General features: G+C 65.0%; 24 protein-coding genes and 2 pseudogenes. 13 read left to right on the forward strand and 13 right to left on the reverse strand.

Features of this window, described 5'->3' with window-relative positions; genetic code table 11:
* On the forward strand, positions 1–554 hold a 554-nt coding region (locus ACP7BZ_RS11305), incomplete at its 5' end, for a transposase (RefSeq protein ID WP_426113120.1).
* A gap of 41 nt (positions 555–595) precedes the next feature.
* Here ACP7BZ_RS11305 and ACP7BZ_RS11310 read toward each other — a convergent pair.
* Both ACP7BZ_RS11310 and ACP7BZ_RS11315 read right to left on the reverse strand, forming a co-directional pair.
* Positions 596–793 (reverse strand): annotated as a pseudogene (locus ACP7BZ_RS11310) (IS4/Tn5 family transposase DNA-binding protein); the annotation flags it as partial.
* A gap of 90 nt (positions 794–883) precedes the next feature.
* Positions 884–1,438 (reverse strand): annotated as a pseudogene (locus tag ACP7BZ_RS11315) (DUF4158 domain-containing protein); the annotation flags it as partial.
* A 164-nt stretch (positions 1,439–1,602) separates the two neighbouring features.
* On the opposite strand from ACP7BZ_RS11315, the gene ACP7BZ_RS11320 reads away from it, so the two are divergent.
* The 4 genes from ACP7BZ_RS11320 to ACP7BZ_RS11335 all read left to right on the forward strand — a co-directional run bounded on the left by ACP7BZ_RS11320 (position 1,603) and on the right by ACP7BZ_RS11335 (position 4,934).
* Positions 1,603–2,694 (forward strand): PDDEXK nuclease domain-containing protein, encoded by a 1,092-nt coding sequence (locus tag ACP7BZ_RS11320; RefSeq protein ID WP_426113715.1) that lies wholly within the window; start codon positions 1,603–1,605, stop codon positions 2,692–2,694.
* Between the two features lie 14 nt (positions 2,695–2,708).
* Entirely contained in the window at positions 2,709–3,272 is a 564-nt protein-coding gene (locus ACP7BZ_RS11325; protein ID WP_426113122.1) for a recombinase family protein, read from the forward strand.
* 102 nt (positions 3,273–3,374) lie between these two features.
* Positions 3,375–4,340 carry a UPF0149 family protein gene (locus ACP7BZ_RS11330; protein ID WP_426113124.1) on the forward strand — a complete coding sequence of 322 codons (966 nt, stop codon included), beginning with the start codon at positions 3,375–3,377 and terminating at the stop codon, positions 4,338–4,340.
* A 12-nt stretch (positions 4,341–4,352) separates the two neighbouring features.
* Positions 4,353–4,934: a DUF7686 domain-containing protein gene (locus ACP7BZ_RS11335; protein WP_426113126.1), complete on the forward strand. Its 582-nt coding sequence runs from the start codon at positions 4,353–4,355 to the stop codon at positions 4,932–4,934.
* Between the two features lie 210 nt (positions 4,935–5,144).
* Here ACP7BZ_RS11335 and ACP7BZ_RS11340 read toward each other — a convergent pair whose 3' ends face one another.
* The 7 genes from ACP7BZ_RS11340 to ACP7BZ_RS11370 form a co-directional block, all read right to left on the reverse strand.
* Positions 5,145–5,534, reverse strand: coding sequence for a hypothetical protein (locus tag ACP7BZ_RS11340; RefSeq protein WP_426113128.1), 390 nt, complete (start codon positions 5,532–5,534; stop codon positions 5,145–5,147).
* A 6-nt stretch (positions 5,535–5,540) separates the two neighbouring features.
* On the reverse strand, positions 5,541–5,903 hold the full coding sequence (locus ACP7BZ_RS11345) for a hypothetical protein (protein WP_426113130.1): 363 nt from the start codon (positions 5,901–5,903) through the stop codon (positions 5,541–5,543).
* A gap of 138 nt (positions 5,904–6,041) precedes the next feature.
* Positions 6,042–8,666 (reverse strand): chemotaxis protein CheW, encoded by a 2,625-nt coding sequence (locus ACP7BZ_RS11350; protein WP_426113132.1) that lies wholly within the window; start codon positions 8,664–8,666, stop codon positions 6,042–6,044.
* Positions 8,667–8,799: 133 nt separating this feature from the next.
* Positions 8,800–10,122 carry a leucine-rich repeat-containing protein kinase family protein gene (locus ACP7BZ_RS11355; RefSeq protein WP_426113134.1) on the reverse strand — a complete coding sequence of 441 codons (1,323 nt, stop codon included), beginning with the start codon at positions 10,120–10,122 and terminating at the stop codon, positions 8,800–8,802.
* An 87-nt stretch (positions 10,123–10,209) separates the two neighbouring features.
* A complete protein-coding gene (locus tag ACP7BZ_RS11360) occupies positions 10,210–12,180 on the reverse strand; it encodes a putative bifunctional diguanylate cyclase/phosphodiesterase (protein WP_426113136.1) in 1,971 nt (656 codons plus the stop codon).
* Positions 12,181–12,602: 422 nt separating this feature from the next.
* On the reverse strand, positions 12,603–12,917 hold the full coding sequence (locus ACP7BZ_RS11365; protein ID WP_426113138.1) for an EthD family reductase: 315 nt from the start codon (positions 12,915–12,917) through the stop codon (positions 12,603–12,605).
* A gap of 90 nt (positions 12,918–13,007) precedes the next feature.
* Complete coding sequence (locus ACP7BZ_RS11370) at positions 13,008–14,717, reverse strand: alkaline phosphatase family protein (protein WP_426113140.1); 1,710 nt, start codon at positions 14,715–14,717, stop codon at positions 13,008–13,010.
* A 199-nt stretch (positions 14,718–14,916) separates the two neighbouring features.
* Here ACP7BZ_RS11370 and ACP7BZ_RS11375 point away from each other — a divergent pair, with 199 nt between their 5' ends.
* Positions 14,917–17,343 (forward strand): TonB-dependent receptor, encoded by a 2,427-nt coding sequence (locus ACP7BZ_RS11375; RefSeq protein WP_426113142.1) that lies wholly within the window; start codon positions 14,917–14,919, stop codon positions 17,341–17,343.
* Positions 17,343–18,518, forward strand: coding sequence for a glycerophosphodiester phosphodiesterase family protein (locus ACP7BZ_RS11380; RefSeq protein WP_426113144.1), 1,176 nt, complete (start codon positions 17,343–17,345; stop codon positions 18,516–18,518). The genes ACP7BZ_RS11375 and ACP7BZ_RS11380 overlap by 1 nt, the downstream gene beginning before the upstream one ends.
* A gap of 109 nt (positions 18,519–18,627) precedes the next feature.
* Here the strand turns inward: ACP7BZ_RS11380 and ACP7BZ_RS11385 are convergent, their stop codons facing one another.
* Together ACP7BZ_RS11385 and ACP7BZ_RS11390 are read right to left on the reverse strand one after the other, a co-directional pair.
* Positions 18,628–20,109: a DUF5666 domain-containing protein gene (locus ACP7BZ_RS11385; protein WP_426113146.1), complete on the reverse strand. Its 1,482-nt coding sequence runs from the start codon at positions 20,107–20,109 to the stop codon at positions 18,628–18,630.
* Between the two features lie 275 nt (positions 20,110–20,384).
* Positions 20,385–20,765 carry a hypothetical protein gene (locus ACP7BZ_RS11390; protein ID WP_426113148.1) on the reverse strand — a complete coding sequence of 127 codons (381 nt, stop codon included), beginning with the start codon at positions 20,763–20,765 and terminating at the stop codon, positions 20,385–20,387.
* A 44-nt stretch (positions 20,766–20,809) separates the two neighbouring features.
* Here ACP7BZ_RS11390 and ACP7BZ_RS11395 point away from each other — a divergent pair, with 44 nt between their 5' ends.
* Positions 20,810–21,652 (forward strand): PA4780 family RIO1-like protein kinase, encoded by an 843-nt coding sequence (locus tag ACP7BZ_RS11395; RefSeq protein WP_426113150.1) that lies wholly within the window; start codon positions 20,810–20,812, stop codon positions 21,650–21,652.
* Between the two features lie 96 nt (positions 21,653–21,748).
* Complete coding sequence (locus tag ACP7BZ_RS11400) at positions 21,749–22,357, forward strand: OmpW/AlkL family protein (protein ID WP_426113152.1); 609 nt, start codon at positions 21,749–21,751, stop codon at positions 22,355–22,357.
* A gap of 9 nt (positions 22,358–22,366) precedes the next feature.
* On the opposite strand, the gene hmgA is transcribed toward ACP7BZ_RS11400, so the two are convergent.
* Positions 22,367–23,680, reverse strand: coding sequence for a homogentisate 1,2-dioxygenase (gene hmgA, locus ACP7BZ_RS11405; protein WP_426113154.1), 1,314 nt, complete (start codon positions 23,678–23,680; stop codon positions 22,367–22,369).
* 189 nt (positions 23,681–23,869) lie between these two features.
* Between hmgA and ACP7BZ_RS11410 the strand changes: the two genes are divergently transcribed.
* Both ACP7BZ_RS11410 and ACP7BZ_RS11415 read left to right on the forward strand, forming a co-directional pair.
* Positions 23,870–25,579: a ShlB/FhaC/HecB family hemolysin secretion/activation protein gene (locus tag ACP7BZ_RS11410; RefSeq protein WP_426113155.1), complete on the forward strand. Its 1,710-nt coding sequence runs from the start codon at positions 23,870–23,872 to the stop codon at positions 25,577–25,579.
* 75 nt (positions 25,580–25,654) lie between these two features.
* Positions 25,655–26,101: a hypothetical protein gene (locus ACP7BZ_RS11415; RefSeq protein ID WP_426113157.1), complete on the forward strand. Its 447-nt coding sequence runs from the start codon at positions 25,655–25,657 to the stop codon at positions 26,099–26,101.
* A gap of 44 nt (positions 26,102–26,145) precedes the next feature.
* Here ACP7BZ_RS11415 and ACP7BZ_RS11420 read toward each other — a convergent pair whose 3' ends face one another.
* Positions 26,146–28,161, reverse strand: a complete 2,016-nt coding sequence (locus ACP7BZ_RS11420) for a sensor histidine kinase (protein WP_426113159.1) — start codon at positions 28,159–28,161, stop codon at positions 26,146–26,148.
* Positions 28,162–28,221: 60 nt separating this feature from the next.
* On the opposite strand from ACP7BZ_RS11420, the gene ACP7BZ_RS11425 reads away from it, so the two are divergent.
* Together ACP7BZ_RS11425 and ACP7BZ_RS11430 are read left to right on the forward strand one after the other, a co-directional pair.
* Positions 28,222–28,908 carry a LuxR C-terminal-related transcriptional regulator gene (locus tag ACP7BZ_RS11425; protein ID WP_426113161.1) on the forward strand — a complete coding sequence of 229 codons (687 nt, stop codon included), beginning with the start codon at positions 28,222–28,224 and terminating at the stop codon, positions 28,906–28,908.
* A 289-nt stretch (positions 28,909–29,197) separates the two neighbouring features.
* Positions 29,198–44,574 (forward strand): filamentous hemagglutinin N-terminal domain-containing protein (locus tag ACP7BZ_RS11430; RefSeq protein ID WP_426113163.1); only part of this gene is annotated, 15,377 nt, incomplete at its 3' end.

Below are 44,574 nucleotides of genomic sequence, written 5' to 3' on the forward strand. Positions count from 1 at the left end.
TGGTCGGCTGGATGATCGCCGACTGCGAGTCCGATGCCCTCGCCGAAAGCCTCATCGGAACCACCTGCGAGCGCGAAGGGATCGTCCCAGGGACACTGACATTGCATGCTGATCGTGGCGCCGCCATGCGTTCGAAACTGGTGGCGGACCTGCTCGTGGACATGGGCGTCATCAAGAGCCATAGCCGACCCTACACCTCGGACGACAACCCGTATTCAGAGGCGCAGTTCAAGACGATGAAATACCGTCCTGAGTTTCCCGAGCGCTTCCACTCGCTGGCCGACGCGCGGGCATTCTGCCAAGTGTTCTTTGGCTGGTATAACGACGAGCACCGCCACTCCGGCATCGGCTACGTGACGCCAGCGGCCATGTACACCGGCGTCGCATCGATCATCTATGCGCAGCGCGATCTCGTCCCGAAAGACGCCTTTGCGCGCCATCCCAACCGTTTTAAACACGTCCCTCCACAGCCGCCGGCCATACCAACCGAGGCCGGTATTAACATGCCAAAAAGCTCATCCGGCGACGACACTATCGCCAGAATTACTCACTAAACTATTTATAAAAAATGTCTCAAATAGTTTGACACTTTCCGCGTCTCGCTCCAGCTTTCACAAGCCGTCGGAATGCTTGCCGTCGGGTTCGCCGAAAGTCGTTCCATAAGTATCTTCGCCCTCTTGTCGAGGCGACCGTCTCCCAAGTCGAGACCCGCGAATTCTTGTTCTGTCCAGCGGCTCGATCCTGTTGCCAACGCATCACCTAAAAGGTGAGAGTAAACCTGAAACCAGCCCAGTTTACAAGTGCCTTCGCAAGTGCTTGAATGTAAACAGATTTTTCAGGCGCCGCCTGATCCGCTCAGAGTTGTGTATAACGATATGGGCTGAAGCTGTTCCAGCAGTGTCCGGTAGATGCGCCGATTGGCGCGCGTTACCGCTTCCGCGCAGGCTCGTTCGATGACCGCCAATGTCGGCAGGATGATGTGCCGCTGCCGCAACGTTTCCAAGGCATGGGCTGCGAGCACCAAGTCCGTGTCGGTCTGCATGGAGAGTTCCACAAGGCTGTGCACCAGCTTGCGAAAATCCGGCCGGCCGAACGCGGACAGGCCAAGATAGGCGCGTAGTTCCTGAAAGTGTTCGCGTCGGGTCTGATCTCGCGCCCCATACTGGTGCCAGACGGCGGCATCGCTTTGTATCTGACGAGCGATCCACTGGATGAGCGGATCCGGCACCGACATATCGACCTCCAGCGCATGACCAGGATAGCGCAGCAGGCATAACTGGGCGGCGAAGCCGAGCTGGTTGGCATCGCCGCGGCGTTGCCGGATCAGGGATAAATCGGACTCGGTGAAGGTGTAATACCGGATCAGATCGTCTTCCCCTTCGGGCAAGGCCATCAGGTTGTCCCGCTCGGTGGCGGACAGAATAGAACGGCGGGGCATGCGGGCTCCCGCGAAGATGAATGGGATTCGTTGCGCAAACGTTCGTTTGCGCAATCAAATGGCCGCACACGATTCCTATGGCGTTTACATGGTGCGTAAATGTATTGCATAATGATCGTCATTGGCAACAGGTTTGTGCTGAACGAACCGTATCGAGGAGCTAGCTGGTGGAACCGCAAGACGTGCAAGCTGCAGCAGTGACAACAACCGGCCTGGCCGGCGACATCCGCGTCCTGATCGACGAAGCGCGGGCCGGACTGGCCGCCACGGTCAATTCGGCCTTGACCATGCTGTACTGGCGCATTGGCCGGCGCATACGCGCCGAGGTGCTCCAAGGGGAGCGGGCCGGTTACGGCGAACAGATCGTCGCTTCGCTGGCGCGACAATTGGAAGCCGAACACGGGCGCGGCTTCGGCGCCAAGAACCTGCGCCACATGCTGCGCTTTGGCGAGGTGTTCGAGGCCGAGGAAATTGTCTACGCACTGAGTAGACAATTGAGCTGGACCCATTTGCGCAGCCTGATCTACATCGATGATCCCCTCAAGCGGGAGTTCTATCTGGAAATGTGCCGTAGCGAGGGCTGGAGCACCCGCACCTTGCAGGGACGCCTCGATTCCATGTTGTTCGAGCGCACGGCGCTCTCGCGCAAGCCCGACGAATTGCTCACGAGTGAACTGGCGACCCTGCGCGATCAAGGAGTGCTTGGCCCGAACCTCGTGCTGAAGGATCCTAACGTGCTGGACTTTCTGGGGTTGCGCGATCGCTACCTTGAAAAAGATCTCGAAGACGCTATCCTGCGCGAACTGGAAAATTTCTTGTTGGAGCTGGGGGCCGGCTTCAGCTTTGTCGCCCGTCAAAAACGGCTGCAAATCGACAACAACGATTTTTACATTGACTTACTGTTCTACAACCGCCGCTTGCGGCGCCTGGTCGCCATCGAACTCAAGCTCGGCGAATTCAAGGCCGCTGACAAAGGCCAGATGGAGCTCTACCTGCGCTGGCTGGCCAAATATGAACAAGAACCTGGCGAAGCGCCACCACTAGGAATCATCCTCTGCACGGGCAAGAACCGTGAACAGATCGAATTGCTGGAGCTGGATCAAAGCGGCATTCATGTCGCCGAATACCTGACCGGCTTGCCGTCCCGGCAATTGCTGGAGCAAAAGCTGCACGAGGCGGTGGCGCTATCGAAGGCGCGGCTGGAGAATCGTCCCAGCCCGGATCGGCTCGATCCAACTGCATCCGAAGTCAAGTAAGAGAGGGCAAACTCATGCGAATCGGTTATGCCCGTGTCTCCGCCCAAGACCAGGACAACACGGCACAGATCGCGGCGTTGAACGCGGCGGGGTGCGGACGGATATTTGAAGAGAAGGTGTCGGCTGGCCGCTGGAATCGTCCGGAACTGAGCCGCCTGCTCGATCATTTGCGCAAGGATGATGTGCTGGTTGTCTGGAAGCTCGACCGCCTGTCACGCTCGCTCAAGGACGTATTGATCCTCATGGAGAGGGTCGAGAAAACCGGTGCTGGATTCCTCAGCCTTACCGAAGCCGTCGACACCACCTCACCGGCCGGGCGCATGATGATGCAAATTGTGGGATCGTTCGCCGAGTTCGAACGCGCCATGTTGCGCGAGCGCACCCACAGTGGCTTGTTGGCCGCCCGCGAAGAAGGCCGTATCGGCGGTCGCCGTCCCAAGCTCACGCCAACGCAACTAAAGGAAATTGTCCACCTGGTCAATTCTGGCCAGAAAACGGCCGCCGAATCCGCGCGCCTGTTCAATGTCCATCCGTCTACGGTGGCGCGACTGCTGGCCCGCAACAAACTCACAAATTAGCTGAGCAACCCGGGAAAAACCTTAGCGTACGATTTTTCCCGTTTCCCCTGTTCTCCCCTTTCAGAACGCATCAACAAGCAGAACAACCAGGATTGAAAAAAAGTGACAAATATCGACGACGACATGCCCATCATCTATTCCCCTCTGAATCGGACAGCAAGCCGTAACGGAAGGAGTGTCGAGGTGGAAATCTATCGCGCAGAGAATGAGGATTGGATACTCGAGGTGGTCGACGAGCACGGTAACTCGACCGTTTGGGATGATCTATTCCCGACCGACCAGGCGGCGCTGGACGAGGCCATGCGCACCATTGATGAACAGGGCATCGACGCGATGATCGGCCCGCCGCCCGGCCAGGACAAGCGCAACCCAACCATGCACGGCTTGTCCGATGCCGAACTTTGCGACCTTGATGATTTTCTTGCCGACGAATCGATAGAATCGACGTCGATGGATCTCGCGATGCTCGACGGCTACCTTACCGCGATCGCCATCGGTCCCGGGCTGATTCCCCCGTCCGCATGGTTGCCATGGGTATGGGACCATGTCGATGGCCGGGCCGAGCCCGTGTTCGACAAGAACTCGCATGCGAACCGCGTCTTCTCGCTGCTGATGCGACATTACAACGCGGTCGTCGAGGCTTTCAACACCGACCCGGCCGGTTTCGAGCCCATGTTCAAGCGCGGCGCAGACTACGGCGCCGCCGAATGGTCAGATGGTTTCCTCTGCGGTTTCCAGTTCGACGAGCGCGCGTGGAGCCTGCTCGCCGTCGGACAACCGACCTGGTTCGCGCCATTCATGCGTTTGGGGACCGAAGACGGCATTGCGATCACCGACAAGCAAGGCGATGCTGCCCGATGGATCGATGCCATAGTGCCGTCGTTGGTCGAGATCGCAGCCTATTGGAAATCGCGGCGAGCGATGCCCGGCCACGCGCCCATGCCGGCAATGCCCATCGTCCGGGCGACACCAAAGGTCGGGCGCAACGATCCTTGTCCTTGTGGCAGCGGTAAAAAAGTCAAAAAATGCTGTGGCGGTACGCCGACGGCGCCATCAACACTGCACTGAAGAGGGAGCAGCATGTCTGAAATCGTCTGTGAAGGATGTGGCGCCGTCACGGCGGGCTACGACACCGTCAACTACGGGTCAATCGATGTCGGCTACCGGGTGCTGTGTTCCCGGTGTTTCAACAGCGAGGTAGCCACGCGTGTTGGTCTCGATAAGTTCGAGCATGTCCGTCTTGAACCAGTCAAGCTATCCGATTGCAACGGAGTGATGCACGAGTTTCATCTGCGTACCCATCTGCTCGGCGACATCGTCTCGCTGGAGGCATTCGAGCTTCGCGACGGCGCGCCGGGCGGCTACGAATTCCAGATCGTCGGCGATCCGAGCGAAGACTTATTTTCCCTGTGTGGGCGTCTCGTGGAAAAGATGCGCCGCGCCCTGGCGGTGATGCACGTAAGACGCGGCAGGCTCGGTCTGGAAATCATCGAGGAGACCGTCCGAGGGCGCATCGGCTGGGACGATGCCGCCGAGGGCCGCTTGCCGCTCGTTACGATCGATGGGCAAGAGTTCTCCTGGGACGAACTTGGACATGCGTTGATGTGTTTCGAGGGATGGCAGTTCAAGCTTGAGGTTGCCGACCGCAGCAATGAGATCTGATGTCGGCCGCAGTCCCAACGTTGAAGTGACCCTGACTGGTCGTGGTACCGGCCAGGCCGTGGTTCAAGCGGGGGCTACATGGCGGCACTTTTGCAGGAGAATGTGTTGCACTTGGTCTTTGAGAACGCCCACTCAAAATAGTTGGGCAATCCGGGAAAATCCTTAGCGTGCTATTTTCTCCGAATTCTGTGGGCGCCCCTACTAGCCGCCTTACTTGTAGCTCTGCAATTCGAGCGTCGTCGACACCAGCGCGCCGGCCGCCGGCGCGGCGCCACTGTAGCTCAAGGTGGAGGCCAGCTTCAGTGTGCGCGAGGCGGCGCTGTTGGCATCGCTCCAGCGCGACACGGTTTCGGTGCGCGTCGTGCCATTGACCGTGCGCGTGATGACGGAGGTGAACTTGAAAGCGCTAAAAGTGCCCGCTGCCACGGTGAGCGTTTCGATGCCGGCAAAGGTGCCGGACTGCACAAACGCGGTACCGGCGCCGCTGCCGCAGGTTTCCGTGTAGTTCACCGTCCATCCCTGACCGGCGCGCAATGGTGATGGCGCCCCGGGATTGCCCTGCGTGAGGGCGCAACTGATGGCGGCGCCGCTCGCCGGCATCACTATCTATGCGGTCGGCTGGCCGCTGGCGTTGTATTGATAATCCGTGGGATACAGACTCTGGTCCACAGTCCCTGCGACGATACGATTATGGCTGGGGTCTTCCTCATGCGCCGTAAAGCTGCCGTCAGCGTTGACGGCGGTGATGTCGCGCACCATGGTGCGGCTGACCGTGTTGTTGAGATTGTCGGCCAGTTTCTGTGCATAGACCAGGTGGGCGCCCACCGTCGGCCGCACAAAACTATAGGTCGCCGTTGCGGCCGGGGTGTCGCTGCTGCTGCTGTTGTTGCTGCTCTTGCTGCCGCCGCCGCCGCATCCCGCCAACAGCGCGGAAACCAGCAGAGGTGCTGCCAGGTGCTTGGATGTCATTGTTGTCCAGTCGTGTCATGTGGGCACCGCCGCCAGTGGCAATGCCGCCAAATGCTACCACTGGGAATCTGTAGTTGCTATAGATGAAATGTATCTATGGCTGCAAGCCGAAACAAACAGATGCTCAGCTGCGGCTGGCTAACTCGCCTGCAACAGCGCCGCCATCTGCTCCACCTGCAGCAGCGTGAGCATGGGCCCGCTGCTGCTGCCGTGCGATTTCACCACCGACGCCAGCACCGTGGTGGCGCCGGCAAACACATTGCCGATGGCAGCAATGTCGGCAAGCGCCACCGTGGGGATGGCGCCCAGCCGGTCGACCAGGATGCCGAACTGGCGGCCGTCGGCGTCGCGCAACACCACCGTTAGCATGGTCGCGCGGCTGGCGCGCTGGGCCAGGCCGAGGGCATGGTGCAAGTCATAGAGCAGCATGGTGTTGCCCTTGTAAATGGTGGCGCCGACCACCCTGGCGCTGGCATTCGGCAGGCGCACGCTGCCGCCAAACGGGATCGCCTCGACCACGCAAGCGGCCGCCACGCCAAGCAGGGTGTCGCCGATATAGAAGGTGGCGATGTCGACCGTTGCACCGGCTGTTGCACCGGCTGTTGCGGCTGAAGTTGCAGCTGAAGTTGCAGCGACCGTGGCTGGCCCCCGCGCGGTGTCGGCGTCATCGGCATGTTCCGCGCCCGCCTGCGCATCGTCGACGCCCAGGGGCACCGCTACCAGCGCCAGCAGGCGTTGACCGTAGTGTCCTTGGGTACCACGGTATTCGCGATAGCCGGTTGAGGCGCGTGCGCCTAACGCCAGCACCTGGCCATCGAGGGCGAGCAGGCGTGCCACGCCGCCGTCTTGCGCCGCGGCGCGCAGAGGGGCCGGCAGGCCCGCCTTGCTGCCAGCGGCGGGCGTCGCCCCGCTGGCGGCCACGACGTTGTCATCGGCATCGATGAACATGGCGAAGGCACCGTTCGAGCCGGGCAATCCGGCCGCCAGCACGGCAGCCAGTTGCGGCGCACTGTCAAATACCGCGGCGATGGCGCCGATCAACTTGCCGGCGTCGTCATGCAGTGGTGCGCTATAGATATAGGTGGGGCGGTCGGCGTACAGCGCATCGGCGACAAATTCTGACACCACATAGCTGTGCGCGGGCGCCGCCAGCACCCGGGCGCACCAGGCAGAGGCCAGCCGGCTGCCCAGCAGCGCGCGCTGCGCCGGCCTGGAGACGGCGACCACGCTGGCATCGGCATCGAACAGCAGCAGGCTGTCGTACACCGAATAGAGTGCGTTGATGGCGGCCAGGCGGGTCGACAGCTGCGCCGTGCGCTCGCTGGCGTGCTGGTGTTCCAGCAAGCGGCGCAGCAAGGGATCGAGCGCCCACCAGCGGCAATCGTTGGCACGCTCGTACAGGTTGCGATCGAGAATGTCGATGGCCAGGGCGGCGAGAAACTGGCAGTCGTCCAGCTGCGACTTCACCGTCATCGTCTGCAGCTCGCGGATCGAGCTGGTAAACACTTGTTGCATGCGGGTGCCGGTGCGCACGATTTCAGCGAGCAGCACCTTGGAAAACGCCGGGTTCAAGGCGCCACTGGCGGCCACCGTGCTGGCGCCGTCGCCCATGGCGCCCTGGCGAATATTGGCGTTCCACACCGAGCGGTTCAATTCGCGCTGGATGGCGTCAGCCTGCGCCGGGATCGCCTGCAGCGCCGCCGAAAAGGCGTTGCCGTTACGCAGGATGGCGCGCAGCAGTGCTGCCTGGTTAGCGATCTCGAGCGCGGCAGCGTCATCGTCGTCGCCCGCTTCAAAGGCCATCGCCAGCGGCACCAGCACCAGCGCACTCCAGCCGGGCGGCCCCATATAGCCCTGGAAGCCGGTCGCCGCGTGGCGCGCGCTGAGGTAGCTGTTGCCGGCGAAGCGGGTCAGGTGGCCGTCGCCGTAGGGGGCAGTGAGCAGCGCGCCCGGCGCGATCTGGTGGGGATCGCTGCTGGCGATCACCCGGCCGTCGGCGTCGAGCAGGGTGATCACGCTCCAGTCGCCGGCCCGGCACAGGCCGTCGAAAATACGGCCCGTTTCGTTCTCAAAGTCGAAGCACAGGAACAGCGCGCCCAGTACCGCACCGTCGTGCGCAAGCACCGGCGCGCCATACAGCAGGTTGCGCGACTCGCCGGGGAACATGGCGCTGCAGACGGTCGCTTCGAGGTAGGGGGCGTCGTTGGCCAGCACGCGCGCGAGCAGCGGGTCGGCCACCAGCTCCACCGCTGGCGCGCCCGGCAGGCGCGCCAGCACCGCGCCGGATGGCGACACCAGGATGACGTCGCGGTACACCGAATACAGGCGCACATAGGCTTGCAAACGTTCGACCAGCGGCGCCGCTGCCGATGCCGATGGCGCAGACGGTTCCGCCAGGGCGGCAGCGGCGAATTCGCGCAAGGCATCGTCCATCGCCAGAAAACCGATATCGGCCGTGCGCTCGTACAGATTGCGCACGAGGATATCGATGGCCACCTGCGCCTGCGCGGCAATTTGCGCCACCCGCTTGTGGCAGGTGCTCAGTGCCAGGTGGTGCAGCAGGCTGGTGGTCAGGCTGGCGAAGGCGGCCTTGGTGTCGGCCATGTCGGTGGTGGTGCCGGAGAGCTGGCCCAGCAGGTTCAACACATCCCATACCGATTCGAGTGCGCTGAGCGAGGCACGATGTGCATTCACTTGCAGCATGTGTGGCAACAGGCGGCGCAGCGAATGGGGAAGCTCGCCTGGCGCGGTAGTAATGCTCATCAATTATTTCCAAGAATGAAATAAGTTTTAAAAGCAATTTTTAGGCCAGTATTCTTATTGCGTCTTGGCCGGTTGTGGCGCGATGCCCATACCGCTTACCGTGCAATAACGACCAGATTGGTGCGCGCGTGCCCTACTGCGGCACATGGCATGCCGTGATGCGCCGGGCAATGTCGGCGAACAGGGGGCGGGCGGCGACGTTCGCCTGCACGCAGTCGTGCTGCAGTTGCGCCAGGCTGTTGAGCACGGCTGCGGTGCCGCCGTCGCCGCCATCGCAGCGCGCCAGCAATTCACCGAGCAGCACGCCAAACGCGCGCACCTCCAGCCGCTGCAGGGCAGTTGCCTGCGGGCCCGGGGCCAGTAGCGAGGCGGCACCGAAATCGCCCAGCAAGGCTTGACCCTGGTCGCTGTGGCGGATGTTGTGGGCGTACAGGTCGCCGTGCATGATGGCGCGCCTGTGCAAGTGCTGCGCTGCCGCCGCAATCCCAGCGGCAATACCGAGCAGGGCGGCCAGCGCAAAGCGTTGACTGCTGGCGTAGACATCGCGCGTGCAGCTCTCCAGGCTGGGCGGGCCGGCCAGGCTGGCAAAGGCGGGATCGATCAGCGCCATCACGCAGCCCTGCACGCCGTGCGGATGGTCGCGCAGTTCGCCCAGCACGGCGATCAGGTTGGGATGGGCGCCGGCGCTGATGCAGGCGCGCAGTTCGCAGGCCGGCAAGCCATCGCTGGTGATGGCGCCCTTGAACAGTTTGACGGCCACCGCCCGCGCCTGGCCCGCCTGACGCCACTGCGCCTGATGGATCACGCCGGATGCCCCTGCGCCGAGGATGTGCGCCAGGGTCAGTTGATGCCAGCCGATCGCGCCTGCGGCCGGGCCGGCGGCAGCTTCTTCGACCGCGCTGACGGGGTTGCCAGCATAGGCCAGCCAGGCCAGGCGCGGCATTGTCAGCAACCATGGCGGCAGGGCGCTGAGGCGGTTGGCAGCGATGCGCAACAGTTCGAGGGCCGTGCAGGCAGCTAGCTGTGGCGGCAATTCAGTCAGCTCGTTTCCTGCCAACATCAGCTTTTGCAATTGCGCGCAGGCGCCAATGGTGGCGGGCAGCGTGCCAATCCGGTTGTCGGTCAGGATCAGCCAGCGCAGCGCAGCAGGAAAGGCGGTGGCCGGCACTTCGCTGATGCGGTTGCTCTTGAAGCCGATCATGGTCAGTTGCGCGCAGGCGCCGAGCATGGCGGGCAGCACGCTGAAACGGTTATTCGAACAAAACAGGATGCGCAGCCGGCGCAGGCGTGGCAGGTCGTCGGGCAGGCAGGTCAGCGCATTGCCGGACAGATCGAGGATCTCGAGCGTATCGGCCAGTTCAAAAATTTCGCGAGGAAACTCAGTGAGGCCGCACGAGAGTTGAAGACGGGTGGCGCCGGCGAGCGAGCCGTTGTGTAATTGTTCGAGTGTGTGCATGTGAGGGCCGCCAGGGCAGTGAGCAGCGCGAGCAAGTGGCAAGGCCGCATTTTACAGCCCGGCTCGCCGGATGTCCTCAGTGCAGGCTCAGGGCGCCAGCGCGGCGGGCGTGCGCGCCGGCCGGCCCAGGTAATAGCCCTGCAGTTCATCGATGCCGCGGCTGCGCAAGGCGGCGAGCTGTTCGGCTGTTTCCACACCTTCGGCGATCACCCGCAGGCCGTAGCGCTTGGCGATCAGTACCGCCGCCTCGATGACGGCAGCCGATTTCTCATCCATGTTCATCACGAAGCTCTTGTCGATCTTGATCGCATCGAGCGGGATCTGGCGCAGCCGCGACAGCGATGAATAACCGGTGCCGAAGTCATCGAGGTGAATTTCCACCCCCAGTGCATGCAGCGCCACCAGGCTGGCCAGGGCGCGCGCCATGTCGCGTTCATCGAGTACGCTCTCGGTCACTTCGATCACCAGCCGCGCCGGCGCCAGCCCGCTGCGGCTGAGCGTGGCGGCGACCAGCTGGGCAAAATCGGCCTGGATCAACTGGCGGATCGACGTATTGACGGCCACCTTGGGCGGCGTGCCACCCGCCGCTGACGGCAGCCAGGCCTGTGCCTGCTGGCACGCCTGCTCGAGGACCCAGCGACCGATCGACAGGATCGCCTCCGAGTTCTCGGCAAGGACAATGAATTCATCCGGCCCCACCGGCCCCAGCTCGGCATGGGTCCAGCGCAGCAGGGCTTCGTAGGCCACCACGGTGCCGCAGGCGGCGCCGACGATGGGCTGGAACAGCAGGTGCAGCGAGTGGTCCTGGTGCGCATGCGCCAGTGCCAGGGTCAGCTGCAAGCGCCGCTGCAGCAGCGCGTACGAGTGCGCCGAATAGAAAGACAGGCGGCCGCGCCCCAGTTTTTTAGCGTCGGCGGTGGCAACGTCGGCGAAGATCAGCGCCTGGTGCAAATCGAAGGCGGCATCGCTGGCGCGCTCGAAGATGCCGATGCTCACGCCGATTTGCAGGGTTTGGGCACCAGCCTGGTACGGTGCCGACAGTTGTGCATGCATCGCCTGGTAATCGGCGGCAGTCGCGCCGCTCTGCTCGCCTGAACCGGTGATGCAGACGACAAATTCATCGCCGCCCCAGCGGCACACCGTGTGGTCGGCATCGCCCCACAAGCTGGCCAGAGCGGCAGCAAGATGGGTCAGCCGCCGCGACACTGCCTGCAGCAACAGATCGCCATGCTGGTGGCCCATGCCGTCGTTGACATCCTTGAAGTGGTCGAGGTCGATGAACAGGATGGTCTTGCGGCGCGGCCCATGGGAATGGGCGTACGGGTACGACAGAAAACCGCGCCGGTTGAGCAGGGTGGTCAAGGGATCGTGGTTGGCGAGAAATTGTAACTGGCCGGTACGCTCGCTGATCTTTCTTTCGAGGTCTTCGTTGTCGTGCGAGATCTGGCTATTTTTATCCGACAACTGCAGAATCAATGCTTCCTTCTCTTCGGTCAGCGACAGCGTGCTGCGCAGCATCTTGAAGTTGTTGTTCTGGCTGTTGAACATGACAAAGGAAAACAGCATGCCAATGCCGCCCAGCACTTGTAGTTTCTCATCGTGCTGCAGCAGCAGCAGGGCGCAACAGGGCAACAGCAGGATGGCGATGTAGAGCTTGCCGATCACGGGCATGCTGGCCAGCGTGCCGGTGGCGCCGCCGGCCATTGCCGACAGGATGATCAGTAGAGAAAATGTTTCAGTGTCGTGCAGGGCCGGCAGACCGAGGCAGGCCATGCAGGCCCACAGGGTGGCGGACGCCAGCAAACCGCCGGCCAGCAAGCTTTGCTGGGTCAGCGGCGCGGCGCCATCCGGCTGGCGTTGCAGCTGGCGCTGGCAGGCGCGCTGGACCAGGTAGCGCAGCGCGCAGAACAGCAGCGAGATCCCGGTCCAGGCGGCCAGCCAGCGCAGCTGCGCGTGACGTACGATCACCGCCAGGGCCACCGTGGCGGCGGCATTGACGAGGATGCCTTGCGGATGATTTCTTAACTTTTCGTGCCACAGTTGTTTTTCGAAAGTCAAGGTCAGCTCCAGGATGTCAGCGACGGCGGCGGCGGCCGAGGGTGCAAGGCAGCTTGCACGCTGCGGCAACGGCCACGTGCCCCGGCAGCCGTGCTTTTTATTGCCCTGAGAAAATTGTAGCACGAATTGTTAAATATTTTGCGGGCGCGCAGATGGGCGCTTGACGGTGTGTCAGGCGTCAAGGTTGAGGTGGTGCGGCTGCGGTGGGGGGGTGTGGTGGCGTGACGCGATCCGGGTGGAGCGGTGCCTGTTGCGGCCGGCGCATCGCCGGGGTTGGAATCGCGTTGGAATCTGCGTTGCAATTTGCGTTGCAATCCGCGTTGGAATTTGCGTTGCAATCCGTATTGCAATCTGCATTGCAATCTGTCTTGCGAGAAGCGCCGGCAGTGAGCGCGCCGGCGCCCTGCCGGCGGTCATGGTGCTTATCCCACCAGTACTTCGCTGATCTGGATGACCGGCGTTTGCCCCGTGTAGTTGGGGATGTCGGCCATGATCTGCGTCGTGTGGGGAGAAAAGCCGGCCTGGAAGTCGTCGACCGAGTCGCAAAACAAATGACCCATGGCGATGTAGGGCGCGTTGGCGTCGGTGCCGGCGCCGGCCAGCGCCTGGTCGACGGTGTAATACTTGCAGTAATCGCCCATCAGCGCTTTTACCATCGGCATGTGGCGGTCGCGGTAATAGGCGGCGTCGAAACGGGCATCGGCGCTGTTCGGGTACATCACGCTGATCTTGATCATCGAGCTTCTCCTTGTGATGAGATGGACTGTCGAACCGTCATCGTGCCCGTAAGTGGCGCCCGGCGCAAGCGCCGCCCAGGCCCGACTTCCTTAACGCAGGGTTTCGGTCAGCACGCGCCCTTCGGCGGCGGCCGGTGGCCGCACGTGCAGCAGGTGCGCCAGGGTGGGGGCAATGTCGACTACCTCGGCGTACTGGCTGTAATAACCGGGCTTGATCCAGCGTTTGCCCATTACCATCAGTGGCACGTTGGTGTCGTAGGCGTAGGGCGAACCGTGCGAGGTGCCGCTGCTGCCGCTGCCAAAATACCAGTAGGGCTTGGTGACGACCATGATGTCGCCGGACAGTTGACGATGCCAGGCGCGGCGCATCAGCAGGCCGGTGCGGGTGCCGGCGCCGGCGCCGCCTTCCATCTCGGTGCGGGTGCTCGCCTGCACGATACCGGGCTGGTCGAGCAGGAAGCGGGCGGCGGCCGTTTCGACGTCGGCACGCTTGAGACCGCGCTTCTCGAGCAGCGGGTAATCGATATAGATATTTGGCAGCGACGCCGCCACCACCAGCTTGGGCGTGGCATACAGCTGTTCAAGGTGGGCATTGAGGGCCGCCACCAGCTTGTCGCCATCGATACGGCGCGCATCGACATGCTGGGCCTGGGCAAACTCGGGCACGTTCGGGAAACCGTGGTCGGCGGTCAGCACCACCAGCACATTGTCCATGCCCACCTTTTGATCGAGATAGCTGAAAAAGCTGGCCAGCATGCGGTCGAGCCGTTGCAGGTGATCGTGCGACATCTTGCTCTCGGGGCCGAACGCGTGGTTGACATAATCGTGCGCGGACAGGCTGATGCCCAGCACATCGGTGACGCCGGCGCTGTTGTTGCCCAGCTGTTCAGCGTCGACGGCGGCGCGCGCAAAGTCGAGCGTCAATTCGTCGAGGAAAGGGCTGGTCTTGAGGCGGCCGTAATAATCGGCGTCGAGCTGGCCACTCTCGCTGTAGTAAGAAAACGGGAAGCGGTTGTTCACCCCCACCTTGGCTGGATAAAAGGTGTCGCCGGCGTCGTTCGCGTAGGCGGCATCGGCCAGCAGCGGCGTCCACGATTTGCCGTAGTAACGGTCTTGCGGCCGCGTGGCCTGGTAGCGCTGCACCCATTGCGGATGGGACGCCATGTAATAGGTGCTGCTGGCGAAATTGCCGCTCTTTTCCATGTACATGTAGGCGGTGCCGGTCTTGCCCGCCAATAAAATCGCGCCGCGGTCCTTGCCCGATACGGTGACCACTTTGGCCTGATTGCCACTGGCGTAGCGCAACTGGTCGCCAAGGGTGTCGACCTGCAGTTTTTTCGGCGAGGTGCCGTCGCCCGGCTTGGTCTGCTCGCCGATGTAGCTGTAGTCGGCGTCTTCGGTGCAATACAGCGACTGCTTGGTCACCGGATCGATCCAGTTGTTGCCGATCACGCCGTGCTGATAGGGGTAGGCGCCCGACAGGATGGCCGCATGGCCGACTGCCGTCACGGTGACGCCGTGGGCCTGGTGGGCATTGCTGAACGAAGCGCCCTGATCGAGCAGGCGGCGCAAGCCACCCTGGCCGAACTGCGCGCGGTAGCGCTGCACCTGCTCGTTGGGCAAGCCGTCGACCACCAGCACCAGCACCAGTTTCGGCTGCGCTTGAGCATCAGCAACAGCCGCAGTAACAGCGGCAGCAGGCTTGGTCAGCACCGCCGAATAACCGGGAGTGGCAACCGCGGCGGCGGTGAGCAGCAATGCGCGGGCGAACGGGCGGGGGGCGGGAAGAAGGCGTTTCATGGTCGCTTTGAGTAAGGGAATGGGGAGCCGGGCCCCTGCACCTGGAGGGCAAAAGGCCACCGACATTAGGGTAGCGGCCAAACGTGACGGCAGCATGACAGGTTGCCATAAACCGTCATGACGGCGTCATAACCAATAGTTAAATTACCGCAACTTTCTTTTGTATTAACTTCCCGCAACCGACCCCATGGACACTCTGATGAAAAAAACGTTGCACACCGCCACCGCCTGCGCATTGCTGGCCTTCCCCATGCTCGTGATGGCGCAGCAGGTTGCCGGCGCCGTCGCCGCCATGGGTGCAGGATCGGCCGCGGCGGCCGATAATGGCGTCGCCGCCGTCGCCGCCGTCGCCGCCGTCGCCGCGGCCGATCCTGCGCCGATGGCCACGGTGGAAATCGCCACGCGGCGTACGCGCTCGGCCGTGGCCATGTCGAACAGCGACATGCAGAAAATCCTGCCAGGCATCAATCCCTTGAAAGCCCTGCAAACCTTGCCAGGCGTGAGCTTTCAGACCGCCGACCCATGGGGCAACAATGAACAGAACCTGTCGCTGTTCGTGCACGGCTTTAGCGGCCAGCAACTGGGCTACACCATGGATGGCGTGCCGCTCGGCGACCAGCAGTACGGCAACTACAACGGTCTCTCGCCGCAGCGCGCGGTGATCAGCGAAAACGTCCGCCGGGTGATCCTGTCGACCGGTGCCGGCGATCTGGCCACGGCCTCGACCAGCAACCTGGGCGGCACCATCGAAGCCTTTTCCAGCGATCCGCTCTCGCAGCGCGGCGCGACCTTGCAGCAGACGGTCGGCAGCTACAACACCTCGCGCACCTTTGTGCGTTACGACAGCGGCGCCTATGGCAATGGCAACAGTGCGTATGTGTCGGCCGTGCACCAGGAACAGCGCGCCTGGGATTTCCATGGCCGCCAGGGTGGCGACCAGGTCAATGCCAAGTTCGTCAACGACGGCAGCGGCGGCAAGCTGACGTTTTTCTTTAACTACAGCGACAAGATCGAGCCGAACGAAGACAGCACCGTTCACGCGGCAAGCGAAAAGTTCCAGCCCTACACGCGGCCGTTTAGCTATCCCGACTTCGCCCAGGCGGTGGGCTATCTGTCGCCCACTGGCGACGCCCCCGCGGGCGAAGGCAACAACTACCGCAATTACTATAGCGACGCCCAGCGTACCGATTACCTCAGCTACCTGAAGTACGACTGGAAGCTCGGCGCCGCCACCAGCTGGTCGAACCAGGTCTACTACCATCACGACAATGGGGTTGGCGTGGTGGCCGGTCCCATCGGCGTGGCGGGACTGCCGGCCCTGTTTGGCGTGTATTTCCCCGGCCAGAGCCGCGCCGACCTGAAGGCGCGCTTCGGCAATTCGGGCTATGCCACCCGCACCACCGAATACCGCATCAACCGCGGCGGCCTGCTGTCGACCTTGCGCACGGAAATCGGCGAGCACCAGATCGAAGCGGGCTTGTGGTTCGAGCGCAATCTGTCGTCGGCTTACCGGCGCTGGTATGCGCTCGACGTCAACAATCCCAGCAGCCCGTACCAGCGACCCAGCGATCCTCTGATCACCCAGTACGGCAGCACGATTGCCAACAAGGTGGTGCAGTTGCATGTGCAGGACGAGTGGCGTCTGAACCCCGATCTGATCGTCCAGGCGGGCTTGAAATCGAGCCTGCAGTTTGCCGACGGCCGCTTCCCCGTGCAGCCGAAACTGGGCGCCATCGCAAATGGCTCGACCGCCTTGCCGGAGGGCGAAATCATCACCAAAAAATGGCTGTTGCCGCAAGCCGGTGCACGCTGGGACCTCAGCGCCAACGACCAGGCCTTCGTCAACGTGCAAAAAAACATGCGCCAGTTCGTCACCTACGGCGGCGGCGGCGCTTCGCCGTGGAGCCTGGCCAGCCAGGCCGCATTTGACCTGTTCAAGGCCACCGCCAGGCCAGAAACCTCGATCACCTACGAAGCGGGCCTGCGCAGCAGCCGCAGCTTTGAAGGCGGCGTGGTCAGCGCCATCGATGGTCAGCTGAGCGTCTACCACGTCGATTTCAAGGACCGTCTGCTGCAAATTAGCCCGACGGCGGTGATCTCGGCGATCATCGGCGGCAATCCGCTGCTGGCCAACGTCGGCGGCGTGCGTACCAATGGCGTCGATCTGTCGGCCACCGTGCACTTCGGTCCCCGCTTGTCGTTCTACGATGCGCTCTCGTACAACCGTTCGACCTACAATGACGACTATCTCAGCGCTGGCAAGGCAGTGCCAACGGCCGGCAAGGCGGTGCCAGGCAGCCCGGAGCAGATGAACAAATCGGTCGCCACGCTGACCCTTGCCGATACCCAGTTCCAGCTGATCGGTGACTACGTCGGCAAGCGCTATGCCACTTACACCAATGACCTGTCGGTGCCCAGTTACTTTTTGCTCAGTCTCGGCGTCACGGGCAAACTCAATTTCATGAATGGCACCCTGGTGAAAAATGCCCGTTACAGTGTCAACGTCAGCAATCTGGCCCAGCGTACGGGCAGCCTGAACGTGGTGGTGGGGGCCGCCAGCGGCACTTACAACACCTTCCCGATCGCGCCGCGCCAGGGCTTTCTCACCGTGATGGCGGACTTCTGATGACAGCGCCCCATTTTCCCCGCCGCCAGCTGTCGCGGCGCGGCTTCATCGGCGCGGTCGCTGCTACCGCCGCGACGGCTGCTGTGGCCAGTGCGGCGGCCCTGGCGCGCCCGCTGCCGGCCGCCGCGGCCGGGCCGGCACCATCGGCACAGCCGCGGCCACTGATCTTCGGCCACCGCGGCGCCAGCGCGCTGCGGCCCGAGCACACGCTGGCCTCGTACGCCAAGGCCATCGCCGACGGCGCCGATTACATCGAACCGGACCTGGTGTGCACGCGCGACGGCGTGCTGGTGGCCCGTCACGAAGCCAATCTGACCGCCACCACCGACGTCGCCACGCGCGCTGCCTTTGCCAGCCGCCGCACCAGCAAAACCATCGATGGCCAGACCCAGCCGGGCTGGTATGTCGATGACTTTACCCTGGCTGAACTAAAAACCCTGCGGGCGATCGAACGGATTCCCGTCGACCGTCCCGGCAGTGCCCAGTACGATGGTTTTTTTCAGGTACTCACCTTTGAAGAGATCATCGAGTTCGCCGCCGCCCAGGCCGCCACGACGGGGCGCCTGATCGGTCTCGTGCCGGAACTGAAGAGCTCGACGTATTTTGCCGGCGTCGGGCTGGCCCTCGAGGACCGCTTCATCGCCACCCTGGCGGCGCACGACTACACGCGCCGCGCGCCGATCGAAATCCAGTCGTTCGAAGTGGCCAACCTCAAGTATGTGCGCGAGCGCCTCGGCCATCGCGCCAATCTGCGCCTGATGCAGCTGGTCGGCAGTGGCGCCACGCGGCCGGCCGATGTCGCCGCCGCCGGTGGCACGCTCAGCTTTGCCGCCATGTGTACGCCGGCCGGCATGCGCGACATTGCCCAGTACGCCGACGTCATCGCGCCGGCCACCCGCGCCGTCATCGCCTTGCGCGAGGACGAGTCGCTCGGCGTGCCCAGCGCGCTGGTCGATGACGCCCATGCAGCCGGCCTGCGCCTGGAAACCTGGACCTTCCGGCCCGAGAACCATTTCCTGGCGCGCGATTTCAGGAACGGCGCCGGCCCCCACGCGCGCAACGAGGCCGGTTCGATTGCCGAAATCCGCCGCTACCTCGACACCGGTCTGGATGGCTTTTTTACCGACGATCCGGCGCTCGGACGGGCCGCGCTCGGTCTGGCCGCGCCCGTCTGAGGCGAGCGCACCAGCGTTGGCGCAGGCTGCGCCGGCGTCAAAAAAAGCCACCGTGCGCGCACGGTGGCTTTGCCATTTTTACGTTGGCGTCAGCAACGCTGATGGCTGTCTAGCGCTGCTCAAAAACCACCTTGGTGGCGGTCAAGACGCCGGCACTGAGGGTGCCTTCGACTTCCACATTCTTGCCGTTCAGGGTGGTCGCATCGACGCCGCGGAAGAAGGTGTCGGCGTTCCACTGTACCGTCAGCGATTGCTTCGAACTGACCAGCGCAAAGGTCTTGGCAGTGGCGTTGACGGTGCCGGCCACTCCCTGGCGCGACAACACCGCATGGGCATCATCGGCCTTCTCGCAGCTGATGGCGCTGGCCTTGACCTGGCCGCTGGCGTTCATGCTGCCAGTGACGGCCACTTGCAGGTCATTGGCCAGGCTGGCGGCGCCGCACGAGGCGGCGTCGAGCACCACGCCGGTGGCGTCGATCGGCACACCACGTACCGTGAAGCTGGCGACCGAGACAAAATTGGCGATGCTGCCGTGCAGTTCGGCTTCGCTGGTCTTGTCTTTGGTGGCGCCGCGCAGCACGATGGTGCTGGCCTTGAGGATGCCATCGGTGCCGTAGCTGCCCTTGATGACGACGTAGGCATTGACCTTCAGATCGGCAAAGGTCTTGCCGCTCTGGTCGAAGGTGGCTGCCGAGGCGTCGACCTTGACGCCGTTGATGGTCAAGGTCTTGCTGGCGGCGTCGATGGTGGCGATGGCGCCGCCCAGTTCAGAATCCTTGGCATTGCTCTCGGCCTTGTGGTCGCGCACCTTGACGACGCTGGCCTTGATGGCGCTGCTGCCTGCCACCGTACCGAGCGGAATCGAGACGTGCACTTCGGTGCCATTGGCCAGCACGGCGGTCGTCGGCAGCAGCTTGGCATCGGTGTAATCGATGAGCAGCAGGCCCAGCTTGAAAGTGTGGGCCGTGGTCGACAGTTCGCTGATATTGCCGTGCACGCGGTCGGCGGTGTCGGCGACTGTTTTCTTTTCGATGCGGGTCGCCTGCAGGGTGACCTTGCCAGCAGCATCGGTCTTGATCAGGCCATGCACTTCGACCTTGTCATTGACCAGCACATTGGCCAGCGCGGTGTAGCCCTGGAACACCGTGACGGGACCGAGCGTGGCGTCGGTATTGACGGTGATGACTTGGCCCAGCACTTTCAGGCTGCCTGCCACCAGATCGACCGCCGACACCGCGCCTTCCGCTTCGGCGCTCACGCGCACCTTGGTGGCGGTCAGCAAGCCGTCATGCTCGACTTCGACGTGTTGCCCCAGTTTCAGCTCGACCGCCTCGACCGTACCATCGTCACGTTCGCGGCCAGCGGCGGCGGCGGCATTGTTGATGCGGATGCCGTCGATGATCACGCTGCCAAAGCCGGTAACGGTGCCGGAAATGGTCGACTGGCCGACCACCACCGGCGCCGGGGTGGGTGCCGGGGTGACGGCGCCGGTGCTGGCGCCAGAACTGCTGGAACCACCACCGCAGGCGGCCAGGACTGCAGCAGTACAGGCGGCGAGCAATACATACGAGGGCATTCTGGAATGATTCATGAAGGGCTCCGAGGTCAAGGGTTCACACGCTGAAGCGTCCATCATATATTGCCAACGAGAAATTTAACGAGGACGTCATGACGATTGTGTAACCGGTTGAAACAAATTGTTGCGCCTATGCTGGATGGCTACAGTGGTGCGGCGTGAAAACGGTGCGACACTATTGTTGCTGGATCGCAACGAAAGGGCGGTGCACGCGGTGCTTGGTGCGCAGTCGACATGTTTCGTCAGTGCCGACGATGGCCCGCAATGGGTGGCGCAATGTAAAACGCCTGTCACATTTGCCCATTAAGATCGGCTGGTCTTGAACAAGGACCAAGCGGACTCGAGGCCGCTTCTACCGGCGCCGGCGGTCGGGAAATATACCGGCACCAATTGATTGCATGCAGCCCGCAGCGCCCGAACGGCGACCGTGGGCGGACAAATGCGCGCTGCATGCAGCTTGCGCGGGGTAGAATGCGGCAGCCGCGGTTGCGGCAGTTGCCGTCATTGCCGTCATTGCCGTCATTGCCGTCATTGCCGTCATTGCCGTCATTGCCGTCATTGCCGTCATTGCCGTCATTGCCGTCATTGCCGTCATTCCCGTCATTCCCGTCATTCCCGCACGCTCCGCCGTGATTGGCCGGTTCCGGGTTGCTCCGATCCACCTTAAACAAGGCGCAGTCCGGCAGCGTTCCACGCGCGTCGCTGCCAGTTCTCCATGAAACCACCGAAGCGTCTCGTTCCCCTCATCGATGAAGGCTTGATCGACGAAGTCTCGCGCCAGCTCATGAGCGGCAAGGAAGCCATCGTCTACGTGGTGCGCTGCGGTGACGAGGTGCGTTGTGCCAAGGTCTATAAAGAGGCGAACCAGCGCAGCTTTCACCAGGCCGTGGCCTACCAGGAAGGGCGCCGCGTGAAGAACAGCCGGCAGGCGCGGGCGATGGAGAAGGGCAGCCGCTACGGCCGCAAGATGGCCGAAGAAGTCTGGCAGAACGCCGAGGTCGATGCCCTGTACCGGCTGGCCGCCGCCGGCGTGCGCGTGCCCACCCCTTACATCTGCTTCGAAGGTGTGCTGTTGATGGAACTGATCGTTGACGCCGCCGGCAATGCGGCGCCGCGCCTGAACGACGTGCCGCTGACCGAAGCGCTGGCGCTGGCCTATCACGGCGCGCTGCTGCGCCAGGTGGTGTTGATGCTGTGCGCCGGCGTGATTCACGGTGACCTGTCGGAGTACAACATTCTGGTCGACGCCGACGGCCCCGTGATCATCGATTTGCCGCAAGCGATCGATGCCGCCGGCAGCTCGGTGGCGGGGGCGATGCTCGAACGCGATGTCAGCAACCTGGCCAATTTCTTTGGCGTTGCCGCGCCCCAGCTGCTGGGCAGCCAGTACGGGCTGGAAATCTGGAATCTGTACGAGGCCGGCCTGCTGACCGCCGACGTGGTGTTGAGCGGCGTCGTTGCCTTGCCCGACACGCCCACCGATGTGGGCGCGGTGATCCGCGAAATTGCGCTGGCGCGCGAAGAAGAAGCGGAGCAGACGGCATACCAGGGCAGCTGAGACCGATAGCTGCAGTTTTGATACACATCAACGTTTTTGCGTACCGAAATCAATAAGCTTGCCTTCGATGATAACAACACGAAGAAAGGCACGACCATGAACAAATCGAAGCTGACCCTGCTGCTCGCCGCCCTGTGCCTGTCGGGCGCCGCTGCCGCGCAGGAGTCGCCATGGCTGGTACGCGTGCGCGTACTGCAGCTCGAGCCGGCCAACAAGTCCGACCCGGTGGGTGGCGCCGGCGCCAGCGACCGTCTGCACGTGAGCAACAAGACGATCCCCGATGTCGACGTCTCGTATTTCTTCACGCCCCACTGGGCCGCCGAGCTGGTGCTGACCTACCCGCAAAAACACCGCGTGACGCTCGACGGCGCCGACATCGGCAGCTTCAAGCACCTGCCACCGACCTTGACCGCGCAATATCACTTCCTGCCCGGTGCGCAAATCAATCCCTACCTGGGCGCCGGCGTCAACTACACCTTGATCTCCAAGGTGGACCTGCTGGGCGGCGCTGCCAGCCTCGAGCATGACAGCGTCGGCCTGGCCCTGCAGGCCGGCTTCGATGTCGCCATCGACAAGCGCTGGAGCTTTAACGTCGACGTCAAGAAAATGCAGATCCGCAGCGACGTCATCATCGCTGGCGCCAGCGCCAGCCGGGTCAAGGTCGATCCGCTGCTGTTCGGCGTCGGCCTGGGCTACCGTTTCTAAGCGCGCCGCTCACGCCTGCAGCGGATTGAACTGCTTGACGATGCCGCTCCAGCAGCTGCTGTAATCATGCTGCAGCAGCGGGCTGGCCAGCGCCCACGCGGTCGGGCAGATTGGCAGGCGCGTCTCGAACATGAAAGCCATGGTGTGATCGATCTTGTGCGGCACGCTGGTATCGGCGGCGCTCGCTTTGGCAAAGGTCGCCGCATCGGGGCCGTGGCCGCTCATGCAGTTGTGCAGGCTGCTACCACCGGGCACGAAGCCGCCTTGCTTGGCGTCGTACACCCCCGTAATCAAGCCCATGAATTCGCTGGCGACATTGCGGTGAAACCACGGCGGGCGGAAGGTATGCTCGGCCACCAGCCAGCGCGGCGGGAACACCACGAAGTCGAGCGTGTCGACCCCCGGCGTGTCGCTGGGGCTGTGCAGCACCAGGAAAATCGACGGATCGGGGTGATCGACGCCGATCGAACCGACCGGCGAAAAACGCCGCAAATCATATTTATAGGGCGCGTAATTGCCATGCCAGGCAACGACGTCGAGCGGTGAATGGCCGATCGGCGCCGCCCACAGCTTGCCGTTGAATTTGGCCACCAGCGTGAAGTCGCCTTCGAGATCTTCATAGGCCGCATGGGGCGTGAGAAAGTCGCGCGGATTGGCCAGGCCGTTCGAGCCGATCACGCCCAGGTCTGGCAGGCGCAGCAGGGCGCCATAGTTTTCGCACACATAACCACGGGCGACGCCATCGGGCAGCGTGACCTGGAAGCGCACCCCGCGGGGGATCACGGCAATTTCCAGCGGCGCCAGCTCGATGTGGCCCAGTTCGGTGGCGATGTGCAGCCGGCCTTCCTGCGGCACGATCAACAGTTCGCCATCGGCGTTGTAAAAATAGCGGCCCGCCATGTCGCGGTTACAGGCATACAGGTGAAAGGCATTGCCGCATTGCGCTTGCGGCGCGCCATTGCCCGCCATGGTGACCCAGCCATCGATAAAATCGGTGGGCGCCGCCGGCAGGGGCAGCCGGTCCCAGCGCAGCTGGTTGGGCGAGGCGGCCGCTTGCTCGAAATTGCTGACGATGGCGCCGTCGTCGATGCGCACGAATGGCCGGTGGACGGCCGCCGGGCGGATGCGGTACAGCCAGCTGCGCCGGTTGTGGCTGCGCGGCGCCGTAAAAGCGGTGCCGGAAAGCTGCTCGGCGTACAGGCCATAGGCCACCCGCTGCGGTGAATTTTGCTGGGCGGGCAGGGCGCCTGCTAAGGCCTCGCTGGCAAATTCATTGCCAAAGCCGCTCTGGTAGCGCGGCATTGCCTGGGTCGATGGGGTCATCTGCGGTTTCCTTGTCGATTCATCGGTGCAGCCGATACTGTAGTGGATGCGCGCGCATTTGGCGACGCCAATCGCGCCCACCGATAAATTGCTCCATACCAATGACTGTGTTGTAATGGCGGCCTTTGCCGGCTGTCGCTGCGCAGTCCCGGCGCTGTCCCTCACCTGTTCTTACCGAGTCCCGCCACCATGTCCGTTGCCCGTGCCCGTGTCCGTAACCCGCTTCAATACCTGCTTGCCGCCAGCATGCTCGCCGGCGTTGCTGCCAGTGCCAGCGCGCAAAGCGTGCCCGATGCCGGCGCCCTGCGCCAGCAGCTCGAGCAGGAACGCCGTCCGCTGCTGCCGCCGAAAGCGGCGCCGCCGCTGGCCCTGCCGCAGCCCTTGCGTTCGCTGGGCGGCGCCACCGTCACCTTGAGCGCGGTGCGTTTCGTCGGCAATAGCTTGCTCAGCGACGCCACGCTGGCGCCGGTGGTAGCACCGTACCTGGGGCAGCCGCTCGATTTCGCCCAGCTGCAAAACGTCGCCATCGCCGTCGCCAGCGCTTACCGCCAGCAGGGCTGGGTGGTGCGCGCCTATCTGCCACAGCAGGATATCGATGGCGGCGTGCTCACCGTGCAAGTGGTCGAAGCGGTGTTCGGCAAGCTGCGCCAGCAGGGCGGCGGCCAGCGCGCCACGCCGGCCCGCATCGCCGCCATGGTGGCGGCGGCGCAGGCCAGCGGCCAGCCGCTGCAGGGCGAGCGCCTCGACCGCGCCCTGCTATTGATCGAAGACTTGCCCGCCGTCGGCGTCGTCGCTGCGCTCGCTGAAGGCGAACAGCAGGCCGAAACCGACCTGCTGCTCACCCTCACCGAGGGTGCCCTGTTCAGCGGCGACGCCAGCGTCGACAACAGTGGCGCGCGCTCGACCGGCCCGGCGCGGCTGGCCGCCAATCTGTCCATCAACAGCGCGCTGGGCCAGGGCGAGCTCGCCGCGCTGAACCTGCTCCATAGCCAAGGCAGCGACTACCTGCGCGTTGGCCTGCTGGCGCCGCTGGGCGCGGCCGGCTGGCGCGCCGGCGCCTCGGCGTCCTATCTGAGCTACCGGCTGGTGGGCGCCAGCTTTGCCAGTTTGCAGGCCAGCGGCAATTCGGCCAGCGTTGGCATCGAAGCGAGCTATCCGCTGCTGCGCGCGCGCCTGCGCAATCTGTACCTGGGCGTGAACGCCGACCACAAGCGCTTCGATAACCGCTCCGCCGGCGTCATCGCCACCCGCTACCGCAGCAACAGCGCCAGCGCCGCCTTGAATGGCAATCTGTTCGATAACTGGGGCGGTGGTGGTGCCAGCAGCGCCAGCCTGGTACTGGCGATGGGCGACATCGACCTGGCCGGTTCGCCCAATGAACGGGCCGACGCCGCCAGCACGCGCAGCGCCGGCGCCTACCGCAAGATCCGTTTTGCCGTCGCCCGCGAACAGGTGCTCAGTCCGGCGCTGGGGCTGTATGGCGCCGTGTCCGGGCAGTCGAGCAACCGCAACCTCGATTCATCGGAAAAGTTTTATCTGGGCGGCGCCAGCGGCGTGCGCGCCTACCCCGGCAACGAAGGTGGCGGCGCCGACGGCGCCCTGGTCAACCTCGAAGCGCGCCTGCGACTGCCCGCCAACTGGCGCCTGAGCGGATTTTTCGACTACGGCGTGGTGCGCGTTAATCACGACAATGCGATTGCCGGCGCGGCGCTGCCGAACGGCTTTAGCCTGAAGGGCGCCGGCCTGGCGCTGGCCTGGTACAGCGAACGCGGCTATAACGTCAAGGCCACCCTGGCGCGCCGCCTGGGCAGCAACCCGAATCCCACCGCGGCCGGCCGTGACCAGGACGGTTCGCTCGAACGTAATCGCCTGTGGCTGCAGGCAGCACTGCCGTTTTAATGCAATCGCGTGTGAAACATAGCGTGCGCGGGCCGGTAGCGCGCTACCATGATGCAGGTTTAACCAGGGGATGCCATGACTGTGGAACTGATTTTCGAGAGCCGGTCGAGCGTCCAGGTGTTGCGCCAGGATGGTGCTGCTGAGAGCGAGCCGGTGATTTCCCTGCAGTTGCAGCTGACGGGCGGGCCGCGCATTTATACCTCGGCGTCGAGATTGCTCAACAATGTGGCCTGGAGCATGAAAATTTTCCGCCACAGCGGCACCAATCATCCGCCGGGGTGGTTGCGCTACGTCGGCGACGCCAAGCAGGCGCGCTGTGCCATCGACGTCCACCAGTCGCCCGAGCGCTACGCCGCCCTGCTCGACATGTTCCGCGGTGGCCATGTGTCGGAAATGACGGTGATGGTCGAAGGACTGAACGACCAGCCCGATTACAGCAAGCGCTGGGACACGGCGGCGAACCCCAGCCTGACCGTGCAGTCGATCTGTTTCGAGTTTCCCCTGCCGCAGAGCGATGCCTGATGGATACCTGAGCGCTACCTGAGGGCCACCCAGGTCAGCCACCACTACGGCGCAACTGGCGGCAAGCCGGCAAAGCGCAAATAAATCCCCGTGCCCGGCGCGCAGGCGCGCAGCTCGAAGCTGGCACGCATCAGCGCGGCGCGCTGGCGCATGCCGCCCAGGCCCAGCCCGCGGGCGCAGGGCAGCGCGGCATCGTCCGCCGCCGCCATGCCGCAGCCGTTGTCGCACAGTTCGATGACCACCACGCCGTCCTCGATGGCCGAGCGAAAACGCACCTTGCTGGCGCCGGCGTGCTTGACGATATTGGTAAATCCTTCTTGCAGCAGGCGCAGCAGGTGCAGGCGGGCAGCATCGCCGGGCAGGAAATCGGCGGGCAGGCTGTCGGCCTGCCATTCCAGCTCGATGCCCTGCGATTCAAGCACCGGGGCGACGCGCCAGCGCAGCGAGCCCAGCAGGGTGGAGACAGGGTCGTCATCGCCATCGATGGCCGGTTCGGCCGACAGCACGTCGAGCACGCCGCGCAGTTCGTGCAGGGCGCCGTCGACCAGCCCGGCGATGTGACTCTGGCCCATCGCCCGCCCGCTTTTGAGCAGGGCGCTGACCGACACCAGGTGCGAGCCGACGCCGTCGTGCATGTCGCGGGCGATGCGGCGGCGTTCTTCCAGCACCACCAGGCGCTCGCCCTGGGCTTTTAATACGGCGAAGTCGGCGGCGATGCGCTCGGCCTGGTGCGCTACCGTGAGCCGCAGCGTTTCGGCGGCCACCATCTCGCTGCGGGCGTAGCCCACCAGGCGCTCGAACAGCAGCGCGCCGAAGGCCAGCGACAGCATCGGCATCGACAGGATCGATAGCGAGCCGCTGCTGTACGGGGCGGCGCCGGCCCAGCGCATGATGTCGAGCACATTCGACACCATCACGAAGACGATGGCGGCGGCCAGCACGGCGCCGGAAATGGTGGGTGTGCGCAGCGCATGGCGCACCAGCTGGGCGAGGAAATACGGCAGCGCCAGGATCAGCAGCAGCGCCACCATGGTCAGCCAGCGCGCCCACTGTTGCGGCGCCAGTGCCAGCAACAGCGCCAGCGCGGCGCCATAGCCGAGCACGATGGTGCGCTCGAGGCGGGGCCGGCGCAGCTGGGCGATGCGCAGGCAAAACAGCATCATCGGCGGCACGAAGGCGGTACGGCTGGCGATGAACAGCAGCGTCCAGTGTTGCTCGCCCAGGCCCAGTGACAGCCCGCGCGAGAGCGCCAGCTGGGCCACCCACAGCATCGCCATCAGGGCGAAGCAGGCGGCGGCGGCATCGCCAAACAGCAGCGCCGTCAGCACACCGGCCAGCCCCATCATGCCGATCAACAGGCCCGAACCGAGGATGCGCGCTTCGCGCTGCTCGGCCAGGGTGGCGCACGCCGTGCGGATCAGGGGGCCATCGCCGATCCAGATTTCAGACAGGCCGGGCGCCAGCGCCGGCAGCGCGCGCAGGCGCACGTCGAGCTGGTGCGGGCCGGCTGCCAGGTCCGGTGGCAGGGCGATGAATTGCGGCCGGCTCCAGTCGTTCATGACGTTGCCGCCACCGGCGGTGGCGATCAGCTGCTTGCCATCGATCCACACCGAGGCGCTCGACGACCAGCGCGGCACGCAGGCAGCGGCCGCCACCGCGCCTGGCACCGGCGCGGCGATCTGCACCGTCATGCGGTACCAGTTGATGGTCGGCTGCGCCAGCGTCTTGGCCAGCAGGTGCGGCAGCGCCACGGCGAGGCCGCGCTGCGCCATGACGGTGGCGTCGGGCGGCGTGATGGCAACGCTGCCGGCGGCGCCGTCAGCGCCCGCATCGAACCAGCGCGCCGCGCGCACCACGCTGGCGCTGCCGCCGATGCCATTGGCGTAAGCGGCCGGCCCGCCGATCTCGTAGCTGTCGACCAGCGCCGCCAGCGCGGCCAGCAGCAGCAGCAGCAGAAGCACCAGCGCGGCAATCCAGCCGCGTCGTGCTGTGGCGCCGGCGCCAGTCGTTGCGGCAGGCAAGGGCAGGGGCGCCGGGCGGGAGGTTTCTTGCAATGACATGCCGGGCCTGTTATAAGTTCGTCATCCAGCTGTTCAATTTTGCTCTGACAACCCCAGACTATGCCACAAGCCCCGCCCCACCTCTTGCTGGTGGAAGATGACGCCCATTTCGCCGCCTGGGTGCTGCACGCCTTGCAGGCGCACTTTCCGGCCGCCCGCCTGCACCATGCAGCGACCTGCGCGCAGGCGCGGGCGGCACTCGAGGGCGGCGCGCTGGCGCCACTGCGGCTGGCCATCGTCGACCTCAACCTGCCCGATGGTAGCGGCGTCGACGTCATCGGCGCGGTGGCCGACAGCATGCCAGGCACGCCGATCCTGGTGATCACCGCCGTCGAGGAGCCGGCCGTTGCGCTGGCGGCGATCCGCGCTGGCGCCGCCGGTTACATCGTCAAGGCCACCATGGATGCCGATCTGGTGCGCACGGTCGGGCAAGTGCTGGCCGGCGGCTCGCCCATCACCCCCGCCATCGCGCGCCTGCTGCTGCTCGAATTTCAGCAGCAGGGGCTGGCCGCCGCCGCTGCGGCCAGCGCCGCCGCAGACGGCCGCCTGAAGCTGGCCGACAAGCTGCTCGAAAAGCTGACCGAGCGTGAAACCGATGTGCTGCGCCTGCTGGCGCGTGGCTACGGCAACAAGGAAATCGCCGCCAAACTCGGTTTTAGCGCCAACACCGCCGACACCCACGTGCGCAGTATTTATCTCAAGCTCAGTGTCAATTCACGGGCCCAGCTGCGCAGCATGCTGGCGTAACGTTTTCCGCCCCCGCCCCCGCCCCCGCCTGGTTCTGCACCGCGCCATCGGCCGGTGTGAGCGTTTGACAATGTGAGCGGCTGCCGGCGGCGCAGTTGCGCACGTTTATCGACGTCTTCACACAGCACTGCACAGTCTGGCAGTGCACGCCTCCCGTGTTTTACGTGGTGTCGTGTGGCAACTATTGGTCTACATTGCACAGTGGCAACCTCCACCATTGAACGAGTCAATTGTTACATGGCCGGGCCGGAAGCCGTTTCCATCTTCCCAAGAATACCGAAAGCCACTGATGAGCGCACACGCAAGCATGAACCGTATTTTCCGTCTGGTCTGGAACGAAACCGTGCAGGCGTGGGTGGCGGTCTCGGAAAAAGCCAGGGCGCGCGGCAAACGCAGCGCCAGTGCGCTTGCGCTGGTGGCGCCGTTGATGGCGACGGCCGCCCTGCTGCCGCCGGCGCAGGCCGGGCCGCCGCTGCCGCAGCAGCTGCCAACCGGCGGCTTGGTGACGGCCGGTACGGCGGCGATCGTGGCGTCGGCCGATCCGGCCAGTGCGGTGCTCAATATCAATCAAACCACCCAGCGTGCGTCGATCAGTTGGGAAACATTCAATCTTGGCAGTGCGGCGCAGGTCAATTTTAATCAGCCGGGCAGCAATTCCGCCACCCTCAACCGTGTGCTCGACAGTAATCCTAGCCAGATCATGGGCAAGATCACGGCGAATGGCCAGGTGTTCCTGAGCAATCCGAATGGTGTCTACTTCGGCAAGACGGCCTCGGTCGATGTGGGCGCGCTGACCGCCACCACCCACACCATCAGCGACGCCGACTTCATGGCCGGCAAGACCACCTTCACCCGCAACGGCGCCGGCGGCAGCGTCGTCAACGAAGGCACGCTGCGCGCGGCGCTGGGCGGCTACATCGCCCTGCTGGCAGCGGAAGTGCGGAACGAAGGCGTGATCATCGCCCGTTTGGGCAGCGTGGCCATGGCCGCAGGCGAAACCTTCACCCTCAACATCGAAGGCAGCGGCTCGCTGGCCGGCATCAGCGTGACCGCTTCGGCCATTCGCGGCCTGGTGGAAAACCGCGGCGCCGTGCTGGCGCCCGGTGGCTATATCGTGCTGTCGGCGCGCTCGCTCGACCGCCTGCAGGGTGCGGTGGTAAAAAACACGGGGCGCCTGGAAGCGACCGGCCTGGCGATGAAGGGCGGACGGATCGTGCTCGAAGCGGGTGACAGAATTGAAAATAGCGGCGTCATCAGTGCCAACGGTGGCGCCGACGGCAGTCCCGCCGGCAGCATCAGTCTGACTGCGCCTGCCATCGTCAACAGTGGCAGCATCAGCGCCGCTGGCGCGGCGGCGGCGCTGCCCGCCGGCGCCGGCGGCAGCATCGCCCTGCACGCGCAGGGCATCGTGCAGACGGCGGGCGCCAGCATCGACGTTAGCGGCACCGGCGCCGGCGGCGGCACGGTGGCGCTGCAAGCGAGCGGCGACGTCAGCGTCAGCGGCAGCGTAGCAGCCGACGGCGGCAGCGGGCAGGGCGGCAGCGTGGCCGTCACAGCCGGCCACAACGTCACCCTGCAGGATGCCAGCCTCACCGTCAGCGGTGACGCCGGCGGCGGCGCCATCAGCGTCGCCGGCGGCGGCCAGGCGCCCGGTCTGCCGCCGGCACCGAATGACCGGCCAACGGTGGCGCTGCTGGGCGCGACCCAGCTGCGCAGTTCCAGCCGCCGCGGCAAGGGTGGCAGCATCAGCCTGAGCGCCGATCGGGTCGGCCTGTTCGGCGACAGCGCGCTCGACGCCAGCGGCGCCAGCGGCGGCGGCGCCGTGCGCGTGGGCGGTGGCCTGCATGGCGCCGACGCGGGCATCGCCAACGCCAGCCAGGTCAGCGTCGGCAGCCACGCCAGTATCGATGCCAGCGCCACCGAAGTCGGCGCCGGCGGCACGGTGGTGGTGTGGGCCGATGGCCAGAGCGCTTTCCACGGCAGCATTGCCGCCCGCGGCGGCGCCGGCGGTGGTGACGGCGGCCAGGTCGAAGTGTCGGGCAAGGGCAATTTGCTGTTCGCCGGCACGGTCGACGCCAGCGCGGCGGCCGGCAAGGGCGGCAAGGCCGGCAGCCTGCTGCTCGACCCCTTGAACCTGACCATCGATGCGGCCAGCGGCGCCCCCGCCGCGCTCGCCGACGTCAACGAATTTACGGACAATCCGGGCGCCGACAGCACCATCACGCCAGCGACCATCACCGCGCAAACCAACCTTGGCACCAAGGTCGTGCTGCAGGCGAATAACGATATCGTCGTGAACGCGTCGATTGTCTCGGACAACCCGAGCGGCACTGGCGGCGAGCTGGTGTTTAACGCCGGCCACAGCATCACCCTCAACGGCTCGGTGATTTCCGATGGCGGCGCCATCACCTTCACCGTCAACGACAGCGGCGCCAACGGCGCACTGCGTGACAGCAGTCCGGCCAGCTTTACCAACTACGGCTTGATCGATGCGCGCGGCGGCGCCGTGTCGATCAGCATGGACAGCGGCGGCGTGTCGGGCGCCATCAGCGCCGGCCAGGTCACCGCCGGCAGCTATGTCATTGCCCACCACGGCAGCAGCGGTTCCGCCGCCAGCGGGCGCATCGACCTCGGTGGCACCACCATCAGCGGCAACATGACGATCACCTCGAGCCAGCCGCGCGATATCGTCAACCTGTTCGGTAACGTCGTCGCCCAGGACCTCACCACCATCAATGTGGGCACGGGCGATGTCACCATCAACCGCAGCACCAGCGACTTCAATACGATCAACGTGGTTGCCGGCAATGTCAGCATTGCCGACAACAATGCGCTGCTCATCAGCGGCCACACCGCCGGTTCGCTGACGGTGGCCACCCGCGGCCCGATCGCCAACAGCGCCGCCCTGCTGGTCGACGGCGCCGCCTCGTTCACTGCCGTCAGCGGGGGCTTTAGCAACAGCGATCCCTACATCAATCTGGGCAATGCCGGCAATGATTTCCAGGGCGCCGTCACCCTCAGTATCAACAGCGGCGGCCAGCTCAACACGGGTGGCTACGCCATCATCACCGATGCCAATGCCCTGACGATTGCCAGCGCCAACATCAACAAGGGTTTGACGGTCAGTGCCGCCAACGCCATCAGTACCGGTAGCATGGTGGTCGGTAACGACTTGAACATGACCAGCAGCACGTCCGGCGCCATCAGCCTCGGCGACGTCACCACCAGCAGCGGCAGCGCCAACGTCAGCGGCAAGGGCGCCATCAGCGTGGCCAGCGCCACCATCCACGGCAGCCTGAGTTTGAGCGGCCAGGGCGCGGTCGCTCTCGGCACCGGCGGCAGCCTCGCCATCGATGGCAACCTGACGGTCAATACGGTTGGCGCCATTGCTGGCAGCAATAATATTATTGTCGGCAGCTATACCCAGCTCACCGCCGGCGCCGGCAACGACATCACGCTCGACTCGGCAGGCAATAATTTCAACCGCGTGCAGATAGTCTCGGCTAAAAATGCCACCCTGGTCGACAGCAACGCCATCATGTTCGGTCGCGATGACGCCACTTACCGCAGCACCATTGCCGGCAACCTGGCGGTCACCGCCGGCGGCAGCATTGCCAGTTACCGCAACAATGAAGATGTCGCCCCGCTGTCGGTCGGCGGCACCGCCACCTTCACGGTGACGGCCGCCAACAGCGACCTGCTGCTCGGCCCCAACCTCGACACCTACATCAGCAACAACGGCTACCAGGGTCCCGCCAACAGTTTCTCAGGCACCGTCACCACCGCCACCAGCGGCGCCGGCAGCTTCCGCGATGTCTCGTTGCGCAACACCAGTGCGGCAGCGGGCTTGATCACCGGCTTGACCAATGGCTTGAACAACGTCGTCTTTTATTACGACAATGCGAGCTCGCTGACGCTGCCGGCGCTGACCGTCAACGGCAATCTGCTGGTGCAAGTGCCGCAGGGCAGCATCAGCCAGAGCGGGGCGCTGGTGGTCAACAACAGCGCCGACGCCAAGGGCCAGAGCACCTTCGGCACCTCGGCCGGCGGCGACATCACCCTCACCAATGCCGGCAACGATTTCAATCACATCGAAATTAACCGCGCGCGCGACGTCAGCATCGTCGACGTCAACACAATCGACCTGTATTCGAACCAGTCTTACTTCAACGTCAGCCGCAACTTCACGGTGACGGCCGGTGGCAGCATCAGCGACAGTTCGATCGGCAACAACACCGGCTATTACATGAACATCGGCAGCGCCGGCAGCGGGGTGGCCAGTTTCAGCGTGCCGGCCGGCAGCGATGTGATTCTCGACAACGGTCAAAATGCCTGGCAAACGGTGACCTTGCTGGCGGGCCGCAATTTCACGCTCAATCCCCGCAATAATGTGGTGCTCGGCAACGTCAATGCCACCGGCACGGTGTCGCTGTCCTCGGGCTTTGGCGGCAGTTTGACCCAGTTGCCAGCGACCGCCGTGCTGGCCGACCCTGCCAGCACCACCACCTTCGGCAATTTCTATAACGGCATCAACCTGCCGCAGAGCGGCAACGTGCTGGGCAACCTGGCGATCAGCAACGCCGGTGACGTCAGCATCCGCGAAAACGACGCCGTCACCCAGGCAGCGCCCTGGAACTTTAACGGTACCAATGGCGGCAACGCCTCGACCCGCCGCGCGGTGACCATCGCCACCTCGAACGAGCAGGCGATTGCCCTCGACCAGGTCGGCAATGTGTTCGGCGACCTCACCATTACCCAGTACAACGCCGGCGCCACCAGCTTCGGCGCCGTCACCGTGCGCGAAACGGCGGACAGCTACTACGGCATGAGCCAGGGCAGCGCCTGGACCGTGCATGGCGCCACCACCGTCGACGGCGGCGCCTATTCGGTCATCCTGAACAATGTGGGCAACAGTTTCGGTCCCCTGCAGGTGCTCGCTGCCTCCGGCCTGACCAACAGCCTGCCGAGCAGCGTGATCGTGTACGCCAGGGCCAATGGCAGTGGCGACGCCATCAGCGACGTTGGCGCCGCCGGCGCCTGGTCGGCCGGCAACCTCGCTGGCAACAGTGTCAAGCTGCTGGCCTTTGACAGCAGCGGCGTCTCCGGCGCCGGCAACATCACCCTGGCCAATCCGGCCAACCTGCTGGGCGACCTGTACGTGCGCGCGGCCGCCGTCAGCATCACCGAGGCGGGCAGCATCACCGACGGCGCCGCCCTCGGGCCATGGAACAGCGCCGGCGACATCGGCTGGAACACCAGCGGCATCACCAGCCTGAACGTGGTCAACCCGACCGGCAAGTCAATCAGCTTCGCCAACCTCAGCAACAAGCTGGGTGCCCTCAATCTGTCCACCAGCGGCGCCGCCGGCACCTTGAGCAGCGTGCTATTGACCGACAATGCCGACCTGACCCAGGCCTCGGCCTGGCTGCTGGGCAGCGCGCCGGTGACGCTGGACGCCCGCACCAACCGCATCATCCTGACCAACAGCAATGTGCTTGGCCTGGTGGCAGTCAATTCCAGCAATGGCACGCCCGCTTCGCTGGCGCTGACGGAAAACGATGCGATCGAACAGGGCAGCCTGTGGAACCTGCCGGGCGCCACCGTCAAGCTGGTTGCCGAGAACGCCAAGGATGTGCGCCTGGGCGGCTTTGATAACGTGCTCGGCAATGTAGCCATCAGCGGCGCCAACGTGGCGCTGCGCGAAAACGCCAACATCGTCCAGGATGGCAGCAGCGCCGGCGACTGGCACACCACCGGCACCACCGCGCTGTCGATCGCCGCCGGTCACAACCACAACTACCTGATCAACCTGCGCAACGCCGGCAATACCTTCGGCGCCCTGTCGCTGCTGGGCGTGGCCGATGGCGCCAGCTATGCCGAATCGGCAGCGATCGCTGCCACCGGCAACATCACCCAGGCCAGCCCGTGGCGCCTGCAACTGAGCGGTGCCGGCGTCGACACCGTCTATACCCCCGTCACCCTCAATGCCAGCGGCGACGTGCTGCTGACCCAGCCGGACAACCAGATCGGCCGCCTGACCATCAGCGCGCAAAACGCCACCATCGTCGCCAACAAGAGCATCGATGACGCCGGCATCGGCTGGCGCGTGCCCGGCGTCACCACGCTGACGGCGCGCAATTCGGCCAGCCCGACCGCCCGCTACGACATCAGCCTGGTCTACGCTGACAACGACTTCGGCGCCGTCACCGTCGTCGCCGGTAACAACGTCAAGATCACCGACAAGAACGCCATCGACATCGCCGGCGCAGCGGTCGATCCCGTCACCGGCCTGTTGACCATCACTGCCGGTAGCGCCATCACCCAGTCGGCGCCCCTGAGCGGCAACGGCATCCTGCTGTCGGGTACCGGTTCGGCCAGCCTGAACGGTCCCAACAATTACATCGACAATGTGGCCGCCAACTTCACCGGCGGCGACTTGGTCTACACCGGCGCCGGCGATTATGCCGTCTCATCGAGTTCCGTCATCAGCATCGGCGCCCATAAAGTGTCGCTGACCTCGACCGGCGGCGCCGTCTCGCAGCTGCTGCGCGTCTCGGCCAGCAGCGCGGCGCTGGAAGTGAACTCGCATACCGCCCTGAGCGTGCCCAACACGGTCAGCATCGCCGGCGCCCAGACCTACACCAGCGATGGCGGCATCACCCTGTCGGGCTCGATGACCAGCACCGCCGCCGGCGCCATCACCTTTAACAGCCCGGTGACGCTGGGCGCGGCCATGCAGATCAATAACACCAGCGCCGGTACCTCGACGCCGGTGATTTTTAACAGCACGGTGGCCGGCGCTGGTTACACGCTGGGCATCAACACGCGCGGCGCGGTCGATTTTTACGATACCGTCAGCAATGTCGGCGCTGCCGGCACCACCACCTTGCTGCTGCAGGGCAGCGGCGCCACCACCTTCCACAAGACGCTCTCGACCAACGACGGCATCAGCGTGGCCGGCCCGCTGGTGTTGCAGGACAATGTCATCCTGGGCCATGGCGCCCAGGCGTCGATCTTTGGCGGCGCCGTCACCCTCGGCAAACTCGGTGGCATGAACATCAGCGGCTACAACAACCTGTCCTTCAATGGCGGCCTGCAGCTGCAATCGGGCGCCAGCACCATCACTTCGCACGACAGCACCATCACGCTCGCCGGTGCGGTCAGCGGCCCGTATGCGCTCACGCTCGACGCCGGCGCGCAAAACATCATCGGCATCAGCAATATCGGCGCCGACATCAGCAGCCTGAATGCCACTGCCGGCACCATCATCGTGCCGGGCAGTTTCAGTATCGCCGGCCCGCAAACCTACAACGCCACCAGCATCACCGTCGGCGGCACCCTGGCCAGTACGGCGCCGGGGGCGATCACGTTTAACAGCCCGCTGACCCTGGCGGCCGCCTCGACCATCAACACGGTCAATTCCGACATCGTCTTTGGCGGCATCGTCAACGGCAGCTACAAGCTCAGCGCCAACGCTGGCAGCGGCAGCGTCGCCTTCAATGGCGCCGTCGGTCATATCGCCCGGCTCGGCACGACCAGCGGCGCCGCGCTCGACATCAACGCCGCCGCCGTCCATTTTGGCAGCACCCTGGAAACCAACAGCGGCATCAACCTGAACGGGGCCAGCAGTTTTGCCGGCGACGTCAGCCTGGGTGACGGCAGCAGTGGCAGCACCCTGGCCGGCCGCGCCACCATGGGCGGCATCACCTTCAGCGGCTACGATGGCGTCGCCTTCAATGGCGGCCTGAGCCTGACGGGCGATACCACGGTGCGCTCGAATGGCAGCTTGACCGCGTTCGGCGCCGGCGTCGACGGCGCCCATGCGCTGACCGTCAACGCCCTGGCCACGCCGGCCGGTAATGCTGGCAGTGTCAGCGGTCTCGAGTATCTCGATGCGGCGCTGACCGGCCTGACGGTCAATGCCTATACCCTGGCGCTGCCGCAGGCGGGGTTCGCGGTGTCCGGTCCGATGCAGTTCACGGCGGCCGGTGGCATCACCGTCAACGGCAATGTCGGCAACACCAGCAGTACCGGCCAGATCGATTTCAACAGCCCGCTCACCCTGGCCACCGGGCCGGCCCGCATCGCCAGCCACGATGGCATCATCAACTTTGCCGACACCGTCAGCGGCGCGCAAAACCTGACCGTCAATGGCGGCAGTGGCGCCGTCAATTTCAGCAAGACCGTCAGCAATATCGGCAGTGGCGTTGGCGCCGCCGTCACGCTCGCTGGCAGCGGCGTGACCACTTTCGCTGCCGCCCTGTCGGCCAACTCGGGGCTGCTCGCTTCGGGTGGCGGCAACCTGGTGCTGCAAAACGATGCCAGCTTCGCCAGCGGCGACGTCAGTAGCGGCTTCGGTTCCGACTTTGGCACTGGTACCCTGACGGTGGGCCGCAGCGGCGCCACCAGCACCCTGTCGGGCTATCGCGGCCTGACCTTCCGCGGTGCCGTCGTCCTCACCGGTGGCGCCGTCGCCATCAATTCGCACGACAGCGACATCAATGTGCAGGGCGGCCTGAACGGCGCCTACAACCTGGTCGTCAATGCCGGCAGCGGCGCCACCAGCTTTGGCGCGGCGCTCGGCGCCGCCACGCCGGTCGGCAGCGGCGCCGGCTATGCACTCGACCTGCTCTCGAGCGGTGCCACCAGTTTTGCCGCCACCGTGGCCACCGCCTCGGGCATCCGCGCGCAGGGAGCGCTGGCCTTCGGCGGCGATGTCAGCGTCGGCAACGGCAGCGTCGGCTCCACCTTCGCCAGCGCCGTCACTTTGCACGGACCAGCCACCGGCGCGCTGAGCTTTAACGCCCGTAATGGCATCAGCTTTGGCGCTGCCCTCAACCTCGACGGTGGTGCGGCTGCCATCAACAGCAACAATGCGCCGCTCGCTTTCACTGGCGCCATCAATGGCGCCGCAGCGCTGGCCGTCAGCGCCGGCAGCAGCACCGTGGTATTTGGCAGCGCCATCGGCGCCGTCACACCGCTGACCTCGTTTGATGTCAGCGCCGCCAGCATTACCTTGCCCGCGGTCACCACCAGCGGTAACCAGACTTACGCGGCCGGCCTCAATGCGGGCGGCGACATCACCCTCAATGGCAATCTGCGCACGCAGGGAGCGGGTAATCTGAGTGTCTCGGGCGCGACCAGCCTGAGCGGCGACACCCGCATCACCACCGGCGGCTCGATCACCTTCAATACCGCCAAGAGCACCATCGACGGCGCCCATAACCTGGTCATCGAGGCGGGCAGCGGCGGCAATGTCGTGCTGGGAGGCCAGCTCGGTTTGACCACCGCACTGGCCGACATCGGCGTGACTGGCAACAATCTGTCGCTGCCGAACATCAACGCCAGCGGCTTGCAAAGCTACACCGCGCAGCACGACATCACCCTGGTGCAAAGCCGCACGGCCGGCAACGACGTCACCTTCTCGGCTGGCGCCGCCGGCGACGGCAGCGGCGCCCTGATTCTGCCAAGCGGCATTTCGCTCAACGTCACCAACCACGCCTTGAGCATCTCGGCGGCCGACCTGCAAATGAATGGCAGCAGCTCGATCTCGACCGGCTCCGGCCTGCTGACGATTAGCGGCGTCAACAACAACGACATTTATCTGGGAGGCACGCCTGCCGCCGTCGCCGGCCGCATGCATATTTCCGGCGACGAGCTGCAGCGCATCTCGACTTCGGGCGGCTTGCTGCTCTCGACCAGCGGCAGCGGCACCATCAGCGTCGACGGCGTCAGCCAGGCGCAGAGCCAGAACGTTTCCGGCCCGTTGCAGCTGAAAACCGAAGGCAGTGGCGCCATCAATTTTACCAACGCCGCCTCCACCTTCAACGCCATCAGCACCCAGGCTGCCAGCGGCCTGACCAACGTGGGCGTGAACCTGTCGACCACCAACGACGCCATTGATTTCAAGAGCCCGGTGGCAGTGGCGGGCGCTTCCACCATCAACAGTGGCGGCGGTGATATCACCTTCCGCAGCACGGTGGCGGTCGACAATGACCTGACCCTGAGTACCGCCAATGGCGTGCTCAGCTTCGGGGGGGCAGTCGGCAGCAACAAGACTTTGACCCTCAACCTCGGCGGGGGCAGCGTCACCGGTCTCGGCCAGCTGCAAAGTGCATTGACCGGCTTGACCGTCAACAGCAGCTCGGGCATTACCCTGCCGGCGTTCACGATCGCCGGGCCGCAGGTCTATAACACCGGCATCGTTACCACCACCGGCAACCTCGGTGGCGTCGGCATCAGCTTTAACAATCTCGTCGATGTGCAGCCGGCCAGCGGCAGCGCGCTCACCTTCAATGCCGGCAGCGGCGTGCTCAACTTCGGCAACCTGGTCAGTTTCAACGCCAATGCCATCAATCTGACCGCCGATGAAATCAACTTTGCGCGCGCCGTCACCGGTGCCGGCAGCCTGCTGCTGCAACCGGCCAGCGCTGGCCGCAATGTCGCCGTCAATGGCAGCGGCGCGCCGATCACCGGCTTGAACCTGACGGCGGCGGAAATGAGCCTGCTGCCAATTGGCACCCTGACCAGCCTGACCATCGGCAGCGCCAGCGGTAGCGGCAGCCTCGATCTGGCTGGCCCCCTCAGTTTCGCCGCCCGTCCGCTGACCCTCAATGGCGGTGGTGGCATCAGCCAGAGCGCCGCCATTACCTCGGGCGAATTGACCGTGTTCGCCGCCGGCCACCCGATCACGCTGGCCAATGCCGGCAACAACTTCGGCGCCGTTGCCATCCATGGCACGCCGTCGGCCGTCAGCCTGCGCAACACGGGCGACATCGTCCAGCAGGGCAGCAGCGCCTGGAATCTGGGCAGCGCCACTCTGACGCTGAATGCCGGCAGTCATGACATCAGCCTGCTCAATGCCGGCAACACCTTCGGCAGCATGGCCTTGACCGCCCACGCCGTGCGCGCCAATGTCACGGGGGCGGCCGATTTCGCTGCCTCCAGCGTCGACAGCCTGGCGCTGGTCGCCAGCGGCGCCGTCAGCACCAGCGGCAAGCTGGCGGTGACGGGCCTGGCCGACATCGCCACCCGCAATGATGCCGGCGCTGCCATCGTGTTAGACCAGGCCAGTACTGTTGGCAGCATCACGGCGCGTTCGCGCAACGGGGCCGGTACGGCGGTGTCGAGCGGCAATATCGTGCTGGCACCGGGCGCCTCGACCCTGCTGGGCCAGCTGGAAACCACCGGCAACATCACCCTCACTGCCGCCAACGCTACCACCTTGAGCGAAGACGGCGCCAGCGTGCTGCATGCCAGCGGCCTCGAACTGCTGGGCGGCGGCAGCCATCTGCTCAACCTGGGCGACAACGCCTTCCATCACCTGGCCGGCAATACCGGCAATGTCAGCCTGACGGCCAACAGCGACTACGAGATCGGCGTCGTCAACGCCAGCGCTGGCCTGGCTGTCAGCGGCGTCACCACGCTCTCGAGCACGGCGGTGGTGACGCAGTCGCGCCTGCTGACCACGCCTGCCCTTGAACTGCTGGGCACGGGCGGCACCTTCATCCTCGATGATGTCGGCAACAACATCGCCAGCGTGGCCGGCAATACCGGCAGTGTCGCCCTGAGCGCCAGCGGCGGCGTCGACATCGGCACCGTCCACACGGCCGGACTGACCACCACCGGCGACGTCACCCTGCGCAGCAGCGGCACCGTCAGCCAGAGTCAAAAAATCGCTGCCAGCGGCCTCGAGCTGCTGGGCACGGGCGGCAATTTTGTGCTCACCAACAGCGCCAACGCCATCACTACCCTGGCCGGCAATACCGGCAGCGTCGCCGTGCGGGAGAACAGCGGCTTTGACATCGGCAGCGTCGGCGCCAGCAGCGGCCTGCAGGTGAGCGATGCCGTGCGCCTCGATAGCAGCGCCGCCGTCACGGCGTCGCAGGCGCTGACCGCGCCACGGCTGGAACTATCGGGTGTGGGCGGCAACTACACGCTGGAACATGGCGGCAATGCCGTGGGCACGCTCGCTGGCAACACCGGCAGCGTGCGCCTGCTCGACAATGCCGGCCTGAATATCGGCACGGTCGACAGCAACGGCTTGCGCACCAGTGGCACGCTGACGCTGTCGAGCAGCGGCGCCGTCACCCAGTCGAGCCCGCTGCATGCGGCCGGCCTCGAACTGCTGGGCACGGGCGGCAACTTTACGCTGGCCGATCATGCCAACAGCGTCACCACCGTGGCCGGTAACACGGGCAACGTCAGCTTCGCCGCCGGCGCCGGCTTTGTGATCGGCACCGTCAACACGGTGGGCTTGCACACCAGCGCCAAGCTGGTGCTGGGCACCGATGCCAGCGTGACCCAGTCGGCCGCCATCAGCGCTGCCGGTCTCGACCTGCAGGGCGCCAGCGGCCACTACCTGCTGACCGATAGCGGCAACGCCATCGGCACCCTGGCGGGCAATACCGCCAGCGCCAGCGTACTCGACAACAGCGGCCTGGTCGTCGGCAGCGTCGGCGCCAGCCATGGCATCAGCACCTCTGCCAACCTGAGCTTGTCGAGCAGCGCCGCCGTCACCCAGACGGCGCCGATCACGGCTGCCGGCCTTGAACTGCTGGGCGGCGGCAGTGTCGTGCTCAATGATGGCGGCAACCGCATCGACACCCTGGCCGGTCACACGGGCGACGTGCGCGTGACGGTCAACGGTGGCGCCGCCATCGGCAGCGTCAACGGCAGCGTCGGTCTGGCCAGCAGTGGCGACATCCACCTGAGCAGCGATGGCACCGTCACCCAGAGCCAGAAGCTCACCGCCAGCGGCCTCGAGCTGTCCGGTCATGCGTTCGTGCTGGACCACGCCGCCAACAGCGTGCTCACGGTGGCCGGCAGCGCCGATGCGGTGCGCCTCGCGGGTGGCAGTTTTGATATTGGCACGGTGGGCGTGAGCGGCCTGCAGGTGGCCGGCGCGCTGAGCCTGTCGACCAGTGGCAGCGTTAGCCAGTCGCAGCCGATCAGCGCCGCCGGCCTCGAGCTGCTGGGCGCGGGTGGCAATTTTGTACTGACCAATGGCGCCAACGTCTTGCCGGTTTTGGCCGGCAACAGCGGCAATGTCCGCCTCAGCACCGGCGGCGCGCTCGAGATCGGCACAGTCGGCAGCGCCGGCATGCACACCAGCGGCAATCTGCTGCTCAAAACGGGCGGCTTGATCAGCCAGTTGCAGGGGCTCGATGTGGGCGGCGACCTGGGGCTGGAAACCACCCATGCCGCGGGCGACGTCAGCATCGCCAACAGTATCGACAGCGTGCTGGGCGCCACCTCGGTGGGCGGCAACTACCAGCTCAGTGCACCGGGCAAGGCAGTCATCCAGCGCGCCAACAGCGATGTGCAGGTGCGCGATACGCTCAATATCAACGCCGCGTCGCTCGTCATGGGCAGCGCCGGCAACATCGTCGGCGGCAGCACCATCACGCCGACGGTGGCCGAATTGCGCCAGTCCGGCGTTATCGTGCTCGGCAACATCGAGGAGGGCGGCAATTACTCGGTGGTCAGCCTCGCTTCCAACAAGAGCTACAGCCAGGCACCCGTGCATGGCGATGCCATCGTGCTCGCTGATGCCAGCAACCGCATTGGCGGCGCCATCGCCATTAGCACCAGCGGCCCGACCGTCAACGTCGGCGCCGCCGGCCAGACCGGCATCAGCCAGGCGCCCGGCAGCACCATTCACATTGGCGGCACTGCCAGCTTTACGGCCGAGCACAGCAGTGTCAACGGCAGCGGCGCCATCGCCCTCAATAACGCCGGCAACAGTTTCGGCAGCCTGGTCCTCAGCGGCGACAACGTCGCCGTCAGCGTCGCCGGCGCCGCCAGCATCGGCAGCGCGGCCGCCAGCAGCCGCCTGGTGCTCAATGCCAGTGGCGCGCTCAGCCAGAGCGGTCCCGTGGTCACGCCGCAACTGGCAATTACTGCCGGTGGCGCCGTCACCCTGACGCATGCCGACAACGACGTCGCCCAGCTGGCCATCCATGCCGGTGGCGCCATCAGCTACCGCGACAGCAACAGCGTGGCCATTGCCAGTGTGGCCGGGGTGATTGGCCTGCACGCGGGCCCCGCCAGCAGCGCCACACTGGTCGCCGGCGGCGACATCACGCAGGGCTCCGCCATCGACGCCGCCCAGTTTAGCGCCAGCGCCGGTGGCAGCGTCCTGCTCGCGGGCAGCAATGCGATCGACACCCTGGGCGTCATCAGCGCCGCGGGCGCCATCGACGTGAACGACGCCAGTGGCAACCTGCACATTGGTGGCAACCTGGCCTCCAGCGGCGCCACCATCAGCGTGCGCAGCGCCGGCGACCTGGTGCTCGAGAACGGCCGTACCGTCGCCACCAGCGGCAGCGGCAATATCTATCTGGCGGCCGGCAGCGGCGCCAATTTCATCAATGGCTGGAGCGACGTCAGCGTCAATCCGCTGACGGTGGGCAGCGGGCGCTACCTGATTTACTCGAGCAGCAATGTGGCCACCGTGCTGGGCGGGATTCATGCCAACAGTTACCAGGGCGTCACGTTCAGCGACGCCGGTGCCCTCAATATGGCCGGCACCGACAACCGCGTGCTCTACAGCGATGTCGCCACCCTGCGCTTTACCGCCACCAGCCAGAGCCGCGTGTATGGCGCGCTCAACCCGGTGCTCACGTACACCGTCACCGGCCTGCTCACCGGCGACGAGGCCAGCAGCGTCTTTAGCGGCATGCCGGCGCTGAGCACCTTGCTCAACCAGGATAGCCACGTCGGCACCGGCAGCATCACCATCGGCGCTGGCAACCTGGTCTCACTGAAGGGCTATGCCTTCGACTTCGTCAACGGCGTGCTGACCATCGATGCCCGCCCCGTCAGCCTGAGCGGCAGCCGCGTGTACGACGGCAGCGCTGCCGCCGGCGCCGCCATGTTCAGCATGAGCAATCTGTACAACGGCCAGAGCCTGGTGCTGGGCGGCAGCGGCGTTATCGCTGACAAGAATGTCGGCAGCGGCAAGACGGTGGCGATCGGCAGCCTGAGCCTGGCTGACGGCAGTGGCAGCGCCAGCGACTACACCCTGGTCGGCGGCGTGCACAGCGCCGACATCAGCCGCGCCACGGTCACGCTGGCAGCAGGCAAGGTCTACGATGGCAGCACGGCGCTCGCCGGTGCCGTCAGCATCGGCACCGGCGTGGTGGGCGAAACGCTGGCCTACAGCGGCGCGCTCGCCAGCGACGCCAATGTGGCAACCGCTGGCAAATCAATCAGCGCGATCACGCTGGCCGACGCCACCGGCCTGGCCAGCAATTACCAGCTGCCGGCGCTCGACGCGGCCCACGCAGCGTTGACCATCACGGCGAAAACCGTGGCGCTGGCAGCGAGCAAGACCTACGACGGCAGCAGCAGCCTGACGGCTGCGGTGAACATCACCACCGGCGTGGCCGGCGAACTGCTGGCATACAGCGGCGCCGTCGCCAGCGACGCCAATGTGGCCGTCGCCGGCAAGACCATCAGCGCCATCACCCTGCTCGATTCGGCCACCGCCCGCGCCAGCAATTACGCCTTGCCGGCGCTGGCCGCCGCGCCGGTGACGATCAACCCGAAAACGGTGGCGCTTGCCGCCAGCAAGACCTATGACGGCAGCACCAGCCTGGGCGGCGCGGTCAGCATCGACAGCGGCATCATCGGCCAGGCCCTGCTCTACAGCGGCGCCGTGGC

This window comes from Massilia sp. PWRC2, assembly GCF_049896725.1.
Lineage (GTDB): Bacteria > Pseudomonadota > Gammaproteobacteria > Burkholderiales > Burkholderiaceae_D > JAFCUW01.

What these genes read in the sequence shown, in the direction of transcription:
- ACP7BZ_RS11355 (WP_426113134.1), bottom strand. Translation starts at nt 10,122, where the DNA reads ATGCACACACTCGAACAATTACACAACGGCTCGCTCGCCGGCGCCACC.
- ACP7BZ_RS11365 (WP_426113138.1), bottom strand. Translation starts at nt 12,917, where the DNA reads ATGATCAAGATCAGCGTGATGTACCCGAACAGCGCCGATGCCCGTTTC.
- ACP7BZ_RS11350 (WP_426113132.1), bottom strand. Translation starts at nt 8,666, where the DNA reads ATGAGCATTACTACCGCGCCAGGCGAGCTTCCCCATTCGCTGCGCCGC.
- ACP7BZ_RS11370 (WP_426113140.1), bottom strand. Translation starts at nt 14,717, where the DNA reads ATGAAACGCCTTCTTCCCGCCCCCCGCCCGTTCGCCCGCGCATTGCTG.
- ACP7BZ_RS11415 (WP_426113157.1), top strand. Translation starts at nt 25,655, where the DNA reads ATGACTGTGGAACTGATTTTCGAGAGCCGGTCGAGCGTCCAGGTGTTG.
- ACP7BZ_RS11335 (WP_426113126.1), top strand. Translation starts at nt 4,353, where the DNA reads ATGTCTGAAATCGTCTGTGAAGGATGTGGCGCCGTCACGGCGGGCTAC.
- ACP7BZ_RS11345 (WP_426113130.1), bottom strand. Translation starts at nt 5,903, where the DNA reads ATGACATCCAAGCACCTGGCAGCACCTCTGCTGGTTTCCGCGCTGTTG.
- ACP7BZ_RS11400 (WP_426113152.1), top strand. Translation starts at nt 21,749, where the DNA reads ATGAACAAATCGAAGCTGACCCTGCTGCTCGCCGCCCTGTGCCTGTCG.
- hmgA (WP_426113154.1), bottom strand. Translation starts at nt 23,680, where the DNA reads ATGACCCCATCGACCCAGGCAATGCCGCGCTACCAGAGCGGCTTTGGC.
- ACP7BZ_RS11380 (WP_426113144.1), top strand. Translation starts at nt 17,343, where the DNA reads ATGACAGCGCCCCATTTTCCCCGCCGCCAGCTGTCGCGGCGCGGCTTC.
- ACP7BZ_RS11420 (WP_426113159.1), bottom strand. Translation starts at nt 28,161, where the DNA reads ATGTCATTGCAAGAAACCTCCCGCCCGGCGCCCCTGCCCTTGCCTGCC.
- ACP7BZ_RS11385 (WP_426113146.1), bottom strand. Translation starts at nt 20,109, where the DNA reads ATGAATCATTCCAGAATGCCCTCGTATGTATTGCTCGCCGCCTGTACT.
- ACP7BZ_RS11395 (WP_426113150.1), top strand. Translation starts at nt 20,810, where the DNA reads ATGAAACCACCGAAGCGTCTCGTTCCCCTCATCGATGAAGGCTTGATC.
- ACP7BZ_RS11325 (WP_426113122.1), top strand. Translation starts at nt 2,709, where the DNA reads ATGCGAATCGGTTATGCCCGTGTCTCCGCCCAAGACCAGGACAACACG.
- ACP7BZ_RS11375 (WP_426113142.1), top strand. Translation starts at nt 14,917, where the DNA reads ATGAAAAAAACGTTGCACACCGCCACCGCCTGCGCATTGCTGGCCTTC.
- ACP7BZ_RS11340 (WP_426113128.1), bottom strand. Translation starts at nt 5,534, where the DNA reads ATGCCGGCGAGCGGCGCCGCCATCAGTTGCGCCCTCACGCAGGGCAAT.
- ACP7BZ_RS11425 (WP_426113161.1), top strand. Translation starts at nt 28,222, where the DNA reads ATGCCACAAGCCCCGCCCCACCTCTTGCTGGTGGAAGATGACGCCCAT.
- ACP7BZ_RS11410 (WP_426113155.1), top strand. Translation starts at nt 23,870, where the DNA reads ATGTCCGTTGCCCGTGCCCGTGTCCGTAACCCGCTTCAATACCTGCTT.